Annotated in this window: 48 protein-coding genes and 4 tRNA genes (2 of these 52 running past the window's edge); 26 read left to right on the top strand and 26 right to left on the bottom strand. The window is 65.1% G+C overall.

The window, feature by feature from the left end; genetic code table 11:
- The 11 genes from ASE85_RS14725 to ASE85_RS14675 all read left to right on the top strand — a co-directional run.
- On the top strand, nt 1-595 hold the 3' portion of the coding sequence (locus ASE85_RS14725) for an ABC transporter permease (protein WP_200928376.1). It extends 131 nt beyond the left edge of the window; 595 of the gene's 726 nt are visible here — the last part of the coding sequence; its start codon lies off the left edge, out of view; its stop codon occupies nt 593-595.
- 2 nt (nt 596-597) lie between these two features.
- Nucleotides 598-1,380 carry an ABC transporter ATP-binding protein gene (locus tag ASE85_RS14720; protein ID WP_056689795.1) on the top strand — a complete coding sequence of 261 codons (783 nt, stop codon included), beginning with the start codon at nt 598-600 and terminating at the stop codon, nt 1,378-1,380.
- On the top strand, nt 1,377-2,012 hold the full coding sequence (locus tag ASE85_RS14715) for a cysteine dioxygenase (RefSeq protein WP_056689792.1): 636 nt from the start codon (nt 1,377-1,379) through the stop codon (nt 2,010-2,012). The genes ASE85_RS14720 and ASE85_RS14715 overlap by 4 nt, the downstream gene beginning before the upstream one ends.
- Nucleotides 2,009-3,283, top strand: a complete 1,275-nt coding sequence (locus ASE85_RS14710) for a rhodanese-like domain-containing protein (RefSeq protein ID WP_056689789.1) — start codon at nt 2,009-2,011, stop codon at nt 3,281-3,283. The genes ASE85_RS14715 and ASE85_RS14710 overlap by 4 nt, the downstream gene beginning before the upstream one ends.
- A gap of 18 nt (nt 3,284-3,301) precedes the next feature.
- Nucleotides 3,302-4,390 carry an LLM class flavin-dependent oxidoreductase gene (locus ASE85_RS14705; protein WP_056689785.1) on the top strand — a complete coding sequence of 363 codons (1,089 nt, stop codon included), beginning with the start codon at nt 3,302-3,304 and terminating at the stop codon, nt 4,388-4,390.
- 3 nt (nt 4,391-4,393) lie between these two features.
- On the top strand, nt 4,394-5,353 hold the full coding sequence (locus ASE85_RS14700) for an aliphatic sulfonate ABC transporter substrate-binding protein (RefSeq protein WP_056689782.1): 960 nt from the start codon (nt 4,394-4,396) through the stop codon (nt 5,351-5,353).
- Nucleotides 5,354-5,479: 126 nt separating this feature from the next.
- Entirely contained in the window at nt 5,480-8,059 is a 2,580-nt protein-coding gene (locus tag ASE85_RS14695; protein ID WP_056689779.1) for a TonB-dependent receptor plug domain-containing protein, read from the top strand.
- On the top strand, nt 8,034-8,999 hold the full coding sequence (locus tag ASE85_RS14690) for an ABC transporter substrate-binding protein (protein ID WP_056689776.1): 966 nt from the start codon (nt 8,034-8,036) through the stop codon (nt 8,997-8,999). The genes ASE85_RS14695 and ASE85_RS14690 overlap by 26 nt, the downstream gene beginning before the upstream one ends.
- Nucleotides 9,000-9,081: 82 nt before the next feature.
- On the top strand, nt 9,082-9,873 hold the full coding sequence (locus ASE85_RS14685; RefSeq protein WP_056689773.1) for a class II aldolase/adducin family protein: 792 nt from the start codon (nt 9,082-9,084) through the stop codon (nt 9,871-9,873).
- A gap of 9 nt (nt 9,874-9,882) precedes the next feature.
- The gene (locus ASE85_RS14680) at nt 9,883-11,232 is read left to right on the top strand and encodes an LLM class flavin-dependent oxidoreductase (protein WP_056689769.1); all 1,350 of its coding nucleotides are present in this window, start codon (nt 9,883-9,885) and stop codon (nt 11,230-11,232) included.
- Between the two features lie 92 nt (nt 11,233-11,324).
- Nucleotides 11,325-11,984 (top strand): peroxiredoxin-like family protein, encoded by a 660-nt coding sequence (locus tag ASE85_RS14675; RefSeq protein ID WP_056690215.1) that lies wholly within the window; start codon nt 11,325-11,327, stop codon nt 11,982-11,984.
- 36 nt (nt 11,985-12,020) lie between these two features.
- Here the strand turns inward: ASE85_RS14675 and ASE85_RS14670 are convergent, their stop codons facing one another.
- From ASE85_RS14670 to ASE85_RS14635, 8 genes are all read right to left on the bottom strand, one after another.
- Nucleotides 12,021-12,398, bottom strand: coding sequence for a 4Fe-4S dicluster domain-containing protein (locus ASE85_RS14670; protein WP_056689766.1), 378 nt, complete (start codon nt 12,396-12,398; stop codon nt 12,021-12,023).
- On the bottom strand, nt 12,395-13,990 hold the full coding sequence (locus ASE85_RS14665) for an FAD-dependent oxidoreductase (protein ID WP_056689763.1): 1,596 nt from the start codon (nt 13,988-13,990) through the stop codon (nt 12,395-12,397). The genes ASE85_RS14670 and ASE85_RS14665 overlap by 4 nt, the downstream gene beginning before the upstream one ends.
- The gene (locus ASE85_RS14660; RefSeq protein WP_056690212.1) at nt 13,987-15,339 is read right to left on the bottom strand and encodes an LLM class flavin-dependent oxidoreductase; all 1,353 of its coding nucleotides are present in this window, start codon (nt 15,337-15,339) and stop codon (nt 13,987-13,989) included. Before ASE85_RS14660 ends, ASE85_RS14665 begins: the two co-directional genes overlap by 4 nt.
- Nucleotides 15,340-15,584: 245 nt before the next feature.
- Nucleotides 15,585-18,806: an efflux RND transporter permease subunit gene (locus ASE85_RS14655; protein WP_056689760.1), complete on the bottom strand. Its 3,222-nt coding sequence runs from the start codon at nt 18,804-18,806 to the stop codon at nt 15,585-15,587.
- Between the two features lie 3 nt (nt 18,807-18,809).
- Nucleotides 18,810-19,967 carry an efflux RND transporter periplasmic adaptor subunit gene (locus tag ASE85_RS14650; protein ID WP_056689756.1) on the bottom strand — a complete coding sequence of 386 codons (1,158 nt, stop codon included), beginning with the start codon at nt 19,965-19,967 and terminating at the stop codon, nt 18,810-18,812.
- Between the two features lie 2 nt (nt 19,968-19,969).
- On the bottom strand, nt 19,970-21,238 hold the full coding sequence (locus ASE85_RS14645) for a TolC family protein (RefSeq protein ID WP_056689753.1): 1,269 nt from the start codon (nt 21,236-21,238) through the stop codon (nt 19,970-19,972).
- A gap of 68 nt (nt 21,239-21,306) precedes the next feature.
- Nucleotides 21,307-21,636, bottom strand: coding sequence for a hypothetical protein (locus ASE85_RS14640; protein ID WP_056689750.1), 330 nt, complete (start codon nt 21,634-21,636; stop codon nt 21,307-21,309).
- Nucleotides 21,637-21,721: 85 nt separating this feature from the next.
- Nucleotides 21,722-24,523: a TonB-dependent receptor gene (locus tag ASE85_RS14635; protein WP_056689747.1), complete on the bottom strand. Its 2,802-nt coding sequence runs from the start codon at nt 24,521-24,523 to the stop codon at nt 21,722-21,724.
- Nucleotides 24,524-24,859: 336 nt separating this feature from the next.
- Between ASE85_RS14635 and ASE85_RS23990 the strand changes: the two genes are divergently transcribed.
- From ASE85_RS23990 to ASE85_RS14620, 3 genes are read left to right on the top strand one after another with little or no spacing between them, the layout of a single operon-like run.
- Nucleotides 24,860-25,624 (top strand): ImuA family protein, encoded by a 765-nt coding sequence (locus ASE85_RS23990; RefSeq protein ID WP_056689744.1) that lies wholly within the window; start codon nt 24,860-24,862, stop codon nt 25,622-25,624.
- Nucleotides 25,536-27,107: a Y-family DNA polymerase gene (locus ASE85_RS14625; protein ID WP_235523549.1), complete on the top strand. Its 1,572-nt coding sequence runs from the start codon at nt 25,536-25,538 to the stop codon at nt 27,105-27,107. The genes ASE85_RS23990 and ASE85_RS14625 overlap by 89 nt, the downstream gene beginning before the upstream one ends.
- Complete coding sequence (locus ASE85_RS14620; RefSeq protein WP_056689741.1) at nt 27,104-30,286, top strand: error-prone DNA polymerase; 3,183 nt, start codon at nt 27,104-27,106, stop codon at nt 30,284-30,286. Before ASE85_RS14625 ends, ASE85_RS14620 begins: the two co-directional genes overlap by 4 nt.
- Before the next feature lie 67 nt (nt 30,287-30,353).
- Here ASE85_RS14620 and ASE85_RS14615 read toward each other — a convergent pair whose 3' ends face one another.
- From ASE85_RS14615 to ASE85_RS14605, 3 genes are all read right to left on the bottom strand, one after another.
- On the bottom strand, nt 30,354-30,641 hold the full coding sequence (locus tag ASE85_RS14615) for a hypothetical protein (RefSeq protein ID WP_056689738.1): 288 nt from the start codon (nt 30,639-30,641) through the stop codon (nt 30,354-30,356).
- Between the two features lie 74 nt (nt 30,642-30,715).
- Nucleotides 30,716-31,168: a hypothetical protein gene (locus ASE85_RS14610; RefSeq protein WP_156358358.1), complete on the bottom strand. Its 453-nt coding sequence runs from the start codon at nt 31,166-31,168 to the stop codon at nt 30,716-30,718.
- A gap of 472 nt (nt 31,169-31,640) precedes the next feature.
- The gene (locus ASE85_RS14605) at nt 31,641-32,312 is read right to left on the bottom strand and encodes a spermidine synthase (RefSeq protein WP_056689732.1); all 672 of its coding nucleotides are present in this window, start codon (nt 32,310-32,312) and stop codon (nt 31,641-31,643) included.
- 129 nt (nt 32,313-32,441) lie between these two features.
- On the opposite strand from ASE85_RS14605, the gene ASE85_RS14600 reads away from it, so the two are divergent.
- On the top strand, nt 32,442-32,894 hold the full coding sequence (locus ASE85_RS14600) for a hypothetical protein (protein ID WP_056689729.1): 453 nt from the start codon (nt 32,442-32,444) through the stop codon (nt 32,892-32,894).
- On the opposite strand, the gene ASE85_RS14595 is transcribed toward ASE85_RS14600, so the two are convergent.
- The 10 genes from ASE85_RS14595 to ASE85_RS14550 all read right to left on the bottom strand — a co-directional run bounded on the left by ASE85_RS14595 (nt 32,879) and on the right by ASE85_RS14550 (nt 44,552).
- A complete protein-coding gene (locus ASE85_RS14595; RefSeq protein ID WP_056689726.1) occupies nt 32,879-34,687 on the bottom strand; it encodes a hypothetical protein in 1,809 nt (602 codons plus the stop codon). The genes ASE85_RS14600 and ASE85_RS14595 overlap by 16 nt on opposite strands.
- The gene (locus ASE85_RS14590) at nt 34,684-36,792 is read right to left on the bottom strand and encodes a hypothetical protein (protein ID WP_056689723.1); all 2,109 of its coding nucleotides are present in this window, start codon (nt 36,790-36,792) and stop codon (nt 34,684-34,686) included. Before ASE85_RS14590 ends, ASE85_RS14595 begins: the two co-directional genes overlap by 4 nt.
- Complete coding sequence (locus tag ASE85_RS14585) at nt 36,789-37,925, bottom strand: BatA domain-containing protein (protein ID WP_056689720.1); 1,137 nt, start codon at nt 37,923-37,925, stop codon at nt 36,789-36,791. The genes ASE85_RS14590 and ASE85_RS14585 overlap by 4 nt, the downstream gene beginning before the upstream one ends.
- 2 nt (nt 37,926-37,927) lie before the next feature.
- Nucleotides 37,928-38,821, bottom strand: coding sequence for a DUF58 domain-containing protein (locus ASE85_RS14580; protein WP_056689717.1), 894 nt, complete (start codon nt 38,819-38,821; stop codon nt 37,928-37,930).
- Nucleotides 38,822-38,832: 11 nt separating this feature from the next.
- Nucleotides 38,833-39,822 carry an AAA family ATPase gene (locus ASE85_RS14575; protein ID WP_056689714.1) on the bottom strand — a complete coding sequence of 330 codons (990 nt, stop codon included), beginning with the start codon at nt 39,820-39,822 and terminating at the stop codon, nt 38,833-38,835.
- A 49-nt stretch (nt 39,823-39,871) separates the two neighbouring features.
- A complete protein-coding gene (locus tag ASE85_RS14570) occupies nt 39,872-40,573 on the bottom strand; it encodes a DUF4159 domain-containing protein (RefSeq protein ID WP_056690206.1) in 702 nt (233 codons plus the stop codon).
- Between the two features lie 136 nt (nt 40,574-40,709).
- Nucleotides 40,710-42,044, bottom strand: coding sequence for a TldD/PmbA family protein (locus tag ASE85_RS14565; protein WP_056689711.1), 1,335 nt, complete (start codon nt 42,042-42,044; stop codon nt 40,710-40,712).
- 94 nt (nt 42,045-42,138) lie between these two features.
- On the bottom strand, nt 42,139-43,773 hold the full coding sequence (locus ASE85_RS14560; protein WP_056689707.1) for a TldD/PmbA family protein: 1,635 nt from the start codon (nt 43,771-43,773) through the stop codon (nt 42,139-42,141).
- Between the two features lie 287 nt (nt 43,774-44,060).
- Nucleotides 44,061-44,137 (bottom strand) — tRNA-Pro (locus ASE85_RS14555).
- A gap of 115 nt (nt 44,138-44,252) precedes the next feature.
- The gene (locus tag ASE85_RS14550) at nt 44,253-44,552 is read right to left on the bottom strand and encodes a JAB domain-containing protein (RefSeq protein WP_056689704.1); all 300 of its coding nucleotides are present in this window, start codon (nt 44,550-44,552) and stop codon (nt 44,253-44,255) included.
- Between the two features lie 144 nt (nt 44,553-44,696).
- Here ASE85_RS14550 and thyA point away from each other — a divergent pair, with 144 nt between their 5' ends.
- The 4 genes from thyA to ASE85_RS14530 all read left to right on the top strand — a co-directional run bounded on the left by thyA (nt 44,697) and on the right by ASE85_RS14530 (nt 49,609).
- Entirely contained in the window at nt 44,697-45,635 is a 939-nt protein-coding gene (gene thyA, locus ASE85_RS14545; RefSeq protein WP_056690203.1) for a thymidylate synthase, read from the top strand.
- A 140-nt stretch (nt 45,636-45,775) separates the two neighbouring features.
- The gene (locus ASE85_RS14540; protein ID WP_056689700.1) at nt 45,776-47,071 is read left to right on the top strand and encodes a 3-methyl-2-oxobutanoate dehydrogenase (2-methylpropanoyl-transferring) subunit alpha; all 1,296 of its coding nucleotides are present in this window, start codon (nt 45,776-45,778) and stop codon (nt 47,069-47,071) included.
- 213 nt (nt 47,072-47,284) lie between these two features.
- Nucleotides 47,285-48,289 carry an alpha-ketoacid dehydrogenase subunit beta gene (locus tag ASE85_RS14535; protein WP_056689697.1) on the top strand — a complete coding sequence of 335 codons (1,005 nt, stop codon included), beginning with the start codon at nt 47,285-47,287 and terminating at the stop codon, nt 48,287-48,289.
- A gap of 6 nt (nt 48,290-48,295) precedes the next feature.
- Nucleotides 48,296-49,609, top strand: coding sequence for a dihydrolipoamide acetyltransferase family protein (locus ASE85_RS14530; protein WP_056689694.1), 1,314 nt, complete (start codon nt 48,296-48,298; stop codon nt 49,607-49,609).
- A gap of 37 nt (nt 49,610-49,646) precedes the next feature.
- Here ASE85_RS14530 and ASE85_RS14525 read toward each other — a convergent pair whose 3' ends face one another.
- Complete coding sequence (locus tag ASE85_RS14525; RefSeq protein ID WP_443018534.1) at nt 49,647-50,123, bottom strand: hypothetical protein; 477 nt, start codon at nt 50,121-50,123, stop codon at nt 49,647-49,649.
- 179 nt (nt 50,124-50,302) lie between these two features.
- On the opposite strand from ASE85_RS14525, the gene ASE85_RS14520 reads away from it, so the two are divergent.
- From ASE85_RS14520 to ASE85_RS14505, 4 genes are all read left to right on the top strand, one after another.
- Entirely contained in the window at nt 50,303-51,457 is a 1,155-nt protein-coding gene (locus ASE85_RS14520) for an AI-2E family transporter (RefSeq protein ID WP_056689691.1), read from the top strand.
- A 42-nt stretch (nt 51,458-51,499) separates the two neighbouring features.
- Nucleotides 51,500-51,576: transfer RNA gene (locus tag ASE85_RS14515), tRNA-Asp, on the top strand.
- Between the two features lie 81 nt (nt 51,577-51,657).
- Nucleotides 51,658-51,734: transfer RNA gene (locus ASE85_RS14510), tRNA-Asp, on the top strand.
- 79 nt (nt 51,735-51,813) lie between these two features.
- Nucleotides 51,814-51,890: transfer RNA gene (locus ASE85_RS14505), tRNA-Asp, on the top strand.
- 30 nt (nt 51,891-51,920) lie between these two features.
- On the opposite strand, the gene ASE85_RS14500 is transcribed toward ASE85_RS14505, so the two are convergent.
- From ASE85_RS14500 to ASE85_RS14485, 4 genes are all read right to left on the bottom strand, one after another.
- Nucleotides 51,921-52,157 (bottom strand): DUF2842 domain-containing protein, encoded by a 237-nt coding sequence (locus ASE85_RS14500; protein WP_056689689.1) that lies wholly within the window; start codon nt 52,155-52,157, stop codon nt 51,921-51,923.
- A complete protein-coding gene (locus ASE85_RS14495; protein WP_056689686.1) occupies nt 52,154-52,741 on the bottom strand; it encodes a 5-formyltetrahydrofolate cyclo-ligase in 588 nt (195 codons plus the stop codon). The genes ASE85_RS14500 and ASE85_RS14495 overlap by 4 nt, the downstream gene beginning before the upstream one ends.
- A 203-nt stretch (nt 52,742-52,944) precedes the next feature.
- Nucleotides 52,945-53,280 (bottom strand): cell division protein ZapA, encoded by a 336-nt coding sequence (locus ASE85_RS14490; RefSeq protein ID WP_056690196.1) that lies wholly within the window; start codon nt 53,278-53,280, stop codon nt 52,945-52,947.
- Nucleotides 53,273-53,461, bottom strand: coding sequence for a hypothetical protein (locus tag ASE85_RS14485; RefSeq protein ID WP_056689683.1), 189 nt, complete (start codon nt 53,459-53,461; stop codon nt 53,273-53,275). The genes ASE85_RS14490 and ASE85_RS14485 overlap by 8 nt, the downstream gene beginning before the upstream one ends.
- A 180-nt stretch (nt 53,462-53,641) precedes the next feature.
- Here ASE85_RS14485 and tkt point away from each other — a divergent pair, with 180 nt between their 5' ends.
- The 3 genes from tkt to ASE85_RS14470 all read left to right on the top strand — a co-directional run.
- The gene (tkt, locus tag ASE85_RS14480; protein WP_056689680.1) at nt 53,642-55,603 is read left to right on the top strand and encodes a transketolase; all 1,962 of its coding nucleotides are present in this window, start codon (nt 53,642-53,644) and stop codon (nt 55,601-55,603) included.
- 79 nt (nt 55,604-55,682) lie between these two features.
- Nucleotides 55,683-56,693 carry a type I glyceraldehyde-3-phosphate dehydrogenase gene (gene gap, locus ASE85_RS14475; RefSeq protein WP_056689676.1) on the top strand — a complete coding sequence of 337 codons (1,011 nt, stop codon included), beginning with the start codon at nt 55,683-55,685 and terminating at the stop codon, nt 56,691-56,693.
- Between the two features lie 123 nt (nt 56,694-56,816).
- Nucleotides 56,817-57,671, top strand: the 5' portion of a protein-coding gene (locus ASE85_RS14470) for a phosphoglycerate kinase (protein ID WP_056689673.1). Its footprint extends 348 nt past the window's final position; 855 of the gene's 1,203 nt are visible here — the first part of the coding sequence; the start codon lies at nt 56,817-56,819; its stop codon lies beyond the right edge, outside the window.

The following is a 57,671-nucleotide window of genomic DNA, read 5'->3' as shown; positions in this document are numbered from 1 at the left end:
GCTGGTGTCCTTCGCCCGCGTCGCCGCTGGCCTGTTCATCGGCGTCAGCCTCGGCCTGGCGCTCGGCCTCATCGCCGGCCTGTCCCGGTCGGGCGAGCTGGCGGTCGATCCACTCATGCAGATCAAGCGCACCATTCCCGCGCTGGCGCTGACCCCGCTCTTCATCGTCTGGTTCGGCATCGGCGAAACGCCCAAGGTCGCACTGATCGCCTTCGGCACCATCTTCCCGGTCTATCTCAATCTCTACAGCGGCATCCGCAGCGTCGACCTGCGCCTGCTCGACGCGGCCAGGAGCTTCGGCCTCAGCCGCTGGGAGCAGGTCTGGCATGTGGTCCTCCCCTCGGCCCTGCCGCAACTGCTGGTCGGTCTGCGCTACGCCCTGTCGGTGTCGATCCTGGTGCTGGTCGTGGCGGAACAGATCAACGCCTCGGCCGGCCTTGGCTATCTCATCAACAATGCCCGCGATTTCATGCGGACCGACATCATCGTCGTCTGCCTCATGGTCTACGCCATTCTCGGCCTCGGCGCCGACTGGCTGGTCCGTGCCATCGAAGCCCGCGCCCTCATCTGGCGCCCCAGCATAGTGGAGCAATAAGCATGGACGCTCGCCTCGGTTTCTCGGCGCTGGACAGTGCCGTCCACCAGCCCCATCCCGAACCCGTCGTTCGCCTGCGCGATTTTACCCGGCGCTTCGGCGCCAACACCATCATCGACGGTCTGGACCTCGACATCGCGCCCGGCGAATTCATCGCCCTGCTGGGTCGCTCCGGTTCCGGCAAGACCACGCTGCTGCGCACCTTGGCCGGCCTTGATGAAGTGCGCGGTCAGGATGTGGAAGTCCCCGACTCCCGCGCCGTGGTGTTTCAGGACGCCCGCCTTCTCCCATGGAAACCGGTCTGGAAAAATGTCTCGCTGGGCCTGAAGGGGGATAACGGCCGCGACCGCGCCGAAGCCGCGCTCAAGGAAGTCGGCCTTGGCCATCGCCTCGACGCCTGGCCGTTGACCCTGTCGGGCGGCGAAGCCCAGCGCGTGGCGCTGGCTCGCGCGCTGGTGCGCGAACCCAAGCTGCTGCTGCTGGACGAGCCGTTCGCCGCCCTCGACGCGCTGACCCGCTATCGCATGCACGACCTCGTCCTCTCGCTCTGGCGCGCGCACAAGCCTGCCGTGCTGATCGTCACCCATGATGTCGAGGAAGCGATCGCCCTCGCCGACCGGGTGCTGGTGCTCGACAAGGGCCGCATCGTCGCGGAAGAACGCATCACCGCCCCACGCGGAGAGCGCGCCAGCTTCGCGGCTCGCCTGCGTGAAAAGCTGCTGTCGCATTTGGGCGGTGACGACCATGGCGAAGATGTCGTGCCTTTCGCGGTCGCCGCCGAATGAGCGCGCTGGCCGCCCTCGATCGCCCGGTGACGGCGCCCAACAACGGGTTGGGCATTGGGCGCCTGCGCGGTTTCGTCACCGCCTTTGCCGACTTGCTGGCCGCCACCCGCGAAGAACAGGCGATACTGGAAAGCGGACGTGCCCTGCTCGGCCGCCTGATCGCCACCGACGACTGGCTTCCGCAAGAATTCGCCCAGCCCGATCCCGACCGCTACCAGCAATATCTGCTCCACTGCGACAGTCGGGAACGGTTCAGCGTCGTCAGCTTCGTCTGGGGACCGGGCCAGTCCACGCCGATCCACGACCATAGCGTCTGGGGTCTGGTCGGGGTGCTGCGCGGGGTGGAAAGGGTGGAGCGCTTCCGCCGCCTGCCGACCGGCGCGCTGGTCGATGAGGGCGAGGAACTGCTGCACGAAGGAGAGGTCGATGCCGTCTCCCCGCGCATCGGCGATATCCATCGCGTCACCAATGGCCTGTCCGACCGGCCCTCCATCAGCATCCATGTCTATGGCGCCAATATCGGCGCGGTCGAGCGCGCCACCTACGCCCTCGATGGCACGCCCAAGACTTTCATTTCGGGTTACGCCAACCGCGTGATCCCCAACCTCTGGGACAGATCGAAAACATCATGACCACCGACACTCTCGACCGCATCAGCGAACGCACCCTGGCCGCCACCCCGCTGGATATCCGCCACGCCTTGCTGGTGGGCAGCGAAATCGCCATCATCGACGTGCGCGAGGAACATGAGTTCGCGCAAGGGCATCCGCTCTTCGCCGCGCAGATCCCGCTGCGCCGCATTGAGGAGGAGGCGCACTGGCGCATCCCGCGCCTCGCGACCCCGATCATCGTCTATGACAATGGGGAAGGGCTGGCGCGCAAGGCGGCCGTGCGTCTGGAAGGGCTCGGCTATACCGATGTTCGCGAACTGGAGGGTGGCCTGTCGGCATGGCGCGACGCGGGCTATGAACTGTTCGAGGACGTCAACAGCTACTCCAAGGCATTCGGCGAACTGGTCGAACATCGCCGCCATACACCCAGCCTTGCGGCCGAGGAAGTGCAGGCGCTTATCCGTGAAAAGGCTGATATCCGCATAGTCGATGCCCGTCGCTACGAGGAATATAGTACGATGAGCATCCCGACCGGCACCAGTGTCCCCGGCGCGGAACTGGCGCTGCGTGCCCGCACCATCGCGCCCGATCCTGACACCACCATCATCGTCAATTGCGCCGGCCGTACCCGCTCGATCATCGGCGCGCAGTCGCTGGTCAATGCCGGTGTGCCGAACAAGGTGTTCGCGCTGCGCAACGGCACCATCGGCTGGACGCTGGCCGGGCAGGATCTGGAAACCGGCCAGACCCGCGCCGCGCCGGAAGTGGATGACGCCGCTATCGCTGAAGCCGACATCCATGCCCGCGACGTCGCCTATCGCGCCGGGGTGAAGCGGATCGGCTGGGCGGAACTGGAAGCGTTCAGGGCCGACACCGCCCGCACCCTCTATCTCTACGACGTGCGCCAGCCGCGTGAATATGAAAGCGGCCATCTGCCCGGCTTCCGCAATGCGCAGGGCGGGCAACTGGTGCAGGAAACCGATCATAACGCCCCGGTGCGCGGCGCCCGGATCGTCGTGACCGATCCCACCGGCGTCCGCGCGGCCATGACCGCCTCCTGGCTGGCGCAGATCGGCTGGGACGTATCCATCCTCGACATCGACTGGTCGGCCGTCACGCTGGAAACCGGACCGGACGGCGCACCGTCCCCGCGCGGACCGGAAGGTCGCTACAAGCGCCCCTATGAAGGCACGGACAACAAGGCCGCCGCCATGCAGGCCTATCTCGACTGGGAATATGGCCTCGTCGCCCAGTTGGAGCGCGACGGCACCCACGGCTTCTACGTCATCTAATCATCGGGAGGACGCATCATGAGCGTCAAGTTCATCGGCTATATCGGTTTCAACAACGGGTCGGAAACGGAGGCGGCGGTGCGCAGCCGCGTCCTGGACACCGACTATGTCAACGCAGCGGCGAAGGCTCAGGAAAAGGGCGGCTTCGACCGCGTCCTGATCCCCTTCGGCTCCAACAGCCCGGAAAGCCAGATCGTCGCGGCCCATGCCGCCGCAATCACCACAAAGCTGGGCTTCCTCGTTGCGCACCGCCCCGGCTTCACCCAGCCGACCGTGGCGGCGCGGCAACTCGCCACGCTCGACCAGTTGTCGGGTGGCCGGGTAGCCGTACACATCATCACCGGCGGCGCGGACGAGGAAATGGCGCGCGACGGCGACACCAAAACGGTGAAGGCGGAACGCTACGCCCGCACCGACGAATATCTGTCGATCCTGCGGCAGGAATGGACGGCCGCCACACCCTTCGACCATCAGGGCAAATATTACGACATTCGCCAGGCCTATAGCGCGATCAAGCCCGACAATCTGCCGGTCTTCTTCGGCGGATCGTCGGAAGAAGCGATCGACGTCGCCGGCCGCCATGCCGATGTCTATGCGCTGTGGGGCGAAACATTGGAAGCGGTGCAGGACACGGTGCGCGCGGTGCGCAAGTCGGCGGCCCGCTACGGCCGCAATCCCGGCTTCTCGCTCTCCCTGCGCCCGGTGATCGGCGATACGGAAGAAGCCGCTTGGAAGCGCGCGGCGGAAATCGAGGAACAGGTGCGCGAAAACCGGACCGCCGCGGGCCTGCCGATCAGCGGCCACCGCCCGCCCAATGTCGGCGCGCTGCGCCTGCTGGAAACCGCCAGCGCCAACCGCCGCGACACCCGCCTGTGGACCGGCGTCGCCGCCCTGACCGGTGCTGCGGGCAACAGCACTGGCCTGGTCGGCACGCCCGAACAGGTGGCCGACGCCATGCTCGATTACTACGACATCGGCATCGACCATTTCCTGATCCGGGGTTTCGATCCGCTGGGCGATTCCATCCTCTATGGCCGCGAATTGCTGCCGGTGGTGCGCCGCAAGGTCGCACAGCGCGCGGCATCCGGCCTCGCACTGGCGGGCTGATCCATGTCCAGGAAAAACGTCGCCATCCTGTCGGCGTCCCTTGTCGCGGTGGCGGGCCTTGCGCTCGCCGCCGCGACCTTTAAGGGCGGCGATGACAAGGTCTTGCGGGTCGCCAACCAGAAGGGGCAGGTGAAGTCCATGATGATCGCGTCGGGCGTGCTGAACGGCGCGCCCTATACGGTCGAATGGTCGGAATTTCCGTCGGCCCAGCCTTTGCTGGAAGCGGTCGGCGGCGGCGCGGCTGACCTTGGCCTTGCCGCCGACGCCCCCTTCATCTTCGCCTATCAGAGCGGCAGTCCGGTCAAGGCGATCGGCGTGCAGGCGCCCGCCCAGCAGGCCGGGGAAGCGCTCGCCATCCTCGTCAAGAACGGATCGCCGCTCAAAAACGCGCAGGATCTGGTCGGCAAGTCGGTTGCCACCACGCGCGGCTCGATCGGCCATCATCTGCTGCTTCAGGCGCTGGAGCGCGCCCATATTCCGGCCGACAAGGTGCGCGTCACCTTCCTGCCGCCGGGCGATGCCAAGGCTGCGTTCGACAGCGGCGCGATCGACGCCTGGGCGATCTGGACGCCCTATACCAATGTTGCGATCAAGGAAGGCGCGCGCGCCATCGTCGATGCGAAGAATTTTGGCCTGCCGCTCTATATCGACATCGCTTATGCCGACAGCATCGGCCCGAAACGCGCCCTGCTGGCCGATTTCCTGAAACGCGAAGCGAAGGCCGTCGCCTGGGCACGCGCGCATCCTGACGCTTTCGCACAGGTGCTGGCGAAGGAGACGGGCCTGCCGCTCGACATCGCCCGCGCCAGCTTCGACCGCAACAATCGCGTGTCGCAACCGATCGACGCGAAGATCATCGCGCATGAACAGGCCATCACGGCCCGTTTCCGGGAAGCAGGCCTGACCGATGGCAAGCGGGACGTCGCGCAAGCCTTCGATTCAAGTTTTGCGCAAGTTCGTTGAAACAATAAGTTTGAATAGGAAAAGATCATCTAAAGTTGAGTTAAAGTCATGGATATTGATTGAAAATCATTTCCCAACTAAATTTGTAGAAAATAAACGGACAGCAAATCTGTTGGGGGAATATCCATGAATATCGTTACCCGTTACCTGACATCCACGGCGCTTTCGGCTGTCGCACTCGTTGTCTCACCGGCATCGGCGCAGATCGTCACGACGCCCGACGATGCCGCAGCAGCGGACGCCGGGACCATCATCGTCACCGGCGTCCGTGGCGCGCCGCGCACCATCGCCGAAAGCCCGGCCCCGATCGACGTCGTGAGTGCCGACAAGCTACAGGCGACCGGCGCGGCCGAATTTGGCGAGGCGCTGTCCAAGCTGCTGCCGTCGCTCAATTTCGGATCGACCCATGCCGGTGTCTTCTCGGTCGGCCGCCCGGTCACCAATCGCGGTTTGGCCCCGGCCTACACGCTGGTGCTGGTCAACGGAAAGCGTCGCCATAACGGCGCCTTCCTCAACAACTCGACCACCGACACATCGGGCGCAAACCCGGTCGATATCGATCTGATCCCGACCAGCGGCATCGACCGTATCGAAGTGCTGAAAGACAGTGCCGCCGCCCAATATGGCACCGATGCCATCGCCGGCGTCATCAACATCCAGCTCGCGCAAAAGGAAGGGCTGAGCGGCGATTTCACCTATGGCACGCTCTATTCAGCCAATGGCAAGCCCGATAGCTGGAAGGGCACGTTCCGCTACGGCACGAAGATCGGCGACGATGGCGGCTTCCTCACCGTCAGCGGCGACATCCGCAAGCGTGGCGGCGCATGGTGGAACCTGGCCGCGACCGACACCAATATCTACGGCCTTCCCGCCGGTCGCACCATCGATCAGGTGGTCGCCAGCAGCGGCCTGACCCGCGATCAGGTGCTGGCGAACATCGCCGACGCCAATGCCCGCAACGCCGCCTGGAACCGCGACGGCGCGCATAATGGCGACCCGCAGATCAAGGCGTTCAACCTGGGCTACAACGCCCAGTTGCCGGTGACGGACAGTGCCACCCTCTACAGCTTCGGCACCTATGGGGAGCGCGACGCCCAGATCGGCAATAATTTCCGCCGTCCCAACAGCACCGCCAATTTCACCGCGCTGTTCCCGGACGGCTATTATCCGCTCAACAACATCGACGAGACGGATTTCCAGTTCGTCGGCGGACTTAAAGGGACGCTGGTCGGCTGGGATTATGACGTCTCGTCGTCTTTCGGCCGCAACGCCAGTCGCCAGTTTTCCAAACTGTCTGTCCGCCCGTCGCTCGGCCCGGACAGCCCGACCTATTGGCCCAATCTGGCCAATTTCGAGTTCCGCCAATGGACCCATAATGTCGACCTCCATCGCGAATTCGACATCGGTTTCGCCAAGCCGCTGCAGGTGTCGATCGGCGGCGAATATCGCCTCGACCGCTTCCGCACCTTCGCTGGCGATCCGCTGGCCTATGAACCGGCGACCTACACCTTCCAGCCGGGCGACCAGCAATATGACTGGAATGTCGGCCGCGTCGCCTCCCCGGTGGTGCAGGGGGCCATCGTCCTGTCGCCCGCCGATGAGGCCGACATCAGCCGCAAAGTCTATGCCGGCTATATCGACCTTGGCATCTATCCCACCGACGCCTGGTATATCGGGGCGGCCATCCGCGCCGAACATTATAGCGACGGATCGGGCAGCCCAATCGGCCTGAAACTCAACAGCCGCTATGAAGTCAGCCCCGCGCTCGCCATTCGCGGGACGGTGGGCACCGGCTTCCGCGCGCCTTCCCTGACGCAGATCGGCTATGCCCAGACGGACGGCCGCACCTCCTCTTTCTTCAACGCCGAAACCGGCCAGACCGAACTGCGCCCGACCGTCGCCAAGCTGGTGACGGCGGACAGCGCAGTCGGCCAGTTGTTGGGCGCCAAGCCGCTCAAGGCTGAAAAGACATGGAACGCCGGCCTGGGCGTCGTCTTCACGCCCTTGCCGTCGCTGTCGATCACGCTCGACGGCTATTATATCAAGATCAAGGATCGGGTCGAACGGACCGGCCGCCTGTTCGGCACCGGCATTTCCGCCATCCTCGCCGCCAACGGCCTGTCCGACATCGAGCAGGCGGAATATTTCATCAACGCCGCCGATACCGAAACGAAAGGCTTCGACCTCGTCGCCGACTATTCGACCGGCCTTGGCGATTTCGGCAAGCTGGGCCTCACCTTCGCCTTCAACTACAGCAAGACAAAGGTGACGGACGTTGTCGCCACGCCGGCGCAACTGTTCGCGGCCAATGGCACGTCGCTGCTGGGGGCCGGCTCAGTCTTCTTCGGCGGCGACAAGATCGGCGAACTGGAAGTGCTTCAGCCGCATACCAAGCTGGTCAGCACGCTGAACTGGTCGCGGGGCATCTTCGGCCTCAGCATCACCAACACCCGCTACGGCAAATATACCCAGCGCACCGCGGCGGGCGACGACCGCTATTTCGGCGCGAAGATCATCACCGACGCCAGCATCAGCGCAAAGGTGACGGACTTCGCCACCTTGTCGGTCGGCGCCACCAACCTGTTCGACGTCCGCCCCGAAACCAACGGGCCGGGCAATCCCCAGACGGGGCAGGGCTATTATGGCCCGTCGCCCTTCAACCCAGCGGGTGGCTATTATTATGGACGGATCGCTCTTGCTTTCTGATCGGCGCACGTTTCTGACTGGCGTGGCCGCGCTCGGCCTTGCCGCTTGCGGCGGGGCCGGGAAGGGCGGCCGCACGAAGCTGGTCCTGGGCGACCAGGTCCACCTCCTCCAGTCGAAGGCGGAGGCGGTGGGCGCGCTCAAGAACCTTGCCTATGACATGGAATGGGCCAATTTCGTCGGCGCCGCGCCCTTGCTGGAGGCGCTGAACGCCGGGGCGGTCGATACCGCGCCGGCGGGCGACCTCCCGGTCGTTCTGGCAGCCGCAGCCGGCGCCCCGCTCAAGGTGATCGCCGGTTCGCTCTCCTCCACCCGCGACATCGCCATCATCGTGCCGCCCGGATCGCCGATCCGCAACGTCGCCGGCCTTGCCGGCCATCGCGTCATCGTATCGAGCGCGCGGGGCAGCATCTCGCACTATCTCCTGCTCGAAGCGCTCAAGGAGGCGAAGGTCGATCGCAAGGCGGTGGATATCGGCTTCATGCTGCCCAACGATGCCGCCGCCGCCTTTGCCGTCGGACGGATCGAGGCATGGGCGACCTTCGGCACCTATCAGATCGCGGCGGAGGATCGCGGCGCGCGCGTGCTGCGCGACGGGCAGGGGATCAACACCGGCCTCACCCTGATCGCCGCATCGCAGGCCGCGCTGGACGATCCGGGCAAACGTGCCGCGCTCAAGGATGTGCTTGCCCGTTTCCGCACCGCCAGCCAATGGGCGCAGGCGCATGCCGATATCTATGCCGGCGTCTTCGCCAAGGCGACAGGCGTGGACCCGAAGCTGGCCAAACTGATCGTGGATCGCCAGAATCCCGTCCTGATCGCCCCGGATGCCGCCGTCATAAGCCCGCTCCAGCGCGTAGTCGACCGCTTCCACGCCGACGGCGAATTGCCTGTCCATGTCGATGTCGCAAAGATCGTCGATGCCAGCCTATTCCCGGCATGAGCGTCGCTCGCCCATCCATCAGACATTCTCATTGGGCGGCGGCCTGCCGCCTGCCTAGATTTGCCCGCAAAGGAGCATCCCCATGGCTACAGTCCTGAAAGACGATCGTTTCCGCAATCCTGGCATCAGCGAAGCGGAATGGAAGGTCCGCGTCGATCTCGCCGCCTTCTACCGCCTGTCCGCCCTTTATGGCTGGGACGATTTTATCTACACCCATATCTCCGCCCGCGTGCCGGGACCGGATCATCATTTCCTCATCAACCCCTTCGGCCTGATGTTCGATGAGATCACCGCGTCCAGTCTGGTGAAGGTCGACCTCGACGGCAACGTCATCGGGGAGAGCGACTATGGCATCAACTATGCGGGCTATGTGATCCATTCGGCGATCCACGCTGCGCGCGACGACGCCCATTATATCGCCCATTTCCACAGCGCCGACGGCATGGCGGTGTCCGCTCATGCCGAAGGGCTGCTGCCGCTCAACCAGCGCGCACTCGCGCTGATCCCGCGCCTGTCCTATCATGATTATGAAGGCGTGGCGCTCAATCTGGACGAGCAGGAGCGGATCGTCGCCGATCTTGGCGATACGAAGGTCATGCTGCTGCGCAACCATGGCACGCTGGCGCTGGGATCGACGCCGGGCGAAGCGTTCAGCGGCATCTATCATCTAGAGGAAGCCTGCAAGGCGCAGGTACGGACGCTCTCCATCGGCCGCGATCGCGTACTGATCGCCCCGGAAGAAGCGCAGGAGGAAGTGCGCCGCCAGATCAGCCGCGAACGCAAGCCGGTCGAGGGCGCCAAGTCGCACTATGACCTCGTCTGGGAAGCCGCATTGCGCAAGGCGGACCGCCAGTCCCCCGGTTTCGACGCATAAGGACGGGTCATGACCAAACGCCAACTCAAACTCGGCCTCGTCCCGACCGGCGTCGGCGGCCCCGGCGACAGCAATCGCTGGCTCGATACCGACATCCCCCTCGATGCCAGCGTCAATATCGACTGGTATATAGATGTCGTGCGTCAAGCGGAGGCGGCGAAGTTCGACCTCGTCTTCATCGTCGACAGCCAATTCATCACCGCCAACTCCCCGCCCCATTATCTCAACCGGCTGGAACCGCTCACCCTCCTGTCGGCGCTGGCGGTGGCGACGAAGCATATCGGCCTCGTCGGTACGCTCACCACCTCCTATAACGACCCGTTCAACCTCGCCCGGCGTTTCGCCTCGCTCGATCTCATCAGCAAGGGCCGCGCCGGCTGGAACGTCGTGACCAGCGGAGATGCCGGCACGGCCGGCAATTTCAGCCAGCCAGAGCATTTCGACTATGACACGCGCTACCGCCGCGCGGTCGAATTTCTCGATGTGGCGCGCGGCCTCTGGTCCAGTTGGGAGGAAGGCGCGCTGGTCCGCGACCGGAGAACGGGTCAGTTCCTTGACGCCGACAAGCTGCACCGGCTGGATCATCAGGGCGAATTCTTTCAGGTGGCCGGCCCCCTCAATCTCCAGCGGTCGCCACAGGGCGAACCGGTCATCTTCCAGGCGGGCGACAGCGATCAGGGGCGCGATCTGGGCGCCACCATCGCCGACGCCATCTTCACCCACGCCGTAACGATCGAGCAGGGGCAGGCCTTCTATGCCGACCTCAAGGGCCGCGCCATAAGACAGGGCCGCAACCCGGACGAGATCGTCATCCTGCCCGGTTTCTCGGTCTATGTCGGCGATACGGACGCGGATGCGCAGGATATCCAGCGCCGCTATCGCGAACTCGACCAGAGTTTCGAACAGGCGCTCGCCGAATTTGGCCGCCCGTTCGGCTGGCATGATTTCCGCCAATATGATGCCGACGCGCCCTTCCCGGTGCAGGCGCTGGAAGCCGCCAGGAACAGTTTCTACACGCAGGCCAAAAAGGTCACGGATCAGGCCGTCGAACAGGGGCTGACCCTGCGCCAGGCGGTCGAGCGGGCGCGGGCCGGTCGCGGCAGTCCCTTCGTGGGATCGGCGGAAACCGTTGCGAACGAGATTCAGCGCTGGTTCGAAGGGCGCGCGCTCGACGGGCTGAACGTCCATCTCGGCCATCCGGCGCAGTTCCGCCGTTTCGTGGCGGAGGTCGTGCCTATCCTTCAGGAACGCGGTCTGTTCCGCACGAACTATGAGGCGGATACGCTGCGCGGCAATCTGGGCCTGCCGATCCTGCCCAGCCAGCACCAGCGGAATGCCGATCGGCGCGACGCGGCGTAAATCTATGAAATTTCATCGACGCTGGGCGGATAACTCTCATTGGCGATGATCGACCCCGGTTGCCATCATGGTCCCGACCCAAGGAGATCATGATGGCGACACTTCTCACGCACGCGCTCAAGGACCGATTTGCCGCACTACAGGCGGAACGCGACCGCAACTGGCCCCCCGCGCAGTTGGAGGCCAATGCCGGCCAGCGTCGCCAGTTGACCGAACGGTTCGATCCGGCAGCGGTGGCACAGCCCGGCGATATCCTGCCGCCGCTATCCTTTACCGAAGTCGATGGCGAAGCGCTGACGCTGGATCAGTTGACGGCGAAAGGGCCGGCGCTGTTCATCTTCTTTCGCTTCGCCGGTTGCCCGGCCTGCAACATCGCCCTGCCATATTATGCGGAGGCGCTGCATCCCGAACTGGTCGCGCGCACTATCCCGCTGGTGGCGCTCAGCCCGCAGCAACCCGATCGCCTGCGCGATATCAAACAGCGTCATGACCTGCCGTTTCCTGTCGCCACCGATGCGGACAATGGCCTGGCCCGATTGCTGAACATCAGCTTCCAGCCCGATCATCGCCCATCGCCGCCACCGGCGGGCTGGATCGGCGAAGTGACCGGCACTGATAGCTGGGAATTGCCGCAGCCGGCGGTCCTGCTGGTGGGGCCGGGTCGGATCGTTCAATGGCTTCATGTCAGCCCGGACTGGCTGGACCGGCCCGAAGCGGCCGATATTCTCCGCGAGATCGACAACGTCATCTGACAAAACAAGGGGGGCGCCGCAAAACGCCCCCTTTGCTTATCCCCGATCAGCCTTGAATGCGGCGTAGCGCCGCGTGGCAATCTCCGCGCCTTCGCGCAACAGCGGCCCCAGTCGCCAGAAGTCGCTCAGATGTCCGTCACCGGGCTGATCCCAGCCATAATCATGGCGCAGCCGCCCCAACTGCCCGCTCTCCAAAATCGCCTGCGGCGTGATGGTCGGCCGGGCCATCTGGTCGGGATCGACATAGAGAGCGTCGGATTCACAATATAACTCGCACATATAGCAGGTCTGGCACTGGTCGATCCGGGCGATCACCGGCGGACCGTCCGTTCGCGCATCCAGCACATGGGTAGGGCAGGCGGCGACGCAGCTATTGCAGCCGTCGCACCGCTCCTCGAAAATATGGGCGATCATGCGGCGACTTCCTTCGGGTGAATTAAGGGCGTGGATGGATCGAAGCGCGTCCAGACTCGCGCCAGCCCGCCGGTCAGCAGCCGCTGCGCCTGCGCCGGATCGACCTTCGGCCGGTCCTCGCGCATATGCAGCCCCCGGCTTTCGTCACGCGCCAGCGCAGCCGCGCCGACCCAGCGCGCACTGGCCAGCATCGCCGCCTGCTCGCGCAGCGCGACCCGATCCAGCCCCTCGGCATGCCCATGATCGGCCACCTCTCGCCACAGGCCGTCGAGCCGTTCCTGCGCCTTGTTCAGCTTGGCCGCGCTGCGCCACAGCGTTCCGTCGAAATCGATGGTGAAGGCCTGAACAGCCGGAACCACAGGGGTAAGGTCGATGGCACGCGCGGTCGAAGCCGGGCGCAATCCCGCCTGTCCGATGGCCTTGCCGGGCGCGACTTTGCTCACCCGCAATGCCGCCAGCGCCGCCGCCCTGCCAGCCACCCGGCCCGATGTCAGCGCCCAGGCGGCATTTTGCGCGCCGCCGCCGCTGGTCGCCCCGGCGATCAGTTCGCGTGTCGCGCAATCGCCCACGGCATAAAGCCCTTCGACGCTGGTGCGACAATCCTCGTCCACGATTTGCAACCCGCCGGTGCCGCGCACCGTACCCTCACCGAACAGACGGATGGGGAAGCGGTTCTCGAACAGGTCGATGCCGCGCCGCTCGAACGGCGGCAGCGATGCCGGCTGGATGCGGCGCAACAACTGTTTCAGCAGCACCGGCGCATCGCTCAGGTCCGCGAGCACCGGACCTGCATCCATGGCCCGCGCCAGTGCCTTGAGATGCGCCGCCTCGCTGCTCATCGGCGGCGGCACATCCAGTTCATGGCCCGACGCATCGAAGAAGCGCGCCGCGAAATAGGGCAGGGTGCGGGTCGAATTCCACGCAGGAGACAGCGAGTAGGAGGCGGAAAACTCCATGCCCGACAGCACGGCCCCGGCCTCCGCGGCCATCAGCAGACCGTCGCCGCTATTGCCGTGACTGCCGATCAGCCCCGACCGGAAAGCGCAGCCGCCCGTCGCCAGGATCACCGCCGGCGCGCGCACGCGCCAGTCGCGATCGTCCAGCCGGGCATGGCCCGCCGCGCCGACGATGGCGCCATCGCCGTCCTGCAACAATTCCAGCGCCGGATGATGATCCAGGATCGTCACGCCCCGGTCGATCGCAAAGCGGCGCAGCGCCCGCATATATTCCGGCCCGCGCACGCCTGAATAGAAGGTGCCGCCCCGGCCATCCGTGTCGAACGGATAATAGGGCGTCAGTTCCGGCAGCGCGCGCCATGTCTCCTCGATGATCCGCGCCATCCAGTCGCGCTCGGCCAGGTCGAAGGACCGGGCATGGCGCTCCTCCACTGCCTGCGCGCGTTTGTCCGGCGCGACCCACCAGTGATTGGGACCGCCCGTCGCGGTCACGCCGCTGGTGCCGACATAGCCCTTGTCCGCCAGCACGACCCGTGCGCCGGCTCGCGCGGCGGATGTCGCCGCCCAGCATGCCGCCATCCCGCCGCCGATGATGAGGACATCGGCGGTCAGGTCCAGCCCGTCCCGCTGGCTCATTCGGCGGCGATCGCCTGCGGCTGTCGTGCTGCCACGCTATAGCGGTTCTCCGGCACCGGCAGGCCCAGATGGCTGCGCAGCGTGTCGCCCTCATACTCGGTGCGGAACAGGCCGCGCGCTTGCAGGATCGGCACCACCCGCTCACGGAACAGGGCGAAGTCGCGCGGCCGGGTCACGCGCAGGATGAAGCCATCGGCGGCGCGGCCGACGAACCAGCGTTCGATTTCCGCCGCGATGGTTTCGGGCGATCCCACGAAGTCCGACTTCCACTGGCCGAAACGATAGGCCGCCTGCCGCAACGTCAGTTTTTCGTTGGCGGCGACGTGGATGATCCGCTCGGCCTGTCCCTTATAGCTGTTGAGCGTCACACCCGACAGGTCGGGGAAGGGGGCATCCAGATCATAGATCGAAAAGTCATGATAGTTGAACGCCCGGCCAATCTGCGTCAGCAGCTTGCCGATATCCAGCCCGTGCTGCGCGGCGGCGGCGATGGCCTGCGCTTCTTCGTCGGTTTCGGCGATGGTCGGCACCAGTCCCGGCAGCACCTTGATCAGGTCGGGATTGCGGCCCAGCGCGGCCGCCCGCGCTTTCAGGTCGGCATAATAAGCCCGGCCGGTCTCGAAATCCTGCGCGGCGGCAAAGGTGCCCTCGGCAATCGCCGCGCCCAGATTGCGGCCTTCGCTGCTGTCGCCCGCCTGAAAGATGACCGGTTGCCCCTGCCGCGACCGGCTGAGCGCCAGCGGCCCGGCGACCGAAAAATGCGCGCCCTTATGATCCAGCCGATGTTGCTTGCCCTTGTCCAGAAAAGTGCCCGTCGCCCGGTCGCGCGGGAAGGCGTCATCTTCATAACTGTCCCACAGGCCCTGCACGACGTCCACGAACTCGCGGGCGCGGGCATAGCGGACCTTATGGTCGAAATGCTCTTCCCGCCCATAGTTGCGCGCCGCGCCTTCAAGGCCGGTCGTCACCACATTCCAGCCGGCCCGCCCCCGGCTGATCTGGTCGAGCGAACCGAATTGCCGCGCGACATTATAGGGTTCCCAATAGGAAGTGGTCAGCGTGCCGACGAGGCCGATACGGGATGTCGTCGCGGCCACCGCCGAAAGCAACGTCAGCGGTTCCAGCCGGTTGAGGAAATGCGGCGCGGTATCGGGCGTGATGTAGGGGGAATCGACGATGAAGACGAGGTCGAACCTGGCCTGTTCGGCCAGCCGAGCATTGTCGATATACCAGTTGATGTCGATGCTGGCATCGCCGGGCAGGTCCGGGTCGTGCCAGCTATGATGGTCCGCGCCGACCCCTTCCAGTATCGCGCCCAGATGCAATTGCCGCTTCGCCTGTTCCGCCATCATCTTGTCCTCGTTCAATCGGAGGATCAGGCTAGGCGCACTGCATCGCCCTGAATAACGAGGGCTGCTCAAGCGCTGCTGATTTTGTCCAATATGGCAACGCTGGGACGGACAGTGCGACAGCGAGTTGGACAGGTGTTTGTGCATGACGACAAGGGCTGAACTGGTCCGCCGGGGGAGCAGTCCTTCCCCCAGCGGTTATGTATCTACTAATATGGTAGATTAATCAGGCAATCGAGTTTTGCTCATGGGTTTGCCGATGTCGCAAAACAACTGTCCAACTCGCTGTCTCGCTTCTTCCGCTGCCCGCCATGACGGGCATAGAGCGTCGGCAGCACGAACAAGGTCAGCAATGTCGCCGAGATCAGCCCGCCGATTACCACGGTGGCCAGCGGCTTCTGCACTTCCGCGCCCGCGCCGCTGCCGATCGCCATCGGCACGAAGCCCAGGCTCGCCACCAGCGCCGTCATCACCACCGGCCGCAACCGCTGCACCGCGCCCAGCCGCGCCGCCTCCATCCGGTCCATGCCAGATCGCATCAGATCCTGAATGGACGATACCATCACCAGCCCGTTCAACACCGCAATGCCGGACAAGGCGATGAAGCCCACCGCCGCGCTGATGGAAAAGTCCATGCCCCGCAGGAACAGCGCCAGCACCCCGCCGACCAGCGCCATCGGCACCCCGGTAAAGACGATGGCGGCGTCCCGCACCGACCCCAGCGCCGCATGCAGCAGCAACAGGATCAGCACGAAACAGGCGGGTACCACCAGCATCAGCCGATCGCGCGCCGACGCCAGATTTTCGAACTGCCCGCCCCATTCCAGATAGCTGCCCGCCGGCAGCCGGACTTGCTGCGCGATCGCGGCCTGCGCATCCTCGACCACGCTGGCGATGTCGCGGCCGCGGACATTGGCCTGCACCACGACGCGGCGCTTGCCATTTTCGCGGCTGATCTGGTTCGGGCCGTCGATCACCCGGATCTGCGCGACGCTGGCCAGCGGCACGAAACCGCCGCCCGCCACCGGCATCTGGATCTGGGCGAGGGCAGGCAAATCGGCCCGCTGCGTATCGGACAGGCGGATGACCACCGGGAAACGCCGGTCGCCCTCGAAGATCATGCCCGACGTCCGACCCCCGATCGTCGCGGTCACCACATCCTGCACATCCTGCGCCGTCACGCCGACCCGCGCCATCGCGTCGCGATCGACGCGAATATCCAGCATCGGCAGGCCGGCGGTCTGCTCCACTTTGACGTCGGTTGCCCCTTCCGTCTTGCGCAGCACGGCGGCGATCTGGTTCGCCGTGCGGTTCATGGCGTCGAAATCCTCGCCGAATACTTTCACTGCCACGTCGCCGCGCACGCCCGCGATCAGTTCGTTGAACCGCATCTGGATCGGCTGGGTGATTTCATAGGCATTGCCCGGAAACTGCGCCAGCTTCCCTTCCAGCCGCGCAATCAAATCCGCCTTGCTCAGGCGCGGGTCGGGCCATTGATCGCGCGGTTTCAGGATCACGAACATGTCGGTGGCGTTGGGCGGCATCGGGTCGGACGCCAGTTCGGCCGTTCCCGTCTTGGAAAAGACGAACTGCACCTCCGGCTGCTTGCCGATCATCCGTTCGATCGGCTGCTGCATCGCCTGGCTCTGCTGCACCGACGTCGCCGGGATACGCAGCGCCTGGATCAAGAGGTCGCCCTCGTCCAGTTGCGGCAGGAACACCTGCCCCAGCGACAGGAACGCCGCGACCGCGACCGCGCAACCGGCGATGCCCGCGCCGATCGTCACCGCCGGCCGCCGCATCGCCCGATCGAGGCCGGGTTCGTAGCGGGCCTTGAGCCAGCCGACGATCCGCCCGTCCTTCTCCTCGACCCGGTTGGACAGCCAGATGGCGATCGCGGCCGGCACGGCGGTCAGCGACAGGATGAAGGCAAAGGCCAGCGCGATGATGACCGTGGCGGCCATCGGCACGAAACTCTTGCCCTCCACCCCGGTCAGCGTCAGCAGCGGCACATAGACCAGCATGATGATCGCCTGCCCGTATACCGACGGCCGGATCATCTCCCGCGACGCCATCGCCACCATATGCAGCCGCTCGTTCTTCGTGAGCAGGCGACCCTGCCGATGCTGCGCCTCCGCCATGCGCCGCAGCGCATTTTCCACGATGATGACCGCGCCATCGACGATCAGGCCGAAGTCGAGCGCGCCCAGGCTCATCAGATTGGCCGACACGCCGATCTTCAACATGCCAAAGCCGGTGAGCAGCATCGTGACCGGGATCACCATCGCCGCGATCAGCGCCGCGCGCCAGTTGCCGAGCAGCGCGAACAGCACGACGATGACCAGCAGCGCGCCTTCGGTCAGGTTCTTCGCCACCGTCCCGATCGTCGCGTTGACCAATGCGGTGCGATCCAGCACCGGCTGCACGATGACGTCTGGCGGCAGGGAGGCGTTGATGCTCTTCAGCCGGTCGGCCACGGCGGTCGCCACGGTCCGGCTATTCTCGCCGATCCGCATGACGGCGGTGCCGACCACGACTTCGGTGCCGTTTTCCGACGCCGATCCCATCCGCACGGCCTGACCCGTCTTCACGGTCGCGACCTGCCCCAGCGTGATCGGCACGGCTTCGCGCGTCGATACGACGATGCGCGACAATTCGGTCGCGTTGCGGATCAGCGCGTCGGACCGCACCGCCAGCCCCTCGCCATTGCGGTCGATGAAGCCGCCGCCGACGGCCGTGTTGTTGCGCTCCAATGCGGTGCCAAGGTCGGTCAGCGTCAGCCCCAGCGCGGCGAGTCGCTGGACGTCGGGAATGACCATATATTGTTTGCTGTATCCGCCGATCGCGTCGATCCCGGCCAGTCCCTTGGTATTCTTCAGCAGCGGCGCGACGATCCAGTCCTGCGCCGTGCGCAGATAGGTCGCCTTGTCGATGTCGGTGGTCAGCCGGTCGCCTTCGGGCGTGATATAGCTGCCGTCGGGCTGCATCCCCGGTTCGCCGGGCAGATGTTTGTCGTCGCCGCGATGCTCCAGCCGCACCGTCCACATATAGACTTCGCCAAGGCCGGTGGCGATCGGCCCCATTTCCGGGCTGACACCGGCGGGCAGGTTTTCGGCGACCCCGTTCAGCCGCTCGCCCACCTGCTGGCGGGCGAAATAGATGTCGGTGGATTCATCGAAGACGGCGGTGATCTGGGCAAAGCCGTTGCGGCTGATCGACCGGCTATGGTCGAGGCCGGCTATGCCCGCCAGCGCCGTCTCGATCGGATAGGCGACCTGCTTTTCGACCAGTTCGGGCGACAGGGCAGGCGCACGGACGTTGATCTGCACCTGGTTGTTGGTGATGTCCGGCACCGCGTCGATCGGCAGGCGATGCAGGGCGATGCCGCCGATGATAGCGGCGATGGCGGTCAGCAGCAGGACGAGCCAGCGCTTGTGGACCGCCCAGTTGACGGTTGCGGCGATCATGGCTCAATGATCCTCATGGGTGGCTTCGCCCTTGCCGAGTTCGGCCTTGAGCGTGAAGCTGTTGGTGGTGGCGATCTGCTCGCTGCCCTTGAGTCCCGACCGCACGATCACCATCGCGCCGCTGGTCTGGCCCAGCGTGACGGGTACGCCCTGAAAACCACCCGGCGTTCGCACGAAGACCATCGGCTTGCCCTCGACCGTCTGAACGGCGGTGGAGGGCACGGCGATCGCCTTGTCGCCACCTTCGCCCGATAGCTGCACCGCCGCCGTCACCGGCTCGCCCGCACGCCACTGGGCGGCGCGATTGTCGAGGATGGCGATCACCGGCACCAGCCGGGTCTGTTCGTCCAGCACCGGCGACACGAAGCGCACCTGCGCGACGGCCTGACGTCCGGCTGCTGTGACGGTGACGCTGTTGCCCGGCTTCACGCGCCCGGCATCGGCCGGCTGCAACTGGAGCGAGAGCGACACGGTCGACAGGTTGGCGATGCGATAGAGTTCGGCATTGGCATCGACCGTCTGGCCCAGCGCCACGCTGCGCGATATCACCTGCCCGGAAGCGGGAGCGACGATGCCGATCCGGTTCAGGCCACCGCCACCGCCGCCGGTCGCCGCCAGTTGCCCCGCGGCCTGCTGATAGGCGATGCGCGCTTCAGTTGCCACGGTGCGGGCGGCGATCAGATCCTGTTCGGGCGACACGCGCTGCGCGAACAGCCTTTGTTCGCGGCCCAGATTGCTGTTGGCCAGCGCCAGCCGGGCGCGCGAAGCCTCGACCTCGCCCTTCATCATTGCCGCTTCCCGGCTTTCGATCACCGCCAGCGTCTGGCCGCGCCCGATCGTCTCGCCCAGATTGCGGGTCAGCGACACGATCCGCCCGCCGATCGCGGCGGACACGACCTGCATCGCCTGCGGATCGCTTTCGATCGTGGCGGGCAGTTCCAGCGTGCCGGACCCGCCGATGGTCGGGCGACCGATCTGGATTGCAGCCGACCGGATCTGCTCGTCGGACAGGATGATCTTGCCCTCATCCTCATGGCCTTCCTCGCCATGTTCTTCTTCCTTGGCTGCGGTGGCATTGCCCGCGTCCGTCCCGCTACCGCAAGCGGCCAGCATCAGGGCGAGGGGGATCGGCAGCAACGCCGCACATATCGTCGTTTTCATGGTCAATTATCCTCCTGCGGCGCGGGAGCGGTCAGTCGCTCCAACCGGGCCTGGGCATTATGATGGGCGGCCAGCGCGTCGATCGCGGCCAGTCGAGTGTCGGCCAGCGTCCGTTCGGCATCGAGCAGGTCGAGTTGCCCGAACTTTCCCTCGCGATAGCCGATGCGGGCGATCCGCGCGGCCTCCTGCGCGGCGGCCATCGCCGGTCCCTGCGCATTGCGGGCGAGCGTGGCGGTGATGTCCGCTTCGGCCTGCGCGTCGGTGATGGCCTGCTCTACGTCCAGCGCGGTCATGCGCCGCTGCGCCTGCGCCACCCGTTGTTCCGCCCGTGCCTGCGCCACGCCGGCATGCCCGGCATTGAACAGCGGGATCGGGATGGACACGCTGAACACCGCCGCCACATCGTTGGTGGCGGACAGGCGCCGCACGCCCGGCCCGACCGTCAGGTCCGGTACGCGCTGCGACCGGGCCAGACGGACGCCAGCATCGGCGGTGGACAGGTCGGCATCGGCCGCCGCCATCGCCAGCGTGCCGCGACCGTCCCTCTGCTGCGGTCCCTGCACCGCAGGCGGCAGGCGGTCGAGCAACCCTTCGTCCAGCGGCGCGTCGACAGGCTGGCCGATCCGCCGGACCAGATTGGTGCGCGCGGCCATGGCCAGCCGCTGCGTCCGGTCGGCATTGGCCTGCGCATTCAGGCGGGCGACATCGGCCCGCTGTTCCTCGATCGGGGAGGCGCGCCCGGCCCGGACCCGCAGCGCGGCGGCGTCATAGGCGTTGCCCGCAATACGCAACTGATCGGCGGCGATGGCGCCGCGCCGCTGCGCCGCCACCGCCTCGATATAGAGCGATGTGACCTGAAGCCGGACATCGGCCAGCGCGATAGCCGCGCCCAATCGGGCACGGCGCGCCTGTGCGTCGGCCACCGCCACGCGCGCCGGCCGCTTGCCGCCCAGTTCGATCGGGATGCTCAGCCCGACCGTGGTTTCGGCCTGATCAAAACCGCCATAAGGACCGGAGCCGCCCACATTTTCCAGTTCTGTCTGGATGGTGGGGTTGGGACGCAGGCCCGCGACGGTGCGGGCGGCCTGCGCCGCCTCCACGCCAGCCTGTGCGGCGTCGGCGGCTGGGGCATTCGCGCCCGCAGCGCCCAGCGCCTGTTCAAGGGTGAAGGGTGCGGCGGCAGGAATGGATGCCGCGACGACATCCGTCTGCGCCTGCGCCATGGCGACGCAGCTTGTGGCGGCCCAAAGGACCGCGATGATCTTGTGCATGGAAACTATCCTGATCGAATCGCATCGGGCCGCGATCCGCAGGTGCGGTCACGGCCGGTGAGACGGGATCAGGCGATGGGCGGCCGCAAATCGGGGCCGGAAATCCAGCGACCCAGCGCGGACCGGTCCTGCGGTCGGGCAGGGCTGTTCAGGAAAGCGACAATATTGGGTGCCGCGCTGCGGGCCGGCAGGAAAGCGGCCGCGCCATGGCAACTGCCATGATGGTGGGTCACGGCCTGATCGCTGTCGCCGGGGGTGCGATCTTCGTCCATATCGCTATGCACATAGCCGGAACATTCGATGTCGAACGCCCCGGCGAGTTCGCGCGCATGGATCGCCGTCGCCGTGGTCAGCGACGCGATCATCATGCAGAAGAACAGGAAGGCCCCGCGAAACATCGCCCGGCTCCTATACTATTTGCAGGGGCCTGTCATCGAAAACCGGGCAAGCCGGCCGGGCGAAGGCCGCCCGGCCGGTACGGCATCAGAACTTCACCGACGCATTGACGAAGAAGGCGCGGCCATACACGTCATAGGTCGATGGATAGCTGTTCGCCTGCTGCTGGTTGTCGCCCAGTACCGGGGGCGTCTTGTCGAAGACATTGTTCATGCCGATCGACCAGCCGAACCGCTCGGTCGGTTGCACCTGAAGCGCCAGGTCGAACAGGTTGTACGCCTTGATCTTCTCGACCGTATAGCTGGTCGTATCGTCATCGTCGCGCACGCTCGACAGGTAGCGATGGGTGACGCCCAGCGTGATCGGCCCGCTGGTCCAGGTGATGCGGTTGTTGAGGCGCAGCTTGGAATAGGGATCGCCGCAATTGACGCCGAACTTCCCCGCGCAGCTCTGGTTCAGCTCCGCGATCGCCGCCACCGGATTGAGGTCGTAGCGGATCAGGCGGGTGCCCGCGACGCGGAAGGCCAGCTTGCCGGTCTTGGCCCCGAACAGGCCGAAGTTGAGCGGCACGCTATAATTCAGCTCGAAATCGACGCCGGAGGTCTTGAGGCCGCCGGTATTGGACTGAAGATTCACCGCCCCCTCGATCTCGCTGCTGGTCGCGTTGCGCGGCAGGAGCGAGCAATAGCTGCTGTCATAGGGCGTCCAGCCATTCGCCTCGTCACCATAGCAGGCGCGGATGATGTTGGCGGTGCCGGCGGTCGAGATATAATCGTCGATCTTGATGTTGTAATAATCGACCGTCAGCGACAGGCGCGGCGCGAAGCCGGGTTGCAGGACGACGCCCAGGCCCCAGGTGTTCGATGTTTCTTCGCGCAAATCGGGATTGCCGCCGGTCAAGGATTCGATCTGCGAGCTGCCGCCGTAGAAATCGGTGCCCAGCGCGCTGGACGACACGCCGCTGGCCAGGCAACTCGCCGACAGGGTCGCGCTGGTCGTGGCGGCGGAGGTCGAGCACGGGTCGGTCGCGGTCGGGAAGTCCTGCGACTGGCCGGAGTAGAGTTCATAGACCGACGGCGCACGGACCGCCCGGCTATATTGCCCGCGGAAGGTGATATCCTTGATCGGCGCATAGATGAGGCCGAGCGAGAATGTGCTGACATTCTTCGCCGCGGTCGAATAATGCGAGAAACGATAGGCGCCGTTGAAATCCAGCTTGTGGACCAGCGGCAGGTCGGCGAGCAGCGGTACGCTGATTTCCGTGAACAGCTCCTTCACATTATAGCTGCCGCCCAACCCCTGACCGGCGTTGAAGCCGACCACGTCGCCCGAAGACAGCGCCTCGTCGGGATTGTAGCTGCCCTTTTCGGACCGATATTCCGCGCCGAACGCGATGCCGGCCGGACCAGCGCCCAGATCGAACAGATTGCCGTTGGTGATGGCCGCATTCGCCACCTGTTCGGTGATATAGCTGACATTGCGGGTGGTGATGGAAATGAAGTCGGCCGCTTCGTCGCTGATATTGCCCGCGCCGAAGATGTTCAGCGGGACGCAGCCATTGCTGATGTCGGAACAGACCAGATTGCCGTCCGCATCATAGGTCGTCTTGAGCGCCTGCTCGACCCGGCTGCGCGACACATTGCCATATTGGGTTTCGACCTGTTTGGTGCGCGAATAGCTGTAATAGGCGTCGTAGTTCCACTCGCCGCTGATATTGCCCTTGGCGCCGATCAGCGCGCGATAGGCGGTGTTGTCGACGTTCGAGATGCGGTCGCCCACTTCGGTCAGGCGACGATAGATGTTGGCGGAGGTATAGCCGTCGCCATCGGTGTCTGCGGCGGCGAGCAACGCCTGCGAGTCCGCCGACAGGAAGGAGGAATCGGTGTCGATATCGACCGTGCCGGTGAAGGGCGTGGGCGCCAGCTTGTTGCGCACCTTGTTCCTGATGAACTGCCCCTCTCCATAAAGGGTCAGGTGATCGCTGACATCGAAATGCGCCTGACCGCTCAGCAGGATGCGCTTCTGCGGCACCTGCAAATAGTTGGACGGGGCGTAATTATAGGCATCGGTCGCCGCGCTATAGGCCGAATAGCTGCCATCCTGATTGAACTTATACTGGCTGTTGTTCAGCGCCATGCGCGTGGCCGGGATCGAGCCGGATCCGCCCGCGACCAGATTGCCCTCGCCATCGTCGGTATAGGTCTGGCTGGTATAGCTGCGCGCGCTCTGGTCCACGCCGTTGCGCTTGATATAGTCGGCATAGAGGGTGATGTTGCCGCGCCCGTCGGCGAAATTCTGGCCCAGCAGGATGTTGGTGTTGAACGTGCCGCCATCGCCTTCCTCATTCAGGCGATAATTGGCGTTCGCTTCGACGCCGGAGAAATTCTTCTTCATCACGAAATTGATGACGCCGGCGATCGCATCGGACCCATAGACGGCGGAACGGCCGCCCGACACCACCTCGACATGGTCGATCAGGCCGGCGGGCACGGTGTTGAGGTCGACCACCTGATTGGAGTCATAGGACACGTAACGATGGCCATCGACCAGAACCAGCGTGCGTTGCGCACCCAGGCCGCGCAGGTCCGCGGTCGATACGCCGCCGCCCGGATTGTTCGACGCGGCGGTCGTGCTGGGGATCAGTTGCGGCAGGTCGTTGATGATCGCCTCGACATTGGCCTTGCCGCTCAGCTTCAGTTCCTGCGCGCTGACGATCGAGATGGGCGATGCCTGTTGCAGGTCGGGGCGGGCGATGCGCGATCCGGTGACGACGATCGTGTCGTCGCTGGCGGCTGTGGTTTCGTCGCTGGCCTGGGCAAAGGCCGGCGTCGCCAGGCCGAGCAGGACCGTCGACGCCAGAAGGCGCCGGCAAAATTCAGCCGATGTCATATCGTGATCCCTTCATTCACTTGGGGGCGACCCGCGCAGTCTATGGAGCTGACTGCTTCGAGTTGATGGTGAAGACGTGCATCGGGATCGCGCATATCGTCAATATTGCGCTTTTTTTAAACAACGACTTTTCGGGCCATGTGACTTTTAGGAAACAGGAATTTCGCAAGATTACTGTGCATTGCGTAATATTGCGCAAATTTCATCATATGACGAAAAGTTGCAGACTTGGATATGTTTCGGTTCCCATTCAACCGCCTGCCTCGACCCGAAATTCCAGAGTGGACGCCAATCGAAAATGAGAACATAAAGCGAACATAGTGAGCGATTCGAGATATGGCAGGCAGCGTTCCCATCAACGCCATGCGTCCGGCAGGACGGCAGGCGCCAGCAGCAGACACGTCCTTTCCGGCGATTGCGCGGGGGCATCTGCATGAAATCCACTGCACCGTGCCGGACCGGGCGGCGGCATTGGCCTTCGCCTTGTCGCAGTCTGTTGCGCAGGGGACAGGCGCAGTTGCAGGAGCGATCTTTGCCTTGCGCGCGGCGCGGCGGCAGCGCTTGCCGACGCTCTTCTGTGGCGATGGGCTGGCCCTGCTGGGGATCGATCCCAACCGGTTGATCCTCATCGAAGCGGGCAGCGAGGTGGAGATGCTGCGCGCGGGGCTGGAGGCGGCGCGCTGTCCTGGCATTTCTATGGTGTTGATGGAAAGCGAGGGGCGCTTTGCCGATTATGATCTGACCGCCAGCCGCCGGCTGGTGCTGGCAGCCGAAGCCTCCGGCGCCACCATCCTCCTGCTGCGCGGCGATGCGGAACAACGATCGAGCGGCGCGCAGACCCGCTGGTCGATCCGCAGCGCGCCTTCGGTCCCGCTGGAGGCCGACGCGCCGGGCCTGCCGACGATCGAGGCCGAATTGCTCCGCTGTCGTAGCGGACCGGCAGGCGGACGCTGGCTGCTGTCATGGGATGCGGAACATGGATGTTTCAGGGATAGGGACGCAGGAAAGCAGGATGAGCGATCGCCTGTGCCTGGCGCTGTGGTTTCCTTTTCTCGCCTGCCAACGGATGCAGGCGGCGACGGCCAGCGACAGGTCGCCTGACGCGGAGCCGGTGCCCTTCGCCCCAGTGTCCCTCGCCCCAGTGCCCTTCGCGCTCGTGGCACGGGTCGGCAATGCGTTGCGGCTGGCGTCGGTGGACAGGGTTGCGATCGCGCAGGGACTGGCGGCCGGCATGACGCTGGCCGATGCGCGGGCGCGCTGCCCGACGCTGGCTACATGTCCGGCCGATCCGGTCGCCGATGCGCGCGAACTCGACCGGTTGCTGGACATGATGCGCCATTTCACCCCGATGGTGGCGCTCGACGCGCCCGATGGCCTGATCCTGGACATCAGCGGCTGCACCCATTTATTCGGCGGCGCGCAGGCGCTGGCGCGGCAGGCGCGATCCATGGCGGGCTATTCCAGTCGCCCCGGCTTCGGCACCAATGCCATGGCCGCGCGCGCACTGGCGCGCCATGGCATTGGTGCCGAAGCCGGGGCGACCGGCGACATCCGCGCCCTGCCGGTCGCCGCGCTCGATCTGGACGATGGCGCGCTGGCCGCCCTGCGCCGGGCGGGACTGCGCAGCATCGGCGATCTTGCCCGCCGGCCCATGGGCATGATCGCCGCGCGTTTCGGCGAACAGGCCGTCACCCGGCTGCGCCAGATATTAGGCGAAGCGCCCAGCCCGATCGCACCACGCCGCCCCGCAGCGCCCATCCAGGCCGAAGCCCGCTTCCCCGAACCCATCGCCCGGACCGAGGATGTGATGGACGTGATCGAGGATCTGCTGGGGCAGGCGGCGCGGCAGATGGAGGCGCGCAAGCTGGGCGGGCGGCGCTTCGCCATCCGCCTGCTGCGCAGCGATGGCGCGCGGCAGGGGCTGGCGATCGAAACGGGCCAGCCGGTGCGCGATCCCGCCGCCATACTGCGCCTGCTGCGCGAGCGGATCGACACGCTGGCCGATCCGCTCGACCCCGGTTTCGGCTTCGACGCGGTGCTGCTGGCGGTGCCGCTGGTCGAACCGCTGGCCGAACGGCAACAGGCGATGGAGGGCGAGGAGGCCAGGGCAGGTGAGGCGCATATCATCGCCCTGATCGACCGGCTCGGCATCCGCCTTGGCCCCGACAGGGTCCGCCGCCTTCAATCCCGCGACCGCCATATCCCCGAAGGCGCGCAGGCATTCGCGCCCGCGACACAGGCCAAACCTCATCCATGGCCCGCCACCACGGATCATCCGCCCCGGCCGCTGCTGCTGTTCGATCCGCCCCAGCCGGTCGCGGTGATCGCCGGCGTGCCAGATGGCCCGCCCCAGCGCTTTCGCTGGCGCGACAGCCTGCATGAAGTGCGCCTTGCCGAAGGGCCGGAGCGGATCGCGGCGGAATGGTGGCGCCGGCGCGACGGGCATCAGCCGGGCGGGGCAGGGCGGACGCGGGATTATTACCGGATCGAGGACAAGGACGGCCGCCGCTACTGGATGTTCCGCCACGGCCTGTTCGGCGAGGAGGCGGACATTCGCTGGTATCTGCACGGCCTGTTCGCATGAGCGGTTTTGCGGAAGTCGTCGCCGCCACCAATTTCAGCTTCCTGCGCGGCGCCTCCCACCCCAAGGCGATGGTGGTGCAGGCCGCGCATCTGGGCATGACCGCCATCGGCATCGCCGATCGCAATACGGTCGCCGGCGTCGTGCGCGCGCATCAGGCGATGAAGGATCTGGGCGCGCTGGCCGGCGGCATGCGCCTGATCGTCGGCGCGCGGCTGGTGTTCGCCGATGGCACGCCCGATATCGTCGCCTATCCCCGCACCCGGTTCGGCTGGGGCCGGCTGACCCGCCTGCTGACGCTGGGCAATCGCCGCGCGATCAAGGGCGGCTGCACCCTCAACCTCCCCGACCTGATCGACCATGGACAGGACATGGCGCTGATCGCGATGGACGGCGACGCGGCGCTGCTGGCGCAATTGCGCGCGGTGACGCCACATCTCTGGCTCGCGGCGACGATGGGCCGATCCGGGCGCGACGCGCGGATGCTGGCGCGGCGCAAGGCGTTGTCCGCGCAAAGCGACGTGCCCCTGATCGCCACCAACGATGCGCTCTATGCGGAAGCCGACGACCGCCAGATGCAGGATATCCTCACCTGCATCCGCGAAGGGTTGACCATCCAGACCGCCGGCAAGCGTCTCGCCCCCAATGCCGAACGGCATTTGAAGCACCCCGATGAAATGGCGCGGCTCTTCACCGCCTGCCCGCAGGCGATCGCCGCGACGCAGGATCTGCTCGCCTGCATCCCTTTCACGCTCGACCAGCTCGTCTACGAATATCCGCACGAGCCGGTGCCGGATGGCTGGGAACCGCAGGACTGGCTGGAACATCTGGTGGAAAAAGAAGCGAAGACTCGCTTTCCCGATGGCCTGCCTGCTGATTACCGCAAAACTTTGGATGACGAATTTCGCCTGATCCGGCTCAAGCAATATGCCTATTATTTCCTGACCGTCCACGACATCGTCGCCTATGCCCGCAGCCTCGACCCGCCGATCCTGTGCCAGGGGCGCGGGTCGGCCGCCAATTCGCTGGTCTGCTATCTGCTGGGCGTCACCCCGATCGACCCGGTGCGCGAAAAACTGCTCTTCTCCCGCTTCCTCTCCGAAAACCGGAGCGAGCCGCCCGATATCGACGTCGATTTCGAACATGAGCGGCGCGAGGAGGTGATGCAATATATCTACCGCCGCTACGGCCGCGACCGGGCAGGCATCGCCGCGACCGTCATCCGCTATCGCCAGCGCAGCGCGCTGCGCGAAGTCGGCAAGGCGCTGGGCCTGACCGAAGATGTGACCGCGCGCCTGTCCGGCACCATCTGGGGCAGTTGGAGCGGGGATCAGGAGGTGCCCGAAACCCGATTGGCGCAGGCCGGCTTCGACCCCGCCAATCCCGAACTCGCCCGCCTGCGCGACATGGCGAGCCGCCTGCTCGAATATCCCCGCCATTTGTCGCAGCATGTCGGCGGCTTCGTGCTCAGCCAAGGCCGGCTCGACGAACTGGTGCCGATCCACAATGCCGCCATGCCCGACCGCACCTTCATCGAATGGGACAAGGATGATCTCGACACACTCGAACTGATGAAGGTCGATATATTGGCGCTCGGCATGCTGACCGCCATCCGCAAGAGCTTCGACCTGATGCGCCGCCACGCCCTTGGCGACCTGACGCTGGACCGCGTTCCGGTGGAGGACGAAGCCACTTATCAGATGCTGCAAAAGGGCGACAGCATCGGCACCTTCCAGGTCGAAAGCCGCGCGCAGATCGCCATGCTGCCCCGGATGAAGCCGAAAATATTGTACGACCTCGTCATTCAGGTCGCGATCGTGCGCCCCGGCCCGATCCAGGGGGGCATGGTTCATCCCTATCTGCGGCGAAGGTCCGGGGAGGAAAAGCCGGAACTGCCCGGTCCCCCGCATAATCCGGGCGAATTACAGGCGGTGTTGGGCAAGACATTGGGCGTCCCCCTGTTTCAGGAACAGGCGATGAAACTGGCGATCGTAGCGGGCGGTTTTTCGCCCGCGCAGGCCGACGGGTTGCGCCGCGCCATGGCGACCTTCCGCCGGACGGGCGAAGTCAGCAACTATCAGACCGACCTGATCGAAGGGATGGTGAAGCGCGGTTATGAACGCGACTTTGCCGAACGCTGCTTCAAACAGATTGAAGGGTTCGGCGAATATGGCTTCCCCGAAAGCCATGCGCAGGCGTTCGGCTGGCTCGCCTATGTCTCCTCCTGGCTGAAATGCCATTATCCCGCCGTCTTCACCTGCGCTTTGCTCAACAGCCAGCCCATGGGCTTCTACGCCCCCGCGCAACTGGTCCGCGACGCGCAGCAGCATGGCGTGGAGGTGCGGCCCATCGACGTGCAGGCGAGCGACTGGAACAGCAGTCTGGAGGGCGAACGGATATTGCGCCTCGGCCTCGACCGGATGGATGGTTTCCGCGAGGAATGGGCCAAGGCGCTGACAAGCGCCCGCGCACAGGCGCCGATCCGCGACATGGAGGATCTGGCCCGCCGCGTCGGCCTGCCGTCCCGCGCGCTGCACCTGCTGGCCGATGCCGACGCGCTCCGCTCGATCGGCCAGAGCCGGCGCGAAGCCGGTTGGGAAGCGCGCCGCATACCCTCCGCCCAACTCCCCCTGTTCGCGGCGCAGGACTTGCCGGAACTGGGCCGCGAAGCCGACGCCGCGCTGCCCGCCATGCCCCTGTCGGAGGAGGTGGCGGTCGATTACGCCACCCACCGCCTGTCGCTGAAGGGCCATCCGATGCAGTTCCTGCGCGCCCATTTCGCGGCGCAGGGCGCGATCGACTGCGCCACCGTCAATGCCGCCAAGGACGGCGCGAAGGTCCGGGTGGCGGGCGTGGTGCTGATCCGCCAGCGGCCGGGCAAGGGCAATGCGGTCTTCATCACGATGGAGGATGAAAGCGGCATCGTGAACGCGCTGCTCTGGGCGCGCGACATGGAAAAGCAACGCCGCGCGGTGATGGCCTCCCGCCTGATGCTGATCGACGGCGAAGTCCAGCGCAGCAAGGAGAATGTCGTCCACCTGATGGTTGATCGCGTGACGGACGCGAGCGAGACGATGAACTGGCTGAACGATGGGCAGGAAGGTGGGAAGCCGGAACGGCCGTCCCCCAGAAGACACCCGCGCGACGTGCGGATATTGCCGAGATCACGGGATTTTCATTGAGGGGGAGAGCTGATTGGGGTGGTTTGCGGACTGGCTGCTTTCGGCCGCGATCGCCGCTTATGAGCCTTCAATTCCAGCGGATTTCAGACCGCACCATGGATTGCGCAAACCCTTTGGCCTGAATGACAGTAGGAAAAGCTGGTCCGTCAATCTGACTGAAGTAGGCATAATAGAGCAGACCCTGTTCGCCCAACGGTTCCGGCTGCTCACCTTCGATAAGCTGCTGATCTGCCTCCGCTACGGCGTAACCATAGTCGAATTTGAGGCCGATGATGCGGACCGGCATCTGGCCTGATTCCCCGTATTGCCATGTGCCTTTTGCGACAGTCGCGGCTTCAATCTCAATGTCCATCATGTTGGCTTTGTGGCGATACGAGTAAATGTCTGCAAGTAAGATCGGGTGCAGACGATGTCCGAGAATGGTCGTTTTCAGATGGGCAGGTCTGTTCCCAAGAGTTCCACTTCACCCAAAGACGCAACGATGCCCTCACCGTCAAGGGTGCGAAGACCGATTATCGGCTCGCCGTCAGCTTCGGCTATATGACGCTCAGCCTGAACCACGATTACGGGCACCGCTGATCTGCCCTCGTCCTTCCAGAACGCATATTGCGGTATGGCGATTGGATAAGCCTCGGCCGAACTGTCATCAGTTCGCTGGCTGAAAACTGCTTCGCCCCTGTCCACATCGCCAACGCGCGCAGATCGTCCAACGATGAACCCGTCTTGCGGTAACTCTGGCCAAGAAATTCGCGGGTGTGAAGGGAGATGCCGCTTATCGCGCTTGAACCATTTGCCAATCATGCGACCTAGTTTTGCAGCATAGCCGACCGTCTGCAACCCGAGAGCCTTCTGCGCTGCCTGAATGGCGAAAAATGGTCGCAAGCAGTCATCTTTTACTCCTCTCCCTTGAGGGAGAGGGCTGCGCAGACTTGGCAGCTTGCTGCCTTAGTCGAAGCTGGGTGAGGGAGTGGCAACATCGCTAGGATACATAAACCTGGCGCCAGTCCCCCTAATCCAACTCTTCCTAGCTGCCAACACTGCTCCAACATCCTTCCAATGTAGGATTTCCTCTGATCTATCCTCATGGATGAACCCGACCCGCCTGATCCAGACCCCCGCATACCCTCATCGCGTCCCATCGGCGGCGCATGACCGGCGCAAAGCTGTCGCGTCCCGGTCGCGCTCCCATGCCCCCAATGGCGCGTCACCGGCGCGTGCCTGTGACCCAACCGATGCGCACCTGTCGCATCGGCAGCGCTTCGCGAGCGCTTTGCCGGCGCAATTGGCCGATTTTGCCCGACGACACTGTGAACTTCGGCCTGTCGCGTCGAAATATGTCGCGTCGTTTCCCGACCTAACGCCTTTGCGCGAACCAGATCACATGGCGCGGCCCCTTGCCATTGTCGCGCGCCTTGACCACCACTTCGTCCACCAGGAAACCGGCATTGCGCAGGCGATTGGCGAAGACATCGTCCGATCCCGCCGACCACACCGCCAATATGCCGCCCGGCTTCAACGCCGCCTTGGCCGTTTGCAGCCCCGCCCGCGAATAAAGCCGGTCATTGGCCGCCGCCGTCAGCCCGTCCGGCCCATTGTCCACGTCCAGCAGGATCGCGTCATAGGCGCCTTGCGCCGCCGCGATCAACGGCACGACATCGTCGATCAGCAGATGAACGCGCGGATCGTCCAGGCATCCGGCCATCAGGTCCACCATCGGCCCGCGCGCCCATTCGATGATCTTGGGCACCAGTTCGGCCACCGTCACCTTCGCCGACTTGTCCAGCACGCCCAGCGCCGCGCGCAGGGTAAAGCCCATGCCATATCCGCCGATCAGCAGATGCGGCGCCTTGCGCCCGCGCAGCCGTTCGATCGTCATCAGCGCGAGCTGCTTTTCGGACCCGCTCATCCGGCTGCTCATCAATTCGTTGCGGTCCAGCACGATCATATGATCGGCGCCGCGCCGATAGAGTTTCAGTTCCTGCCCGCCCGGCACCTGAGCGCAATCCAGATATTCCCGCGGGATCATGTCACGTCCTTCCAATCTATCGCACAGCCTGTCGCGCGGGGTGCGCATGGCAGCTTGGCTTCCGTCACGCAAATGCTACAGGCACCGGGGCATCGCATCATCCTATCACGGCAGGCAGTTTCTTCCTTCATGCGCTATTTTCTCGACACCGAATTCAACGGCTTTGGCGGCACGCTGATCAGCGTGGCGCTGGTCCCGGAGCATGAAGGCGACGAGGAGTTTTACGTCTCCCTGCCGCTGCCCGACGATATCGAGCCATGGGTCGAAAAGCATGTCGTTCCCTATCTGCGTCATGTGCCGCCCGCCATCGACCTGCAACTGGGCCGGGTCGAAGCGGCCGATCATGTCGCCGCCTATCTGGAGGGGGACAGCGATCCCGTCATCATCGCCGACTGGCCGGAGGATCTGGCCCATTTCTGCGCGCTGCTGGTCACCGGACCGGGGCGGATGGCCGGGGTCGATTTCGGCCTGCGCCTCGAACTCATCAACGCGGCGGGTTTCAGCGCGGCGGCCAACAGCCGCGTGCCGCACAACGCCCTGCACGATGCGCGGGCGCTGCGCGACTTCTACATGGCGGATTGAGTGGGGGGCGGCGGAGCGGGGCGACCCACCCGCGATCGCTCCAGCCACCACAGCAGGGCACTCGTCGCCAGCCAGGCCAGCCACCATGGCCAGTCGGCACGGGGCGCGGCAGGCGTCATGGTGCCGCTGCCCGTGGGCGCTTCGCGGCGCAGCATCGCCATGGCCCTTTGGTCACGCGCGGCGCGCATCACCGGCAATGCGTCTTGCGGCTGGACGTAGAAGGGGCGTACTTCCCCCTGCGTCCGCACGCTACGCCAGCCCGGCTTCGCTGGCCAGAAAGCGCCGCAGCCGGCGACCGGCAGCATGCGTGCCACCCCGCCATCCGGCCCCTCGACCCGGCCTTCACCGGTCAGGCCGCACAACGTCATCCGCTCACCGGCCCAGACCGTGTCAGTCACCATCACACTGCCCGGCGCCGGCCGCGCAACCGTGCCCAGCAAGCGGCTCCACCAGTCGCCATACAGATCGCCGCGCCCCGTCAGCGTCAGGCCATAGCTGTCGATCGCGGTGAACAGGGCGACCCGCCCCGCACCAACCGCGCGCCACGCCGCCAGGCTGGTGCCGCCGGCATCCTGCAACAGCGGCACGCCATTGTCCCCGCCGGGCGCCAGGCCGATCCGGCTGATGTCGGGCACCAGTTCTTCGGGCAGCGCCATGTCCACCGGCGCATCGACGCTGCCGATGCCATGGCGGGTCCGGGCGATCGCAGGGTCCGGCGCCTTGGGCAGGGCCAGCGGCGCGATACCACCGGGGCCGCTCAGGCTGAAACCCAGCGCCTGCCATTGCGACCGGGTCGCGCCGTCCATCGCCCCGCCGGCGCGCAGCACCAGCCCCATGCCACCCCGCACGGCGGCCAGCAGCGACCCCCGCGCGGCGGGCCAGCTACGCTCGTCCACGATCGCGACATCGAAGCGGCGCAAACTGCCCGCGTCCAGAGACACCGGTGCATCGCCCAGCGCGATCCCGCCGCCCGCACGCATCTGCGTCGTGACGTCATATCCGGCATCAATGGCCCAGCGGCGCAGATATTTGACCTCCGGCCCCGGCGCACCCGCCAGGATCAGCAGGCGCGGGCGCGCGCTTTCGGCGATCCAGACCGGAACATCCGCCTGCGCCACGACCTGCCGGCCCGATCTTGCCCGCAGGCTGAAAAGGACAGCACCGGCTGCGCGCGCGGTGCCGGCCAGTTGGACATGGCCGTCCTTGTCCGCCGTGCCGCTGTCGGTCACGCGCCCGGCCGGATCGAGCAGATCCACCGTTGCGCCCGACCAGCCGTTGAGCGTAGCGCCCACCACGAAACGTCCGCCCGGTGCGACCGAGGCAGGGCGCGCGATGTCCATGATCCCCGGCCGCAAGGGCGGCGCTTCAAAAGCAATTGCCAGCTTCCGCGCCGCATCCAGATCGCGCGGGGTCAGGCCATCGCCCAGAACCTTGATCATCGTCACGCCGGGATGGCGGCGCAGCGCTGTGGCCAGGTCCGGTACGGCCTCGCCACCGCCGATATTGGGCGCTTCGGGCAGCAGGATGAGCGGCGCGCCCGATTGCGCCCCGGTCAGCCGAGCCGTGCCGGCTGTCGCGATCCGCAGGCTGCTCGAACCCCCCACGGCCAAGGGGGAGAATAGGGCGAGATAGAGCAAGCCGGCGCACACTGGCTGGAGCAGCGCCAGCGCAGCCGTCCGCCCCGGCGAGGCCTGTCCGGTAGCGTGCGCAGCCCGATGCCATAGTCCCAGCCGGAGCCAGCCCAACAATGTGGCAAGGCCCAGAATCAGGGCGACCGCGATGGCGATGGTCACGGCGCACCGCCGATCGCGTCCAGATAACGCGCACCAGCGGCATCGGCCGGCCGCCGTCGTGCCGGACGGGCGGTCCGCTCCATCGCCGTCCACAACAACGCCCGCAACTTGGCCCGACACGGCAGGCAAGCCGGATCGCTGCGCACGGTGTCGATCGCGCCGTTCAGGGCCAGGGCGTCGGGCAGGCGTGTGGCATTGGCCCGCGTCCAGCCTTCCAGCGCACCCAGCGCAATCGGCCCGCGGATCGCACCCGGCCCGTCCCCCAGCGCGCGCCACGCGGCGGCGGCCGGCCCGTCATCGCCTTCGATCGGCGCAACTGGCAAAACCCGGCTTCCCAGCCCCTCGCGCTTGCCGGTCATGCGGCGGCTGGCGTCGATCGGCGGCAGTTCCGGCCCGACCCGCGACAGGAAGATGCGGGTCGCCTGCTGCACTTCCTTGATGAAGCGCAGCGCCTTGTACGCATAGGGCAAAGCGGCGTCGGGATGACCGGTCTTGAGTTCACGCTCGGACTGCCACATTTCATCGACCGCCTGTTTCAGGATCGCGCGGGTTTCGGGATCGAGGCTGGAGGCCGGGCTTTCGTCATGGGGATGGCCGAATTCCGCCAGCACATCTTCCTTTTCGCCAAAGACATTCTGCCTGGCGACCGGCGGACCATGATCATGGCCGTCGCCATCGCTATGCGCTTCGCCATCTGCGGTAGGCAATTCGGGCGCCCCCTCATTCTCGCCGCCCAGGAACTGGCTGTAGCGGACGCGCAATATCTGCTGGTCGCCGCCGATCGAGGCGGAGCGGGACAGGTAGCGGTCGGGTGTGAGGCTGCGCTTGTCCTTGAGCAGCTTTTCGATGTCGATGATGATCTGGCGCTGGCTGCGGAAATAGGCGGGCAGGGTGGTGTTGACCATGCCGGTCAGGCCGCTGCTTTCGGGGGCTTTGGGGGATGGCCAGCGCAGGATCAGGCTGGGACCGCGCACTTCCTGCGGTGACGGGCTGCGATTGTCGCGGACGATGAGCTGCACCACCATGTCGCCCCCCGCCACAAAGCCGAAGGTCGAGAAGTCGAGCCGAGGCGCGAAGCGGCGATCGCGCACCGGACCGCTGCCGCTGACGGGGATTTCGCGTTCGGAAAAGGTCACATTCTCGCCCTCGCCGATCGCCAGCGTGACACGTAGCCGGGCGCTGGCGGCGACGCCATAATCGTCGGTGGCGGCAAAGGCCGGCGACCAGTTGCGCTGGCCGGATTTGACCATCGTCAGACTGTCGCTCAGCGCCTTCACCTGCGGCGGAGCGTCGGCGATGGCGTCGATGCGATGAAGCGGCGGGGTTGCCCCGCGCCCGGATGCGGGGTCGACGCGGTAGAGGAAGGCAGCGTCGGTGCTTCGGCTGGCGATCCAGTTGGCGCCGTCGGGATGCAGCGCCATCGGCTCGCCGGCCAGCATCAGCAGCCTGGGTGCGCTGGCCTGCGGATCGAAACGTAGCGTCCATTCCAGTCGCGATCCCTGTGGCACGCGGGCATCGAGCGACGCGGAATCACGCACCAGCAGGCCGGTATAGGCCGGGGGAATGATGCGCAGATTTTGCGCGACGAGGCGGGGGATGCCGGGGCGGGCGGGCAGGCCTTCGCTGCTGGGCGTCAGTGTGGGCGGCCCTTCACCGGCGCGGGGCCAGAGCAGCGCGGCGGTGATGACGATGGCGGCGAGCAGGCTGAGGCCCAGCAGCGTCCGCGTTGACCATCCAGAGATCAGATCCTGCGGCGCACCTTGATCGAGACGGGCTGCGATACGGCCGCGCTGAAGCGACTGGAGCGGGGAGAGTGGCGCATCGTCGGTGAAAAGGAGGGCGCTGCTATCCTCCAGTTCGGGACGGTTGGCGTCGAGGGTGCGGACCAGCCAGTGCCGATCGAACCGTGCCGCTTGCCGGCGCGCGACCGCCAAAGCGACAGCGAGTGAGACAGTTGTGATCGCGATCGCTGCGATCGGTCCGGCCACCCGCCAGCCGATCGCAGCCATGGCCATGGCCAGCGGCAGCGCCAGTGCCAGCGTATTAGCGCTGCGGCGGTTTCGGGCTGGCGCGATCCAGTGGGTGAACAGCATGCCGGCGTTCATGGAGCGAGGCTCCGGCGAAGGCTGGTCGCCAGCCAGCGTTCGGCCACCAGCAACAAGGCGATCAGGATCGCGATCCATGGGCGCAGAGGTTGTGGCGGCTGCGCATAGGTGCGGCCTCCGGCCAGCGGGGCATAGTCGATGGCGGCAACGCGGGTCGGCGCGACAACCGGATTCAGCAGAGCGCGCAACTGTGCCGGGAACTCCGCTTCCAGCAGCACGGGCATCTGCGCGGGAACCAGCGGCCGGGTGAAACGGATGAGGCGGCCTTTGCCCAACGGGATCGCTTCGGCCAGCGTCTGTCCTTGCCCGTCGCGCCAGACCGGGATCATCGGTTGATCGGTTGGCAACCTGGCATCGCTGGCGACGACCGCCGTGCCGCCTTGCCGCACCCGGTCGACAACGCTGTCCAACAGGGTGCCGCCCGCCAGCCAGACGAGGATATGCCCTTTGTCGGGAAGGGGCGCATCCGTCGATCGACTGTCCAACTCGCTGTCTCTTTTGGCGGGCTGCCAGGCGAGGACCGCCGCGTCGATATAGCGCGAAGCAGCGCGATGATCCGCATCATGGCGGACGGACAGGATGGGCGGCGGCCCTGCCTTGTCGGCTGAGGCCATGGCGCCGCCGGTGATGCGCCATGCCACTGTCCGCGACAGGCGCAGGCGATCAGCATCGGCGCCTTCGAGGACGGTTGGCGTGACGATGGTGAGCGGGGTTTTCGCTGGGAGTTCGGCGTCCAACTGGCGGATCAGGCTGGCGACGGGCAGCGGGCCGGTCGGCTGGGCGGTGTCGATGTTGGGGAAACCCGGCGCGAGCCAGTGGAGGCGGGCGTCAATGAACGTCGCGCGGGCGACCTGCGCACCCGGTATCACCGCGACATAGGGACGATCGTTGCCGGTCCCGAACAGCACCGGCTGCGCCAGCCACAGGGCAGCCAGCGCCAGCAGCGCCAGGCGGAGCAGCAGCAGCGGCCATTCATCGAAACGCAGGCGCGATCGCGGCTTGGGCCGCGACAGCAGCCAGCGCAGCGCGGCAAAGTCGGTCGGCAGTTGCTCGCTCTTGCGCGCGATATGGAGGATGAGCGGCACGATGAGCGCCGCCAGTGCGGCCAGCGCTGCCGGAAAGAGCAGGCCCATGTTCACTGATATTCCGCCGCACCCTGTGCCGCAAACAGGCGGCGTAGCGGCAGGTCGACGGGTTCATCCAGATAATGGACGGCGTGCCGGATGCCGATCGCCTCCATTCGGGCATGGAGGGTGGCGCGCGCTTCGGCAAAGCGGGCGAGAAATTCGGCGCGCAGGGCAGCGCCGTCGGCCAGCAGTTCCTCGCCGGTTTCCGGGTCGCGGAACCGATAGCCGCCGTCGAAGGGAAAATCGCGCTCGGCGACGGTCAGCATTTCGACCACCAGCGTCTCCCGCCCCGCCGCAGACAGTTTCTCGGCCAGCGCCACAGCCCCCTCATCGAAACAGTCGGAGAGCAGGAGGACCAAATCTTGCGCGCCGATCCGCTCCCACACCGGACCCAGTCGGCTGTCGGGCGCAAAGCCGCGCGCCGGGCGGACGCTGAGCAATTCGAGCAGCAGCCGGTCGCGCTGGCGCAGCCCCGTGGCGGGTGGCAGCAACGTCAGGCTATCATCCCCCAGCGTCATGAAGCCGAACCGGTCGCCCTGTTGCATCGCCAGTTCGCCGATGGCGGCGGCGATCGCCTTGGCGGCGTCGAGGCGGCTGTAATCGGGGCGGCCCGCGTCGCTCTGGCCCATGGAAGCGCTGGCGTCGATCAGGATCCACACCGCGACCGGGCTTTCGCGCTCGGCCTCCCGCACGAAGAATTTGTCGGACCGGGCGTAGAGTTTCCAGTCGATCTGGCGCAGTTCGTCGCCCGGTTCGTAGGCGCGGTACTGGGCGAATTCCAGCCCTGCGCCCCGGCTGTGGCTCTGATGCAGGCCAATGCCATGCGACCCCACCGCCCGGCGCGTGACGAGGCGCAGGCCGCGAAGGCGGCTGCGCACGTCGGGAGGGATAAGATCGACCATGGCGGGCAGGATCAGGCGAGCGGAACGGCGCGGATCAGGGCGGCGACCACGTCATCGGCGCTGCGCCCTTCGGCTTCGGCGGCGAAGGACAGGAGCAGGCGATGGCGCATGACCGGCACAGCGAGCGCGGTGATATCGTCGCGCGTGGCAGCGAGGCGGCCGTGGATCAGGGCGCGCGCCTTGGACGCCAAAATCAGCGACTGGCCGGCGCGCGGTCCCGCGCCCCATTTCACATATTTGCGGATATCCTCCGGCGTGCCTTCGCCGGGGCGGCTGGCGCGGACAAGGCGCGTCACCCAGTCGAGCAGATCGTCGCTGAAATGGACGTCGCGGACGAGGGCTTGGAGCGCCAGCACTTCCTCCCCCTGCATTACGGCGGGGACGGCGGCGGGCTTGGAGCCGGTGGTCTGGGCCAGGATTTCGCGCTCCTCCGCCTCGGTCGGATAATCGACGCGGATGTGCAGGAGGAAGCGGTCGAGTTGCGCTTCGGGCAGGGGATAGGTGCCGGCCTGCTCCAGCGGGTTCTGCGTTGCCAGCACGAAGAAGGGCTTGGGCAGCACATGGGTCACGCCGGCATAGCTGACGGTCTTTTCCTGCATCGCCTCCAGCAGCGCGGCCTGCGTCTTGGGCGGGGTGCGGTTGAGTTCGTCGGCCAGCAGTAGGTTGGTGAAGACCGGCCCCTGCTGGAAACGGAAGCTGCGATGGCCGGTGCCATGATCCTCCTCCAGCAATTCGGTACCGAGAATGTCGCTGGGCATCAGGTCGGGCGTGAACTGGACGCGGCGGAAATCGAGCTTGAGCGCTTCGCCGAGCGAGCGGACCAGCAATGTCTTGCCCAGCCCTGGAACGCCCTCCAGCAGGCAATGACCGCCGGCCAGCAGGCCGATCAGAAGCTGTTCCACCACATCGGCCTGCCCGACGATCGCCTGTCCGATCGCGGCGCGCAGCCCGGTCAGCGCGTCGAGGCGGGTCTGGATGTCGGCTTCGGTGAGGTCTGTCATGTCATGTCCCTTGCTGGACGAAAGGCGGAAAGGGTGCGGCGTGGGTGCGTCACACCGACAGCGCGTACATCACGATATTGACCGCGAACTTGGTGTTATCCTCGGCCAGGAAACGCTTGTTGCGCCAGTCATAATCCCATTCGCAGCCATAATCCTTGTTGCTATAGAGGACGCCCAGCCGCCCGTTCACCTCTATGCCCTTGAGATAGTCGTGGACGAGGTCGTCGCCCCAGCCGTTGAGTTCAAGGCCGGTATTGGGCGGGTCATCGAACTTGAAGAAGCTGCGATAGAGGCCATGGCTCTTGGGTAATTCCTTGAGCGCCTTCGGTCCGAAAATCTTCGCCATCTGCGCTTCGAACGAGCGGGCGAACAGGCCGTCTATGTCATGGTTGCAATCGTCCACCATGACGAAGCCGCCATTGCGGACATAGCGTTCGAAATTGCGCCTTTCGGCAGGCGAAAACTCCACCAGCTTGTGACCCGCCATGTAACAGAAAGGCGCGGTCAGCATCTTCGGGTCCGAAAGGGCGATGACATGCTCCTTCGGATCGACACGCAGGGTGGTGTAGTCGATCAGCGAGGTGATGATGTTGGATGGCGTGCGCTGGTCCACGTCCCAGTCGCCACTATCGTAACGCAGGCGCGTGAACCAGAAATCATAGCCGCCTGCCGCCTGCGCCGCGAGGGGCCGGGCCAGTAAACTGCTCGCCAGACCACCCGCCATCAACCGAAGAAATTCACTGCGTGTCATGAAAGCCGATCGAGCCAGACCATGCTCCATCTTGCGGCATGGACCGTTCCCCGGAGAAGGCCGGGGTCCATATCTGGCCTTGGAACTGGGCCCCGGCCTTCGCCGGGGAACAGCTTGGTCATGGCACGCTCTGTCGTCACACCGCGTCCGAGAGCGACGTGAAGGTGAAGTCGCGCAGTTTCATCGGCGGCACGACGATGTTCATCGACACCTCGTCCGGCGGCACGCGGACCGGCTTGCCCAGCTCTTCCACATTGTTGAGCATGATGACCGGGCTTTCGTTGAACCGGAAATTCTTGATCGGATATTTGATCTGCCCGTTCTCGATATAGAAGGTGCCGTCGCGGGTCAGGCCGGTCAGCAGCACGGTCTGCGGATCGACCATGCGGATATACCAGGTGCGGGTGACGAGCACGCCGCGCTCGGTCGAGCGGACCAGGTCGGCGGTGGACTTGGTGCCGCCCGTCATCAGGATATTGCCCATCTGGCCGGCGGCGGGCTTGCCCTGCTTGCTGGCCCAGTACCGGCTATAGTTCAGGTTGGTGATCTTGCCATCCTTCACCATGTCCATGCGCTGGCGGGCGAGGCCGTCCTCGTCCCATGGTTCGCACGGCGCGACCGGGTCCCAGGGATCGGTATAGAAATTGACCTGCGGGCCGAACACCTGTTCGCCCAGCTTGTTGCCGCCGCCCTTCTTCGACAGGAAGCTGCGGCCTTCGTCGGCCTCGCGGGCGCCGAAGAAATAGAACATGAAGCCAATGAGGCCCGCGGCCGCCATCGGTTCCAGGATCACGGTATATTTGCCCGGCTCCAGCGCCTTGGCTTCGGATGAGGCCGACGCCTTGCGCATGGCGATCTGGATATCGCTGTCCGCCTTGAAGCGGGTGGCGTCCTGCGTATCGGTGCCGACCCAGCCGGACCCGCGCCCATCTTCGGTACGGACGGTGCAGGTGTAATCGAGCATCGTCGAACGCTGATAACCGAAATTGCCCTTGCTGTTGGCGATCGCGGTGAAGCTCTGATTATCCTCCAGATAGCCCGCTGCGATCAGCTTCTGCGATTTGCAGGCGTCGATCGAGGTCTTGGCGACCTGCGCACGGTAGGCCGGCGTGATGTCGGCGGTCGACTGGGCAAAGGTCGGGCTGGGCTTGTAGGCCTGCTTGTCGACGGCCGGCATGAATTCCGGGTTGTCGGGCGCCAGTTGCGCCAGCGTTTCGGCGCGGCGCACAACCCGCTCCAGCGAGGCGTCGTCAAACTGGTTGATGGTGGCGGTGCCGACCTTCTTGCCAAAGGCGACCTGCACCGCGAGTTCGATGTCGTCGGTCAGGCCCGCTGTGGACACATCATTGCGGGCGAAACGGACATTGCCCTGAATCTTGCCTGTGAGTTGCGCGGTACATTCGTCCGCCTTGGACAGCGCGACGACCTTGGTCAGGATCGCCTTGGACTGCGCTTCGGTGAGGATGCTCATTTTCTTGTCTCCCTAGGAGCCTGATCGTTTCAGGTGGAAGCGCTTTGCGTTTCCACCCGGAGCGTGAATCAGGCTCCAATCCAAAATTGCAGCGTCAGCCGAGCGAACGCGCGGTGTTGATGACGTTGATGCCGTCGAAGCGCGCGGTCGATGACCCGTGCGACACGGCGGAGACCTGGGCCGGCTGGCCCTTGCCGTCGAAGAAGGAACCGCCCAGGCGATAGTCGCTGCTGTCGCAGACGCCGGTGCAGGCGTTCCAGAATTCCGGGGTGCGGATCTGGTAGGCGACATCCTCGATCTGCTGCGTGATCTTGCCGTTCTTGATCTCGTAGAAGAGCTGACCGCCGAACTGGGCGTTATAGCGCTGCTGGTCGATCGAGAAGCTGCCGTCGCCGACGATGTAGATGCCGTCCTCGACACCCGCGATCATCTCCGCGACGCTCTTCTTGGCCTTGCCCGGCTCCAGCGATACGTTCGCCATGCGCTGGAACTGCACGTTGGACCAGCTATCGGAATAGGCGCAGCCGTCCGATTCCGTCTTGCCTTCGATATGCGCCTGATCGCGGATCGCCTGATAGCCGACCAGCTTGCCGTCGCGGATCAGATCCCACTTCTTGGTCTTCACGCCTTCATCGTCATAGGCGACCGCGCCCAGGCTACCGACCTGCGTCTTGTCGGCGACGATGTTCACATTGGGGCTACCGTACTGGAAATGGCTTTCCAGCTTGTCCATCGTGGCGAAGCTGGTGCCGGCATAATTGGCTTCATAGCCGAGTACGCGGTCCAGTTCGAGCGGATGGCCGACCGATTCATGGATGGTGAGCCAGGTGTGCGACGGGTCGAGGACGAGGTCGTACTTGCCCGGCTTGACCGAAGGCGCCTTCAGTTTCGCGCGCGCCTGCCTGGCGGCGGCGATCGCATCTTGCTTCATATCGTAGCTGTTGCCGTAGACGACCACGCCGTTGGGCAGCACGGTCTTGCCCGACGCGGTGCCGTCGAGATACTCATAGCCCAGGCCCATGGGAGCGGACAGACCTTCGCGATTGCGGAACTTGCCGGTCGCCTTGTCGATGGCGGTCACATCCATCGGCGCCCAGATGCGATGGACGTCCTGGTCGATATAGCTGCCGTCGGTGCTGGCGAAATATTTCTGCTCGTTGACCAGGAAGAGGGTCGAATTGATGAAGTCCGCGCCCGCATCCATGGCGGCGGCGTTGACGTCCATCAGCAACGCGACCTTGTCCTTGATCGGCACGGTCATGCTGTTCTTGACGATCGGCGTCTTCCAGCTGACTTCGCCTACGCCCTTTGTCGGCGCAAGCTGGACCGGGGAGGTCTGGGCCGGGGCATTGGCCTTGGCGATGGCGACCGCCTGCTGCGCGGCCTTGGCCACGGCGTCGGCGGACATGTCATTGGTGGCGGCAAAGCCCCAGGCGCCGTTGGCGATCACGCGGATGCCGACACCGGTCGATTCGGTGTTGACGATATTTTCGACATTGCGTTCGCGGGTGATGACGAACTGGCGCAGGTAGCGGCCGACGCGCACGTCGGCATAGCTGGCGCCCGCGCTCCTGGCCGCGTTCAGGGCGGTGTCGGCCAGACTCTTCTTCACCGCCACGTCGATGGCGCTGTTCAGTTCCTCTGCGGCAATGACTTTGCCGAACATGGAGGGGAGGACAAGGCCGCCCACGCCCATGGCCCCAAAAGCCAGAAAATCGCGTCTATGCAAGGTAGGTCTCCTGCCTGACTATGCCCGCATAGTGCGGGTCGGATTGTAATTGGGTGACGGCGCTGGGGCCGGACCGGTGTGATGGCGGGGATCATCGCGACCCGGACAGGCGGGGTCAAACATCTTTTACGGATGCACAAGAAGGATCTGTATACTTTCGACAAATGTCATCTGTCGAAAACTTGCGTCAGTTGGACGGCGGCGGTTGGACGCAGAGTGGACGCAAAAAATCGGCGGCGATGGCTATGCCATCCCGCTGATAATTCGCTTCTTCCTGTGAAGAAAGTTGGTCGGGGAAAGAGGATTCGAACCTCCGGCCCCTGCCTCCCGAAGACAGTGCTCTACCAGGCTGAGCTATTCCCCGACCGATGCCGAAACCGCTTTGTGGGCGGCCCCGTAAGGCAGGAGTGGGCCTATAGAGGGGGCATTCCGGGCTGGCAAGCGGGCAATGACGTTTTTTTGCAGCGATCGCAAAATCATCAGAGCAGACCCTCTGCGCGGAAGCTGAAGCGGGTATTGCCAGCCTGGATGACATGGTCTGCAAGCTGCATGTCGAGCGGGCGCAGGCGGCGGGCGAGCAGGCGGGTCAGCATGATGTCGTCTGGGCGGGGCAGGCAGGATGTGCCGACGGTGCGTTGCTGGATCAGGGCCAGCCATTGGCCGTCCATCGCCAGCAGCCGGCCGAATGTCCCGCGCCAGTCCGGTTGCAATGGAATGATGCCGTGGGGCCGCCACTCAGCATCAAGCAGTGCGAGCAGGAACGTGTCGCGGTCCATCATGGCGCCAGCATGACGGAACGGGCGGGGCGCATGCCAGCACAAGATGATCCATTATGGAGTGGCGCGCCAGATTGGCGCGGCGGCGGTGCTGGGCTACAGCCGGACGATCCAGACTCGCATGCCCAGGAACCTGCCTTGACCGATATGTCTTCTTCGTCCGCTCCCCATTATGAGCAGCAATATCTGGACCTGATGCGGTATATCTGGCGTCACGGCGATGAGCGTGTCGATCGCACCGGCGTCGGCACCCGCTCGATCCTGGGTGCGACGATGCGATTTTCGCTGGCGGACGATGCCGTGCCGCTGCTGACCACCAAGCGCGTCTATTGGAAGGTCGCGGCGCGGGAGATGCTGTGGTTCCTGACCGGCGACACCAACATCCGCGAGTTGGTGAAGCAGAATGTGCATATCTGGACCGACTGGCCGCTCGACGTCTATCGCCGGGCGATGGGGGAAGCGATCGACCGGGATGCGTTCGAGGCGCGAATCATCGCGGACGAGGATTTCGCGCGGCAATGGGGCGATCTGGGGCCGGTCTATGGCGCGCAATGGGTGAACTGGCCGCGTTATGAACCGACGGGCGACGGCCTGTTCCGCCGTGCAGAACAGGGCCATAACCAGATTGCCGGGCTGGTCGATGCGATTCGCACTACCCCCGGATCGCGTCGCCTGCTGTTCACCGGATGGAATGTCGCCGAAGTTTCGCAGATGGCGCTGCCACCCTGCCATATGACTTACCAGTTTCAGGTCGCCAATGGTCGGTTGAACGGCCTGTTGTTCCAGCGCAGTTGCGATCTGGGGCTGGGTTTCGCCTTCAATATCTTCGGCCTGTCGATGATCACCCGGATGCTGGCGCAGCAATGCGACCTGGAGCCGGGCGAGGTGGTCTGGCAGGGCGGGGACGTCCATCTTTACCTCAACCATGCCGATCTGGTGGAGGAGCAGATGTCACGGATTCCGTCCGGCACACCGAAATTGCGGATCAATCGGCGGGCTTCGACTATCTTCGATTATCGCATCGAGGATTTCGAGGTGAGCGATTACGCGCCGCAGGCTCATATTTCCGCGCCGGTCGCTGTCTGAAAGCCGTCCAGGAGACAGCGAGTTGGACAGTTGATCGTATGACAAAAAGGAAAAATGGGTAAGGAAGGCTTGCCTTTCGTGGCGTTGTAATTTAATAATTGCACCAAGCAATATTATTGCAATGCACCATAGGAGGCAGGATGAGCGATCCCATTGGATCAGGCGTCACGCAAGGGCAGGCCGGGCGGAATCTTCCGCCGCTGCGCCTGCATGTGCCGGAGCCGCCCGCGCGGCCGGGCGAGAGCGCCGACTTCACCCATTTCGACATCCCGGCCGCCGACGCCGCGCCACGTCCCGACGAGACGACGCAGCCTGGCGACATGCGCGACCTGGCCTATGGCCTGGTCCGCGTGCTGGATGAGGATGGCGCGGCCGTCGGCGCCTGGAACCCCAAGCTGCCGCCTGAAACGCTGCTGCGGATGTTGCGCACCATGGCGCTGACCCGCGCCTTCGACGCCCGCATGTTCCGTGCCCAGCGGCAGGGCAAGACCAGCTTCTACATGAAGTCGACCGGGGAAGAGGCGGTGTCGATCGGCGCGGCGCTGGCGCTGGCGCGCGATGACATGTGTTTCCCCAGCTATCGTCAGCAGGGTATCCTGCTGGCCCGCGACTGGCCTCTGGTCGACATGATGAACCAGATTTATTCCAACACCGGCGACCGGCTGAAGGGCCGCCAATTGCCGATCATGTATTCTGCGCGGGAGGCGGGTTTCTTCTCCATTTCCGGCAACCTGACCACCCAATATCCACAGGCGGTGGGTTGGGCGATGGCGAGCGCGGCGCGCGGTGACACCCGTATCGCGGCGACATGGTGCGGCGAGGGATCGACGGCGGAAGGAGACTTCCATTCGGCCTGCACCTTCGCCAGCGTCTATCGCGCGCCTGTCATCATGAATGTGGTGAATAATCAGTGGGCTATCAGCAGTTTTTCAGGTTTCGCCGGAGCGGAGGCGACGACCTTCGCCGCGCGCGCCGTGGGCTACGGCATTGCCGGACTGCGGGTGGATGGCAATGACATCCTGGCCGTCTACGCGGCGACTCGCTGGGCGGCCGACCGGGCGCGGGCCAATGGCGGGCCGACGCTGATCGAGCATTTCACCTATCGCGTCGAAGGGCACAGCACGTCGGATGATCCGACTGCCTATCGGTCCGCCGAGGAAAGCAGCCTCTGGCCGCTGGGCGACCCGATCGCGCGGTTGAAGCAGCATTGTATCGCGCTTGGAATCTGGGACGAGGATCGCCACGCCGCGATGGACAAGGAACTGGCCGAACTGGTCCGCGACGCCGCCCGTGAAGCCGAAAAGAACGGTATCCTCGGCCACGGCCTGCATCATCCGATGGAAAGCCTGTTCGAGGATGTGTTCGAGGAGATGCCCTGGCACCTCAAGGAACAGCAGCAGCAGATGCTGGACGAATGGAAGGCGGCGGGGCTGTGATGGGGGCGTGCCTTAATCCTCTCCCCACGGGGAGAGGATATCGTAGCTTAGCAGCTTGCTGCTTAGCGAAGGTTGGAGAGGGGGCTGCGTCCGCTCCTTCCTCAACCGTTATTCCCCCTCTCCAAGCTACGCTAGCCAGCAGGCTGGCAAGCTTCGCTATCCTCCCCCCTACAGGGGCGAGGAAAGGATCGCGCCATGACTGATATTCAACACATGAACATGATCCAGGCGATCAACAGCGCCATGGACGTCATGATGGAGCGCGACCCCACCGTGGTCGTGATGGGCGAGGATGTCGGCTTTTTCGGCGGCGTGTTTCGCGCCACCGCCGGGCTTCAGGCGAAATATGGCAAGAACCGCGTGTTCGACACGCCGATCACCGAATGCGGGATCATCGGCGTGGCGGTGGGCATGGGCGCCTATGGCCTGCGCCCGGTGCCCGAAATCCAGTTCGCCGACTATATCTACCCCGCGCTGGATCAACTCGTGTCGGAAGCGGCGCGGCTGCGTTACCGATCGGCGGGTGAATTCATCGCGCCGATGACGGTGCGGTCGCCCTTTGGCGGCGGCATCTTCGGCGGCCAGACGCACAGCCAGTCGCCCGAAGGCATCTTCACCCATTGTTCGGGGATCAAGACGGTGATCCCGTCCACCCCCTATGACGCCAAGGGGCTGCTGATCGCCGCTATCGAGGATAATGACCCGACCATTTTCTTTGAACCCAAGCGCATCTATAACGGCCCGTTCGACGGCCATTATGATACGCCGGCGAAGAGTTGGGCGGGCCATGCGGACGCGCAGGTGCCGACCGGCTATTATCGCATCCCGCTGGGCAAGGCGCGGATCGCGCGCGAAGGGCAGGCGCTGACCATCCTTTGCTACGGCACGATGGTGCATGTGGTGGAGAACACAGTCGCCGCGCACGGTGTCGATGCCGAGATTGTCGATCTGCGCAGTCTGGTGCCGCTGGACATCGACACGATCGAGGCGTCGGTGCGCAAGACCGGGCGCTGCCTGATCGTGCATGAAGCGACCCGGACCAGCGGTTTCGGCGCGGAATTGCTCGCCCAGGTGCAGGAACGTTGCTTCTATCATCTCGAAGCGCCGATCGAGCGCGTCACCGGTTTCGACACGCCTTATCCACATAGTCTGGAATGGGCCTATTTCCCCGGCCCGGTGCGTATCCGCGAAGCTATCAACAAGATCATGAAGGACTGATCAGTCATGGCGCTGTTCACATTCAAGCTGCCGGATATCGGCGAAGGCATTGCACAGGCGGAAATCGTCGGCTGGCACGTCAAGGTGGGCGAACGGGTCGAGGAAGACCAGCCGATCGCGGACATGATGACCGACAAGGCGACGGTCGAGATGGAAAGCCCCGTCGCGGGTACGGTCGTGCGGCTTGCCGGCGATCCGGGTGACCAGATTTCGATCGGCGCGATGCTGGTGGAGATAGAAGTGGAGGGCGAAGCTGCGGTCGCGCCGCCGCCGTCGGATGAGATGATCGAGGCGGAAGTGCCGGGTGAGGCGGCGATTGCGGAAGCAACGGAAACTCCCCTCCCTTCGAGCGAGGCGCCGGGGGTGGGTGGCGAGCGTAGCGAGCGTTCTGTCGTTGCAGATGTTGAACCGCCTGCGGCGGCACCCACCCCCAACTCCTCCCTTGAAGGGAGGGGAGAAAGGGTGATCCTCGCCTCCCCGGCCGTGCGTGCCCGCGCCAGAGAACTGGGCGTCGATCTGGCGCAGGTGAAGCCCGGCGGCGATCATATTCGTCACGCCGACCTCGACGCCTATCTGCTCTATGGGCAGGGGCAGGGTTATCGTCCGGCCGGCCGGTCCGCCAGGCGCGCCGATGAACAGGTCAAGGTCATTGGCATGCGCCGCCGGATCGCGGAGAATATGGCCGCGTCCAAGCGCGCCATTCCGCATTTCACCTATGTCGAGGAAATCGACGTGACCGCGCTGGAGGAACTGCGCGAGCAGTTGAACGCCCATCGCGGCGACCGGCCCAAGCTGACCATGCTGCCATTGCTGATCGTGGCGCTGTGCAAGGCGTTGCCGGACTTCCCGATGCTCAACGCCCGTTATGACGATGAGGCGGGCGTGGTGACGCGGCATGGCGCGGTGCATCTGGGCATGGCGACGCAGACGGATGCGGGCCTGATGGTGCCGGTGATCCGGGATGCGCAGGACCGCAATGTGTGGCAGTTGGCGACCGAAATCCGCCGCCTGGCCGAGGCTGCGCGGTCCGGCAAGGCGAAGTCGGAGGAACTGTCCGGTTCGACCCTGACGCTGACCTCGCTGGGGCCGCTGGGCGGGATCGCCACCACGCCGGTCATCAACCGTCCGGAAGTCGCGATCATTGGCCCCAATCGCGTGATCGAACGCCCGGTCTTCAAGGGCAAGGAGATCGTCGCGGCGAAGCTGATGAACCTGTCGATCAGTTGCGACCATCGTGTGGTGGACGGCTGGGACGCGGCCAGTTTCGTGCAGGCGGTGCGCAAGCTGCTGGAGGCGCCGGCCTTCCTGTTCGTGGACTGAGGATAAGTGCGGGCGGTGTCATGCCGCCCGCCCCTGTTCAGCGCATCACCGCGCGATAGCTGAGGCGGCCGGCGCGGCCGGGCTGTACCATGTCGGGCAATTGCCAGCGGATATGGGTCACGTCCTCCGCCACGGCCCGGCGCACCCCGCCCAGCGGCGTGGGGAGCCATATCTGGTCGAGCCGCCCCCAATGGCTGCCGCCATCGACCGAAACCGTCATCGTGGGATCGCTGATGTCCGGGCGGATGCCGCGCGGCACCGGGCGGGTGACGGCGAAGTCGCGCAGCGCATGGCTGCCATCATTGCGCCAGTGGACGATGACGATCAGCGTATCGCCGGGGCTGACGCGATCCGCGCTCGCCAATGTCCGGCGCGCGCGGCCGTTAATGTCGTTCGACACCCGTTCCACGAACATCTGCGTGTCGAGACGCATCGCCGGTTGTGCGATCGCCGCGCCCGTCATGCCGCCCATGATGCCGGTCGCCATGCCCGCCGCCCCGGCGAGCCAGGCCATTAGCCTGCGCGTCATAGTCTTCCCCGTTGTTTCGCCCCTTGGCGCCTGTCCCTAGCAGCCGAGCGCAAATATTTGGTTAAGCTCCTCTTTTCCTTGAGTACGGTCCTGCTGACGCCCTTTGTAAATTGACGCTGCACCGCAGGCGGCGCACATCGGGGCGAACGAAAGGGGAATCGGGCGTGCCATTGACGGATCTGCAAGAGGTCAACCGGCGTCGCGACCGGCTGCTGGCGTCGATCGCGCTGACATCGGGTATCGGCCTGTTCCTGGCGCTGCCCTTTGCGCTGCGGGCGGGGGCGGAATTTTTCCTGCCGCTCACGGCTGCGCTGGTCATCGCCATCGCGCTGGTGCCGCTGCTGGAATGGATGGAGCGGCGCGGCCTGCCTTCCGGCCTGGCGGCTTTGATCGCGGTGGTGAGTTTCCTGCTGGTCGCCAATACCGCGCTGGTGCTGATCATCGTACCGGCGACCGACTGGTTTCTGATATTGCCGCAGCGCCTGCCGCAGATACAGGCGAACCTGGCGCCGCTGATCGACTTCTATGCCAGTCTTCAGCGGTTCGTGGATGAAACCGTGCAGATGCTGGCGACCGGCCCGGTCGCGGCAGCGCAGACGGCGGCGGTCGATGCGCCGCGATCGCTGCTGCAATTCGCCGCGACATCGGCGCCATCGGCGATCATCCAGATGGTGTTCGCCCTGCTCATCATCTATTTCTTCCTCGCCGGCTGGACCCGTCTGCGGCGGCGCACGATCAACTCTCGCGGGAGTTTCGACGGCGCGATGGCGGTGGCGCGGGTGATCCAGAATGTGGTCGACGCGACATCCGCCTATGTCATCACCATCGCCATCATCAACCTGTCGCTGGGGCTGGCCGTGGCGGTCGCGCTGTGGCTGATCGGCATGCCGTCGCCCTTGATGTGGGGCGGCATCGTCGCGCTGCTGAATTTCGTGCCCTATTTCGGGCCGATGCTGGCCGCCGTGCTGCTGGGGCTGGGCGGGCTGATGGTGTTCGACGACGTCTATGTCGCGTTGCTGCCGGCCGGATTGCAGGTCGGCTTCCATCTGGTGGAAGCGAACGTCATCACGCCGTTGTTGCTGGGCCGGCGGCTGACGATGAATCCGCTGTTGATTCTCCTGTCGCTGACCTTTTGGGGATGGGTGTGGGGCACGCCGGGCGCGCTGCTGGCGGTGCCGTTGCTGATCATCATCCAGACGGTGGTGGCGGCGGCAGGAACGCCCGATATTGCCGGTTTCCTGTTCGAGCAGGGCACGTTGACGGTATCGCGGCGCAAAGAAAATGACGAGAAAGAGGAAACTGGCGGTGCGGACGGTTGACAGCATCGCAGGACGCTCATAGACGGCGGCTCCACACCAAACGCGGGTGTAGCTCAGTTGGTTAGAGTGCCGGCCTGTCACGCCGGAGGTCGCGGGTTCGAGCCCCGTCACTCGCGCCACTTTCCCTGACCGGAAGGTGGATATGGTGTTCCAGACTGCATCGTCTGGCGGCTGAAAAGCCGGTAAAGATGTCGCCCTGCGCGGGTGTAGCTCAGTTGGTTAGAGTGCCGGCCTGTCACGCCGGAGGTCGCGGGTTCGAGCCCCGTCACTCGCGCCACCTTCCTTGACCGGAGGGTGATTTCCCCAGATATTGCATCATCTGGCGGCTTTCGAGCCGGTAAGGATGCAGCGCCTGCGCGGGTGTAGCTCAGTTGGTTAGAGTGCCGGCCTGTCACGCCGGAGGTCGCGGGTTCGAGCCCCGTCACTCGCGCCATCGCTTTTCAAAGGCGATGGGAATATAGGGTCAGCGCCAGCGCCCGGTTTCCATCCAGGCCAGCAGCCGCCGCAGCGGCAAGATCCAGATCCACACGATCCCCAGCACGACATAGATCGGCACCTGTGCCCAGACCGGCAACGCGCCGATCAGGCCGGACAGGCTGCCCACCATGATGGCCCACAGCGCGATCAGCGTCACGATTGCCAGCATGCCGGCGGGCTTGCGCCAACTGGGCTGATGATAATGGCGCGGGTCTATGCTCATAGCGCCGGTCCTTCGATCAGTTCGACTTCGGTCATGATGATGTCCAGCGGCAGATCCCATGGATCGGCGGGCACGTCGTCCAGTTCCTGCGCGGACCAGGCGATGCCCACGCGCAGCGCATCGGGAAAGCGGGCGAAGGCGCGGTCATAATAGCCGCCGCCCTGGCCCAGCCGGTTCATCGCCCGATCGAAGCCCACCAGCGGCGCGATGATGACGTCAGGCGCGACGGCGCCGTCCCTGGGTTCGGGATGGCTGGTGCGGAACAGGCCCGGCACCAGATGAGTCTCCGGCGCCCACGGCAGGAAATCCATGCTGCCCAGCCGGTCAAGCACGCGCGGCAGGGCCACGACCTTGCCCATGGCCTGCAACTGCGCCGCCATGCGCTGCGCCGGGGCTTCGTCATCCAGCCCCATATAGAGCGCAACGATCCGTGCGTCGGCAATCCGGCGGGCGAGGGGGGACGGGATCGCCTTGAACGCCAGCCGATGCGCCAGCGGGTCCAGCGTGCCGACGAAGCCGCTGCGCCGTTGGCGCGCGATGGCCCGCAGGCTGTTCTTGTCGGCGGCGGGCGTCTCGTCGCTCATGATGACCTTATCGGACTTGAAGATGGAGGAGGGTGACGGGACCGCCTCGGCCGTGTGCTGGAATATCCTCTGACGCCTCAACGTCAGGTGGGGACCATGTAGAACGGGCCGGAACCCGCCCAGGGACAGCCCCCTTGGATGTGATTATCGCCTCAGGGATGTTCGCTAAAGCTCGTACCGCGCAGTGCCCGTCGCCGACCAATCTAGGCGTTGTCGGTCCGTGCGGCAAGTCGCTCGCGCAGCTTTTCTATTCGGCCAGCCAGCGCCTCGATCGCGCGGGCGCTCGGTTCGTCGTCGCCATCCAGTTGCAGTCGCGCTTGCCGCCCGGCGTTTTCGCGCTTCAGTTCGTTCAATTCGTCGGCCAGGAACAGCGCGGCGAACAGCAATGTGCGCACTTCCGTCAGCCCCGGCGTGCTTTGCTGCGCCACCCGCGCCTTGCCCTCGATCAGGCTGGCCAGATGCGCCAGATGCGCTTCCTCGCCATCGCGGCAGCGGATCTGATAATGGCGGCTGGCGATCACCAATGTCGTTTCAGCCATGCGCATGCCCTTTCAGCGTGTCGATCAGATCGTCCAGGGAGCGCAACGCGGCGCGCGCCGCCTTCTGGTCCACAGTGGGGAGGGGATCGGCCGGGGTCGTCAGACCCGCCACATCCTGTTCAAGCCTGCTCACTGCACGCTCCAGCGTGCCGATTGCCTGCATCATGCGGTCGCTTGCCATCGGTCATCCATAGCGAAAGAAGAGGCCCTGCAAAAGCGCTCTTTCGGGTCGTTCGCCGCGTTGCAGGCGCCCCTGCGGTTGACGCATGGGGCTTGACGCGACAAAGGGGGCGCGATCTCGACTCGCCTGCATGCGCGCGGGCGCCGTCGCTTGCCATGCTCAGGAAAGACGCCAGCCCAGATGACCGTTTCCGAAAAGTCGCTCGCCAACGCCATCCGGGCGCTGTCAATGGACGCCGTGCAGGCTGCCAATAGCGGCCATCCCGGCATGCCGATGGGCATGGCCGACGTCGCGACCGTGCTGTTCGGCGATTATCTGAAGTTCGACCCGACCCAGCCCAAATGGGCAGACCGCGACCGTTTCGTCCTGTCGGCGGGCCATGGTTCGATGCTGATCTATTCGCTGCTGCACCTGACCGGCTATGCCAGGCCGACGATCGAGGACATCGCCAGCTTCCGTCAGTTGCACAGCCCCTGCGCCGGCCACCCGGAGAATTTCGAGCTGGCAGGCGTCGAAGCGACCACCGGGCCGCTCGGTTCGGGGCTTGCCACCGCAGTCGGCATGGCGATCGCCGAGCGTCACCTCAATGCGCAGTTCGGCGACGATCTGGTCGATCACCGCACCTGGGTGGTCGCCGGTGACGGCTGCCTGATGGAAGGCATCAACCATGAGGCGATCGGCCTTGCCGGTCACCTGAACCTCGGCCGCCTGATCGTGCTGTGGGACGATAACAAGATTACCATCGACGGCGCGGTCGACCTGTCGAGCAGCGAAGATGTGCTGGCCCGCTATGCCGCCACAGGCTGGCATGTGGTGTCGTGCGATGGCCATGACGTCGCCGACGTCCGCCGCGCGCTGGCCGAAGCGGTCGCCGACAGCCGCCCTTCGATCGTCGCCTGCGCCACCAAGATCGGCTATGGCGCGCCGAACAAGGCGGGTACATCGGGCGTCCATGGTTCTGCGCTGGGCACCGACGAAGTCGCCGCCGCGCGCGAATTTCTGGGTTGGACCGCCGAGCCATTCGTCATCCCGGCCGACATAGCCGACGCCTGGAAGGCGATCGGCGCAAAGGGCCGCGACGTTCGCACCGCCTGGGAAGGTCGCCTGGCAAGCAGCGAGCAAGCTGCGGAATTTACCCGTCGCATGGCTGGTGAACTGCCCGCCGACTTCTCGCTGGAAGCCTATATCGACAGCCTGATCGCGAACCCGCAGAAAGTCGCCACCCGCAAGGCGAGCGAACTGGCGCTGGGCGCGATCAATGATCTCTTGCCCGAAACGCTGGGCGGTTCGGCCGATCTTACCGGCTCCAACAATACCAAGACCAAGTCGACCGGCCCGCTGACGAAGGACGACTATAGCGGTCGTTACGTCTATTATGGCATCCGCGAATTCGGCATGGCCTGCGCGATGAACGGCATGGCGTTGCATGGCGGCGTGATCCCCTATGGCGGCACCTTCCTCGTCTTCTCGGACTATATGCGCGGCGGCATCCGTCTTGCCGCGCTCCAGCAGCAGCGTGTCATCCATGTCCTGACCCATGACTCGATCGGTCTGGGCGAAGACGGCCCGACCCACCAGCCGATCGAACATGTCATGTCGATGCGGATGATCCCGAATCTGGACGTCTATCGCCCGGCCGACATCGTCGAGACGGCGGAATGTTGGGAACTGGCGTTGAAGGATGCGACCGGTCCGTCGGTGCTGGCGCTGACCCGCCAGAACCTGCCGCAGTTGCGCACGGAAAAGAGCGAGAACCTCTCGGCCAAGGGCGCCTATCGCCTCGTCGCCGCCACCGCCGCGCGCAAGGCGGTGATCCTCGCCACCGGTTCGGAGGTCGAGATCGCGGTCGCCACCGCCAAGGTGCTGGAAGAACAGGGCATCGGCGTCGATGTCGTCTCCGTACCCAGCTTCGCCCATTTCGATGCGCAGGACGCCGCCTACAAGGCTGACATCCTGCCCGCCGATGTGCTGCGCGTCTCGATCGAGGCGGGCACGACCTTCGGCTGGGAACGCTATACCGGCCTCAATGGCCTGCGCTTCGGCATCGACGGCTTCGGCGCGTCGGCGCCGGCGGAAGACCTGTACGATCATTTCGGCCTGACCGCCGCCAAGATCGCGCCGCAGATCGCGGCCGCGCTCTGACATATAGCGCGCGCCGCCGGCCGGTGGCGCGCGCACCACAAACCTATAACCGAACAACACACCCCAGGAGGCTAGTGCAGTGGCAACGAAGGTAGCAATTAACGGTTTCGGACGTATCGGTCGCCTGGTGGCGCGCGCAATCCTGTCGCGCACCGACCATGACCTGGAACTGGTCAGCATCAACGATCTGGGCGACGTGAAGTCCAACGCCCTGCTGTTCAAGCGCGACAGCGTGCATGGCAACTGGAATGGCGACGTCAGCGTCGATGGCGATTTCCTGGTCGTCGACGGCAAGAAGATCAAGGTGACGGCCGAGCGCGATCCTGCCAACCTGCCGCACGCCGACCTGGGCGTCGAAATCGCGCTGGAATGCACCGGCATCTTCACCACGAAGGACAAGGCGAGCGCGCATCTGACCGCCGGCGCCAAGCGCGTCGTCATCTCCGCGCCCGGCACCAATGTCGATCGCACCGTCGTGTTCGGTGTCAATCATGACGCGCTGACCGCCGATGACATCGTCATTTCCAACGCGAGCTGCACCACCAACTGTCTGGCTCCGCTCGCCAAGGTGCTGAACGATGCGATCGGCATCGAAAGCGGCTTCATGACGACGATCCACAGCTATACCAACGACCAGAATACGCTGGATCAGTTGCACAGCGACATGCGCCGCGCCCGCGCCGCCGCCCTGTCGCAGATACCGACCTCCACCGGCGCCGCCCGCGCGGTGGGTGAGGTACTGCCCGAATTGAAGGGCAAGCTGGACGGTTCCTCGATCCGCGTACCGACCCCCAATGTCTCGGTCGTGGATTTGAAGTTCATTCCCAAGCGCCCGACCACGAAGGACGAGGTCAACGCCCTGCTCAAGGCGGCGTCGGAAGACGGTCCGCTCAAGGGCGTGCTGGGGTATTCGGACGAACCGCTGGTGTCGATCGACTATAATGGCGATCCGCGCAGCTCGACCGTCGACAGCCTGGAAACGGCCGTGGTCGATGGCAAGCTGGTCCGCGTGCTGAGCTGGTACGACAATGAATGGGGCTTTTCGAACCGCATGATCGACACCACCGGCATCGTCGCGAAGTTTCTGTAATATAACGAACGGATAGGCTCCGTTCGCCCTGAGCTTGTCGAAGGGCCTTTCTTTTCTGCGAGGAACAGGACAGGGCTTCGACAGGCTCAGCCCGAACGGGGCTGAGGATTCAGGGGAAAAGACATGACCAAGCCCTTCAAGACGCTCGATGACATGGGCGATATCACCGGCAAGGTGGTGCTGGTGCGCGAAGACCTGAACGTCCCCATGCAGGATGGTTCGGTCAGCGACGACACACGCCTGCGCGCGGCGATGCCGACCGTGCTGGAACTGGCCGATCGCGGGGCCAAGGTGCTGATCCTCGCCCATTTCGGCCGGCCCAAGGGCCAGAAGAACCCGGAATATTCGCTGTCGAAGATCACCCGTCCGCTGACCCAGGTGCTGGGCCGCGACGTGCAGTTCATCCCCGACTGCCAGGGCCAAGCCGCGACCGACGGCATCGCGGTGATGCGCAACGGCGACATAGCGATCCTGGAAAATACCCGCTTTCATCCCGGCGAGGAAAAGAACGACCCGGCGCTGGTGGAAGCGATGGCCGCGATCGGGGACATGTACGTCAATGACGCCTTCTCCGCCGCGCACCGCGCCCATGCCTCGACGGAGGGTCTGGCGCACAAGCTGCCTGCCTTTGCCGGTCGGTCCATGGAAAAGGAACTGGACGCATTGCAGGCCGCCCTGGGCGAGCCGGTGAAACCGGTAGCGGCCGTCGTGGGCGGCGCCAAGGTGTCGACCAAGCTGGACGTGCTCAACAACCTCGTCGCCAAGGTCGATCATCTGATCATCGGCGGCGGCATGGCCAACACCTTCCTCCATGCCCGCGGTGTCGATGTCGGCAAATCGCTGTGCGAGAAGGATCTGAGCGACACGGCCGAGGCGATCTTCGACAAGGCGGAAGCTGCCGGCTGCATCATCCATTTGCCCTATGACGTAGTCGTGGCGAAGGAATTTGCCGCCAACCCGCCCAGCTTGCGCACCTGC

Source organism: Sphingobium sp. Leaf26, from assembly GCF_001421665.1.
Lineage (GTDB): Bacteria > Pseudomonadota > Alphaproteobacteria > Sphingomonadales > Sphingomonadaceae > Sphingobium.
This window is presented reverse-complemented; position numbering and strand designations above follow the sequence as displayed.

Bases quoted from the DNA above. Each gene is read 5' to 3' on its own strand.
- ASE85_RS14540 (WP_056689700.1), top strand. From the start codon at position 45,776: ATGAGCGATCCCATTGGATCAGGCGTCACGCAAGGGCAGGCCGGGCGG.
- ASE85_RS14715 (WP_056689792.1), top strand. From the start codon at position 1,377: ATGAGCGCGCTGGCCGCCCTCGATCGCCCGGTGACGGCGCCCAACAAC.
- ASE85_RS14525 (WP_443018534.1), bottom strand. From the start codon at position 50,123: ATGGCCTGGCTCGCCGGGGCGGCGGGCATGGCGACCGGCATCATGGGC.
- ASE85_RS14565 (WP_056689711.1), bottom strand. From the start codon at position 42,044: ATGAGCATCCTCACCGAAGCGCAGTCCAAGGCGATCCTGACCAAGGTC.
- ASE85_RS14665 (WP_056689763.1), bottom strand. From the start codon at position 13,990: ATGAGCCAGCGGGACGGGCTGGACCTGACCGCCGATGTCCTCATCATC.
- ASE85_RS14685 (WP_056689773.1), top strand. From the start codon at position 9,082: ATGGCTACAGTCCTGAAAGACGATCGTTTCCGCAATCCTGGCATCAGC.
- ASE85_RS14625 (WP_235523549.1), top strand. From the start codon at position 25,536: ATGAGCGATCGCCTGTGCCTGGCGCTGTGGTTTCCTTTTCTCGCCTGC.
- ASE85_RS23990 (WP_056689744.1), top strand. From the start codon at position 24,860: ATGGCAGGCAGCGTTCCCATCAACGCCATGCGTCCGGCAGGACGGCAG.
- ASE85_RS14690 (WP_056689776.1), top strand. From the start codon at position 8,034: ATGGACGGATCGCTCTTGCTTTCTGATCGGCGCACGTTTCTGACTGGC.
- ASE85_RS14590 (WP_056689723.1), bottom strand. From the start codon at position 36,792: ATGAACGCCGGCATGCTGTTCACCCACTGGATCGCGCCAGCCCGAAAC.
- ASE85_RS14675 (WP_056690215.1), top strand. From the start codon at position 11,325: ATGGCGACACTTCTCACGCACGCGCTCAAGGACCGATTTGCCGCACTA.
- ASE85_RS14580 (WP_056689717.1), bottom strand. From the start codon at position 38,821: ATGGTCGATCTTATCCCTCCCGACGTGCGCAGCCGCCTTCGCGGCCTG.
- ASE85_RS14495 (WP_056689686.1), bottom strand. From the start codon at position 52,741: ATGAGCGACGAGACGCCCGCCGCCGACAAGAACAGCCTGCGGGCCATC.
- ASE85_RS14635 (WP_056689747.1), bottom strand. From the start codon at position 24,523: ATGACATCGGCTGAATTTTGCCGGCGCCTTCTGGCGTCGACGGTCCTG.
- ASE85_RS14575 (WP_056689714.1), bottom strand. From the start codon at position 39,822: ATGACAGACCTCACCGAAGCCGACATCCAGACCCGCCTCGACGCGCTG.
- ASE85_RS14710 (WP_056689789.1), top strand. From the start codon at position 2,009: ATGACCACCGACACTCTCGACCGCATCAGCGAACGCACCCTGGCCGCC.
- ASE85_RS14705 (WP_056689785.1), top strand. From the start codon at position 3,302: ATGAGCGTCAAGTTCATCGGCTATATCGGTTTCAACAACGGGTCGGAA.
- ASE85_RS14615 (WP_056689738.1), bottom strand. From the start codon at position 30,641: ATGATGGACATTGAGATTGAAGCCGCGACTGTCGCAAAAGGCACATGG.
- ASE85_RS14490 (WP_056690196.1), bottom strand. From the start codon at position 53,280: ATGGCTGAAACGACATTGGTGATCGCCAGCCGCCATTATCAGATCCGC.
- ASE85_RS14620 (WP_056689741.1), top strand. From the start codon at position 27,104: ATGAGCGGTTTTGCGGAAGTCGTCGCCGCCACCAATTTCAGCTTCCTG.
- ASE85_RS14605 (WP_056689732.1), bottom strand. From the start codon at position 32,312: ATGATCCCGCGGGAATATCTGGATTGCGCTCAGGTGCCGGGCGGGCAG.
- ASE85_RS14485 (WP_056689683.1), bottom strand. From the start codon at position 53,461: ATGGCAAGCGACCGCATGATGCAGGCAATCGGCACGCTGGAGCGTGCA.
- ASE85_RS14720 (WP_056689795.1), top strand. From the start codon at position 598: ATGGACGCTCGCCTCGGTTTCTCGGCGCTGGACAGTGCCGTCCACCAG.
- ASE85_RS14535 (WP_056689697.1), top strand. From the start codon at position 47,285: ATGAACATGATCCAGGCGATCAACAGCGCCATGGACGTCATGATGGAG.
- ASE85_RS14640 (WP_056689750.1), bottom strand. From the start codon at position 21,636: ATGTTTCGCGGGGCCTTCCTGTTCTTCTGCATGATGATCGCGTCGCTG.
- ASE85_RS14600 (WP_056689729.1), top strand. From the start codon at position 32,442: ATGCGCTATTTTCTCGACACCGAATTCAACGGCTTTGGCGGCACGCTG.
- ASE85_RS14585 (WP_056689720.1), bottom strand. From the start codon at position 37,925: ATGGGCCTGCTCTTTCCGGCAGCGCTGGCCGCACTGGCGGCGCTCATC.
- ASE85_RS14700 (WP_056689782.1), top strand. From the start codon at position 4,394: ATGTCCAGGAAAAACGTCGCCATCCTGTCGGCGTCCCTTGTCGCGGTG.
- ASE85_RS14695 (WP_056689779.1), top strand. From the start codon at position 5,480: ATGAATATCGTTACCCGTTACCTGACATCCACGGCGCTTTCGGCTGTC.
- ASE85_RS14670 (WP_056689766.1), bottom strand. From the start codon at position 12,398: ATGATCGCCCATATTTTCGAGGAGCGGTGCGACGGCTGCAATAGCTGC.
- ASE85_RS14655 (WP_056689760.1), bottom strand. From the start codon at position 18,806: ATGATCGCCGCAACCGTCAACTGGGCGGTCCACAAGCGCTGGCTCGTC.
- ASE85_RS14530 (WP_056689694.1), top strand. From the start codon at position 48,296: ATGGCGCTGTTCACATTCAAGCTGCCGGATATCGGCGAAGGCATTGCA.
- ASE85_RS14570 (WP_056690206.1), bottom strand. From the start codon at position 40,573: ATGACACGCAGTGAATTTCTTCGGTTGATGGCGGGTGGTCTGGCGAGC.
- ASE85_RS14680 (WP_056689769.1), top strand. From the start codon at position 9,883: ATGACCAAACGCCAACTCAAACTCGGCCTCGTCCCGACCGGCGTCGGC.
- thyA (WP_056690203.1), top strand. From the start codon at position 44,697: ATGTCTTCTTCGTCCGCTCCCCATTATGAGCAGCAATATCTGGACCTG.
- ASE85_RS14500 (WP_056689689.1), bottom strand. From the start codon at position 52,157: ATGAGCATAGACCCGCGCCATTATCATCAGCCCAGTTGGCGCAAGCCC.
- ASE85_RS14650 (WP_056689756.1), bottom strand. From the start codon at position 19,967: ATGAAAACGACGATATGTGCGGCGTTGCTGCCGATCCCCCTCGCCCTG.
- ASE85_RS14550 (WP_056689704.1), bottom strand. From the start codon at position 44,552: ATGATGGACCGCGACACGTTCCTGCTCGCACTGCTTGATGCTGAGTGG.
- tkt (WP_056689680.1), top strand. From the start codon at position 53,642: ATGACCGTTTCCGAAAAGTCGCTCGCCAACGCCATCCGGGCGCTGTCA.
- ASE85_RS14660 (WP_056690212.1), bottom strand. From the start codon at position 15,339: ATGGCGGAACAGGCGAAGCGGCAATTGCATCTGGGCGCGATACTGGAA.
- ASE85_RS14645 (WP_056689753.1), bottom strand. From the start codon at position 21,238: ATGCACAAGATCATCGCGGTCCTTTGGGCCGCCACAAGCTGCGTCGCC.